The 57,671-nt window shown below is 46.0% G+C and carries 58 protein-coding genes (2 of these 58 only partly in view); 54 read left to right on the top strand and 4 right to left on the bottom strand.

Annotated features, from left to right (window positions below):
• On the bottom strand, nucleotides 1-49 hold the 5' portion of the coding sequence (locus CS562_RS02440; protein WP_099853354.1) for a nucleoside recognition domain-containing protein. 1,208 nt of this gene lie to the left of the window's left edge; only the first 49 of its 1,257 coding nucleotides appear in the window; its start codon is at nucleotides 47-49; its stop codon lies beyond the left edge, outside the window.
• A 203-nt stretch (nucleotides 50-252) separates the two neighbouring features.
• On the opposite strand from CS562_RS02440, the gene CS562_RS02435 reads away from it, so the two are divergent.
• Nucleotides 253-1,293: a SepM family pheromone-processing serine protease gene (locus tag CS562_RS02435; RefSeq protein ID WP_076289476.1), complete on the top strand. Its 1,041-nt coding sequence runs from the start codon at nucleotides 253-255 to the stop codon at nucleotides 1,291-1,293.
• A gap of 288 nt (nucleotides 1,294-1,581) precedes the next feature.
• Here CS562_RS02435 and CS562_RS02430 read toward each other — a convergent pair whose 3' ends face one another.
• On the bottom strand, nucleotides 1,582-2,814 hold the full coding sequence (locus CS562_RS02430; RefSeq protein ID WP_099853351.1) for a nucleotidyltransferase: 1,233 nt from the start codon (nucleotides 2,812-2,814) through the stop codon (nucleotides 1,582-1,584).
• Between the two features lie 483 nt (nucleotides 2,815-3,297).
• Here CS562_RS02430 and CS562_RS02425 point away from each other — a divergent pair, with 483 nt between their 5' ends.
• From CS562_RS02425 to CS562_RS02330, 20 genes are all read left to right on the top strand, one after another.
• The gene (locus tag CS562_RS02425) at nucleotides 3,298-3,804 is read left to right on the top strand and encodes a YceD family protein (protein WP_076289478.1); all 507 of its coding nucleotides are present in this window, start codon (nucleotides 3,298-3,300) and stop codon (nucleotides 3,802-3,804) included.
• A gap of 68 nt (nucleotides 3,805-3,872) precedes the next feature.
• Nucleotides 3,873-4,046, top strand: coding sequence for a 50S ribosomal protein L32 (gene rpmF, locus CS562_RS02420; RefSeq protein WP_017689233.1), 174 nt, complete (start codon nucleotides 3,873-3,875; stop codon nucleotides 4,044-4,046).
• A gap of 451 nt (nucleotides 4,047-4,497) precedes the next feature.
• Nucleotides 4,498-5,046 (top strand): transcription factor FapR, encoded by a 549-nt coding sequence (fapR, locus tag CS562_RS02415; RefSeq protein ID WP_205525006.1) that lies wholly within the window; start codon nucleotides 4,498-4,500, stop codon nucleotides 5,044-5,046.
• Nucleotides 5,043-6,038, top strand: a complete 996-nt coding sequence (gene plsX, locus CS562_RS02410) for a phosphate acyltransferase PlsX (RefSeq protein ID WP_064639094.1) — start codon at nucleotides 5,043-5,045, stop codon at nucleotides 6,036-6,038. Before fapR ends, plsX begins: the two co-directional genes overlap by 4 nt.
• Before the next feature lie 8 nt (nucleotides 6,039-6,046).
• On the top strand, nucleotides 6,047-7,036 hold the full coding sequence (locus CS562_RS02405) for a beta-ketoacyl-ACP synthase III (RefSeq protein ID WP_063564927.1): 990 nt from the start codon (nucleotides 6,047-6,049) through the stop codon (nucleotides 7,034-7,036).
• A 27-nt stretch (nucleotides 7,037-7,063) separates the two neighbouring features.
• Entirely contained in the window at nucleotides 7,064-7,996 is a 933-nt protein-coding gene (fabD, locus tag CS562_RS02400) for an ACP S-malonyltransferase (protein WP_099853348.1), read from the top strand.
• Between the two features lie 37 nt (nucleotides 7,997-8,033).
• Entirely contained in the window at nucleotides 8,034-8,783 is a 750-nt protein-coding gene (gene fabG / locus CS562_RS02395; protein ID WP_063564667.1) for a 3-oxoacyl-[acyl-carrier-protein] reductase, read from the top strand.
• A 151-nt stretch (nucleotides 8,784-8,934) separates the two neighbouring features.
• Nucleotides 8,935-9,168 carry an acyl carrier protein gene (gene acpP, locus CS562_RS02390; protein ID WP_024630176.1) on the top strand — a complete coding sequence of 78 codons (234 nt, stop codon included), beginning with the start codon at nucleotides 8,935-8,937 and terminating at the stop codon, nucleotides 9,166-9,168.
• A 180-nt stretch (nucleotides 9,169-9,348) separates the two neighbouring features.
• On the top strand, nucleotides 9,349-10,587 hold the full coding sequence (fabF, locus tag CS562_RS02385; protein WP_099853345.1) for a beta-ketoacyl-ACP synthase II: 1,239 nt from the start codon (nucleotides 9,349-9,351) through the stop codon (nucleotides 10,585-10,587).
• Nucleotides 10,588-10,600: 13 nt separating this feature from the next.
• Nucleotides 10,601-11,299, top strand: a complete 699-nt coding sequence (rnc, locus tag CS562_RS02380; protein ID WP_024630178.1) for a ribonuclease III — start codon at nucleotides 10,601-10,603, stop codon at nucleotides 11,297-11,299.
• Nucleotides 11,300-11,675: 376 nt separating this feature from the next.
• Nucleotides 11,676-15,245 (top strand): chromosome segregation protein SMC, encoded by a 3,570-nt coding sequence (smc, locus tag CS562_RS02375; RefSeq protein WP_099853342.1) that lies wholly within the window; start codon nucleotides 11,676-11,678, stop codon nucleotides 15,243-15,245.
• A 75-nt stretch (nucleotides 15,246-15,320) separates the two neighbouring features.
• The gene (ftsY, locus tag CS562_RS02370; RefSeq protein WP_076289481.1) at nucleotides 15,321-16,334 is read left to right on the top strand and encodes a signal recognition particle-docking protein FtsY; all 1,014 of its coding nucleotides are present in this window, start codon (nucleotides 15,321-15,323) and stop codon (nucleotides 16,332-16,334) included.
• 144 nt (nucleotides 16,335-16,478) lie between these two features.
• Entirely contained in the window at nucleotides 16,479-17,126 is a 648-nt protein-coding gene (gene trhA / locus CS562_RS02365; protein WP_076289482.1) for a PAQR family membrane homeostasis protein TrhA, read from the top strand.
• A gap of 259 nt (nucleotides 17,127-17,385) precedes the next feature.
• Nucleotides 17,386-17,736, top strand: coding sequence for a putative DNA-binding protein (locus CS562_RS02360; protein WP_076289483.1), 351 nt, complete (start codon nucleotides 17,386-17,388; stop codon nucleotides 17,734-17,736).
• A gap of 65 nt (nucleotides 17,737-17,801) precedes the next feature.
• Entirely contained in the window at nucleotides 17,802-19,178 is a 1,377-nt protein-coding gene (gene ffh / locus CS562_RS02355; RefSeq protein WP_024630183.1) for a signal recognition particle protein, read from the top strand.
• 54 nt (nucleotides 19,179-19,232) lie between these two features.
• The gene (gene rpsP, locus CS562_RS02350; protein ID WP_024630184.1) at nucleotides 19,233-19,505 is read left to right on the top strand and encodes a 30S ribosomal protein S16; all 273 of its coding nucleotides are present in this window, start codon (nucleotides 19,233-19,235) and stop codon (nucleotides 19,503-19,505) included.
• Nucleotides 19,506-19,528: 23 nt separating this feature from the next.
• Nucleotides 19,529-19,759, top strand: coding sequence for a KH domain-containing protein (locus CS562_RS02345; protein ID WP_024630185.1), 231 nt, complete (start codon nucleotides 19,529-19,531; stop codon nucleotides 19,757-19,759).
• Nucleotides 19,760-19,999: 240 nt separating this feature from the next.
• Nucleotides 20,000-20,512 (top strand): ribosome maturation factor RimM, encoded by a 513-nt coding sequence (gene rimM / locus CS562_RS02340; protein WP_076289484.1) that lies wholly within the window; start codon nucleotides 20,000-20,002, stop codon nucleotides 20,510-20,512.
• Between the two features lies 1 nt (nucleotide 20,513).
• Nucleotides 20,514-21,281 (top strand): tRNA (guanosine(37)-N1)-methyltransferase TrmD, encoded by a 768-nt coding sequence (gene trmD / locus CS562_RS02335; RefSeq protein ID WP_076289485.1) that lies wholly within the window; start codon nucleotides 20,514-20,516, stop codon nucleotides 21,279-21,281.
• Nucleotides 21,282-21,496: 215 nt separating this feature from the next.
• Nucleotides 21,497-22,753, top strand: a complete 1,257-nt coding sequence (locus CS562_RS02330) for a hypothetical protein (RefSeq protein WP_099853340.1) — start codon at nucleotides 21,497-21,499, stop codon at nucleotides 22,751-22,753.
• Nucleotide 22,754: 1 nt separating this feature from the next.
• Here CS562_RS02330 and CS562_RS02325 read toward each other — a convergent pair whose 3' ends face one another.
• Complete coding sequence (locus CS562_RS02325) at nucleotides 22,755-23,723, bottom strand: polysaccharide deacetylase family protein (RefSeq protein WP_099853338.1); 969 nt, start codon at nucleotides 23,721-23,723, stop codon at nucleotides 22,755-22,757.
• A 518-nt stretch (nucleotides 23,724-24,241) separates the two neighbouring features.
• Between CS562_RS02325 and rplS the strand changes: the two genes are divergently transcribed.
• The 10 genes from rplS (at nucleotide 24,242) to CS562_RS02280 (ending at nucleotide 33,114) form a co-directional block, all read left to right on the top strand.
• The gene (gene rplS / locus CS562_RS02320) at nucleotides 24,242-24,583 is read left to right on the top strand and encodes a 50S ribosomal protein L19 (RefSeq protein WP_024630190.1); all 342 of its coding nucleotides are present in this window, start codon (nucleotides 24,242-24,244) and stop codon (nucleotides 24,581-24,583) included.
• A gap of 256 nt (nucleotides 24,584-24,839) precedes the next feature.
• Entirely contained in the window at nucleotides 24,840-25,460 is a 621-nt protein-coding gene (lepB, locus tag CS562_RS02315) for a signal peptidase I (RefSeq protein ID WP_076289488.1), read from the top strand.
• A 166-nt stretch (nucleotides 25,461-25,626) separates the two neighbouring features.
• Nucleotides 25,627-26,490 (top strand): ribosome biogenesis GTPase YlqF, encoded by an 864-nt coding sequence (ylqF, locus tag CS562_RS02310; RefSeq protein ID WP_076289489.1) that lies wholly within the window; start codon nucleotides 25,627-25,629, stop codon nucleotides 26,488-26,490.
• Between the two features lie 400 nt (nucleotides 26,491-26,890).
• Nucleotides 26,891-27,595, top strand: coding sequence for a ribonuclease HII (locus tag CS562_RS02305; protein WP_180287003.1), 705 nt, complete (start codon nucleotides 26,891-26,893; stop codon nucleotides 27,593-27,595).
• A 30-nt stretch (nucleotides 27,596-27,625) separates the two neighbouring features.
• Nucleotides 27,626-29,671, top strand: coding sequence for a DNA ligase (locus tag CS562_RS02300; RefSeq protein WP_099853334.1), 2,046 nt, complete (start codon nucleotides 27,626-27,628; stop codon nucleotides 29,669-29,671).
• On the top strand, nucleotides 29,668-29,976 hold the full coding sequence (locus CS562_RS02295) for an EscU/YscU/HrcU family type III secretion system export apparatus switch protein (protein WP_063566425.1): 309 nt from the start codon (nucleotides 29,668-29,670) through the stop codon (nucleotides 29,974-29,976). The genes CS562_RS02300 and CS562_RS02295 overlap by 4 nt, the downstream gene beginning before the upstream one ends.
• A complete protein-coding gene (locus tag CS562_RS02290; RefSeq protein ID WP_099853331.1) occupies nucleotides 29,970-30,368 on the top strand; it encodes a YraN family protein in 399 nt (132 codons plus the stop codon). Before CS562_RS02295 ends, CS562_RS02290 begins: the two co-directional genes overlap by 7 nt.
• 477 nt (nucleotides 30,369-30,845) lie before the next feature.
• Entirely contained in the window at nucleotides 30,846-31,007 is a 162-nt protein-coding gene (locus CS562_RS32515; protein WP_125477225.1) for a paeninodin family lasso peptide, read from the top strand.
• Between the two features lie 66 nt (nucleotides 31,008-31,073).
• The gene (locus CS562_RS02285; protein WP_099853328.1) at nucleotides 31,074-32,294 is read left to right on the top strand and encodes a carboxypeptidase-like regulatory domain-containing protein; all 1,221 of its coding nucleotides are present in this window, start codon (nucleotides 31,074-31,076) and stop codon (nucleotides 32,292-32,294) included.
• 268 nt (nucleotides 32,295-32,562) lie between these two features.
• Nucleotides 32,563-33,114 carry a nitroreductase family protein gene (locus tag CS562_RS02280; protein WP_099853325.1) on the top strand — a complete coding sequence of 184 codons (552 nt, stop codon included), beginning with the start codon at nucleotides 32,563-32,565 and terminating at the stop codon, nucleotides 33,112-33,114.
• A 233-nt stretch (nucleotides 33,115-33,347) separates the two neighbouring features.
• Here the strand turns inward: CS562_RS02280 and CS562_RS02275 are convergent, their stop codons facing one another.
• Complete coding sequence (locus CS562_RS02275; protein WP_099853322.1) at nucleotides 33,348-34,952, bottom strand: YifB family Mg chelatase-like AAA ATPase; 1,605 nt, start codon at nucleotides 34,950-34,952, stop codon at nucleotides 33,348-33,350.
• Nucleotides 34,953-35,477: 525 nt separating this feature from the next.
• Between CS562_RS02275 and CS562_RS02270 the strand changes: the two genes are divergently transcribed.
• From CS562_RS02270 to CS562_RS02160, 23 genes are all read left to right on the top strand, one after another.
• Nucleotides 35,478-35,933 carry a MarR family winged helix-turn-helix transcriptional regulator gene (locus CS562_RS02270; protein WP_076289496.1) on the top strand — a complete coding sequence of 152 codons (456 nt, stop codon included), beginning with the start codon at nucleotides 35,478-35,480 and terminating at the stop codon, nucleotides 35,931-35,933.
• Between the two features lie 250 nt (nucleotides 35,934-36,183).
• The gene (gene sucC, locus CS562_RS02265) at nucleotides 36,184-37,344 is read left to right on the top strand and encodes an ADP-forming succinate--CoA ligase subunit beta (protein WP_053783785.1); all 1,161 of its coding nucleotides are present in this window, start codon (nucleotides 36,184-36,186) and stop codon (nucleotides 37,342-37,344) included.
• 79 nt (nucleotides 37,345-37,423) lie between these two features.
• Nucleotides 37,424-38,353: a succinate--CoA ligase subunit alpha gene (gene sucD / locus CS562_RS02260; protein ID WP_076289497.1), complete on the top strand. Its 930-nt coding sequence runs from the start codon at nucleotides 37,424-37,426 to the stop codon at nucleotides 38,351-38,353.
• A gap of 246 nt (nucleotides 38,354-38,599) precedes the next feature.
• Nucleotides 38,600-39,730, top strand: coding sequence for a DNA-processing protein DprA (gene dprA / locus CS562_RS02255; RefSeq protein WP_099853320.1), 1,131 nt, complete (start codon nucleotides 38,600-38,602; stop codon nucleotides 39,728-39,730).
• Nucleotides 39,731-39,850: 120 nt separating this feature from the next.
• Nucleotides 39,851-41,941: a type I DNA topoisomerase gene (gene topA, locus CS562_RS02250; protein ID WP_076289499.1), complete on the top strand. Its 2,091-nt coding sequence runs from the start codon at nucleotides 39,851-39,853 to the stop codon at nucleotides 41,939-41,941.
• Between the two features lie 23 nt (nucleotides 41,942-41,964).
• Nucleotides 41,965-43,308: an FADH(2)-oxidizing methylenetetrahydrofolate--tRNA-(uracil(54)-C(5))-methyltransferase TrmFO gene (trmFO, locus tag CS562_RS02245; RefSeq protein WP_373561667.1), complete on the top strand. Its 1,344-nt coding sequence runs from the start codon at nucleotides 41,965-41,967 to the stop codon at nucleotides 43,306-43,308.
• A gap of 26 nt (nucleotides 43,309-43,334) precedes the next feature.
• Nucleotides 43,335-43,877 (top strand): ATP-dependent protease subunit HslV, encoded by a 543-nt coding sequence (gene hslV / locus CS562_RS02240; protein ID WP_024630205.1) that lies wholly within the window; start codon nucleotides 43,335-43,337, stop codon nucleotides 43,875-43,877.
• A gap of 136 nt (nucleotides 43,878-44,013) precedes the next feature.
• A complete protein-coding gene (hslU, locus tag CS562_RS02235) occupies nucleotides 44,014-45,414 on the top strand; it encodes an ATP-dependent protease ATPase subunit HslU (protein ID WP_099853318.1) in 1,401 nt (466 codons plus the stop codon).
• A gap of 987 nt (nucleotides 45,415-46,401) precedes the next feature.
• Nucleotides 46,402-46,809 carry a flagellar basal body rod protein FlgB gene (gene flgB / locus CS562_RS02230; RefSeq protein WP_053783790.1) on the top strand — a complete coding sequence of 136 codons (408 nt, stop codon included), beginning with the start codon at nucleotides 46,402-46,404 and terminating at the stop codon, nucleotides 46,807-46,809.
• A gap of 5 nt (nucleotides 46,810-46,814) precedes the next feature.
• Nucleotides 46,815-47,267 carry a flagellar basal body rod protein FlgC gene (gene flgC, locus CS562_RS02225; protein WP_063566414.1) on the top strand — a complete coding sequence of 151 codons (453 nt, stop codon included), beginning with the start codon at nucleotides 46,815-46,817 and terminating at the stop codon, nucleotides 47,265-47,267.
• Between the two features lie 64 nt (nucleotides 47,268-47,331).
• A complete protein-coding gene (gene fliE, locus CS562_RS02220) occupies nucleotides 47,332-47,643 on the top strand; it encodes a flagellar hook-basal body complex protein FliE (protein WP_024630209.1) in 312 nt (103 codons plus the stop codon).
• 137 nt (nucleotides 47,644-47,780) lie between these two features.
• Entirely contained in the window at nucleotides 47,781-49,364 is a 1,584-nt protein-coding gene (gene fliF, locus CS562_RS02215) for a flagellar basal-body MS-ring/collar protein FliF (protein ID WP_099853315.1), read from the top strand.
• 11 nt (nucleotides 49,365-49,375) lie between these two features.
• A complete protein-coding gene (gene fliG / locus CS562_RS02210; RefSeq protein WP_063566412.1) occupies nucleotides 49,376-50,392 on the top strand; it encodes a flagellar motor switch protein FliG in 1,017 nt (338 codons plus the stop codon).
• Complete coding sequence (locus CS562_RS02205; protein ID WP_099853312.1) at nucleotides 50,385-51,245, top strand: FliH/SctL family protein; 861 nt, start codon at nucleotides 50,385-50,387, stop codon at nucleotides 51,243-51,245. Before fliG ends, CS562_RS02205 begins: the two co-directional genes overlap by 8 nt.
• Nucleotides 51,232-52,551: a flagellar protein export ATPase FliI gene (gene fliI, locus CS562_RS02200; RefSeq protein ID WP_076289505.1), complete on the top strand. Its 1,320-nt coding sequence runs from the start codon at nucleotides 51,232-51,234 to the stop codon at nucleotides 52,549-52,551. The genes CS562_RS02205 and fliI overlap by 14 nt, the downstream gene beginning before the upstream one ends.
• A gap of 11 nt (nucleotides 52,552-52,562) precedes the next feature.
• Nucleotides 52,563-53,015: a flagellar export protein FliJ gene (fliJ, locus tag CS562_RS02195; protein WP_072732398.1), complete on the top strand. Its 453-nt coding sequence runs from the start codon at nucleotides 52,563-52,565 to the stop codon at nucleotides 53,013-53,015.
• Between the two features lie 42 nt (nucleotides 53,016-53,057).
• Nucleotides 53,058-53,993 (top strand): MotE family protein, encoded by a 936-nt coding sequence (locus CS562_RS02190; protein ID WP_099853310.1) that lies wholly within the window; start codon nucleotides 53,058-53,060, stop codon nucleotides 53,991-53,993.
• A gap of 41 nt (nucleotides 53,994-54,034) precedes the next feature.
• A complete protein-coding gene (locus tag CS562_RS02185) occupies nucleotides 54,035-55,411 on the top strand; it encodes a flagellar hook-length control protein FliK (RefSeq protein ID WP_099853308.1) in 1,377 nt (458 codons plus the stop codon).
• Between the two features lie 19 nt (nucleotides 55,412-55,430).
• Nucleotides 55,431-55,976 carry a flagellar hook capping FlgD N-terminal domain-containing protein gene (locus CS562_RS02180; protein ID WP_099853305.1) on the top strand — a complete coding sequence of 182 codons (546 nt, stop codon included), beginning with the start codon at nucleotides 55,431-55,433 and terminating at the stop codon, nucleotides 55,974-55,976.
• Entirely contained in the window at nucleotides 55,973-56,356 is a 384-nt protein-coding gene (locus tag CS562_RS02175; protein WP_099853303.1) for a TIGR02530 family flagellar biosynthesis protein, read from the top strand. The genes CS562_RS02180 and CS562_RS02175 overlap by 4 nt, the downstream gene beginning before the upstream one ends.
• 82 nt (nucleotides 56,357-56,438) lie before the next feature.
• On the top strand, nucleotides 56,439-57,254 hold the full coding sequence (gene flgG / locus CS562_RS02170; protein WP_072732401.1) for a flagellar basal body rod protein FlgG: 816 nt from the start codon (nucleotides 56,439-56,441) through the stop codon (nucleotides 57,252-57,254).
• Nucleotides 57,255-57,319: 65 nt separating this feature from the next.
• Nucleotides 57,320-57,541 (top strand): flagellar FlbD family protein, encoded by a 222-nt coding sequence (locus CS562_RS02165; RefSeq protein WP_024630220.1) that lies wholly within the window; start codon nucleotides 57,320-57,322, stop codon nucleotides 57,539-57,541.
• Nucleotides 57,541-57,671, top strand: the beginning of a protein-coding gene (locus CS562_RS02160; RefSeq protein WP_099853299.1) for a flagellar basal body-associated FliL family protein. 328 nt of this gene lie beyond the right edge of the window; 131 of the gene's 459 nt are visible here — the first part of the coding sequence; the start codon lies at nucleotides 57,541-57,543; its stop codon lies off the right edge, out of view. The genes CS562_RS02165 and CS562_RS02160 overlap by 1 nt, the downstream gene beginning before the upstream one ends.

Here is a 57,671-nt window from a genome sequence, read left to right as displayed (position 1 = left end):
GTACCGTTCGTAACGGTCCAGAGCCCGTAACTTCGCTCTGCATTGTCATTGTTTCACCTCATATGGATCGTGCCGCATACACTCGGCCAGGATTAGTTGTGGACGGCCGAATGACGTCCGTGGACGCTTCGGCCTTGACCGGATAAGCGACTGTAAACAGCGGCCTATCCGGCCTGTACCATTGTATGCAAAAGCATGAGAGTGTTAGACTTATAATTATTGAAAGATACGCAAAGAACGGGGGCTCATGCAATGAATCAGATTCGGAAATCTGGCGGATTCAGAGCTTCGATCTTTGTGATCGTGGTGGCTCTGGTCGTCTATGTTGCGGTGTATATGCCAACGCCATATATCATTTATATGCCTGGTAGTGCCGACGAAGTAAAACCCATGGTTACCGTGAAAGAGGGGGATAAGGAAGAACGCGGAGTTTTTATGATGACGACAGTGTCGGCAACATACGCCAATGTGTTTTTGCTAGGAACCTCCTTGTTTAATCGAAATGCTCAAGTGGATAAAAAAGAAGATCGGCTGCGCGGCAAAAGCGAAGCGGAATATTCTGCCGAACAGGTCTGGTTCATGAGTGATTCACAATCCTCGGCCATGGAGGCAGCTTATGAGCAGGCGGGAGTGAAATACTCCATTGTTCCTGAGCATATTTTTGTATTTGGGTTGTCTGAGGATCCCAAGCCTAAAGGAGATATTGAGCCCGGAGATATTATTTTGGGTGTAAACGGAACGGCAACTCCGGACAATACGGTGCTGTCTGAGCAGTTAAAGAACAAAAAGGTCGGAGATACGGTTGAGATGCAATTGGAGCGAGGCGGAGAAACGATCAGCCGCGACGTTCAACTGATTGAAGTGAAAGATAGCAAAACGGGTGAAGTTCGCCCGGCACTGGGTGTCATGATCGGAGCGGTTCAGAAAGTGAAAGCAGAAGATCCGGATAAACAGATATCCTTTACGGATACTCAGGTAGGTGGTCCATCTGCCGGACTGATGTTCACCCTGGAAATTTACAATCAGTTGACCCCAGGAGATTTGACGAAAGGTCACCGGATTGCTGGCACAGGCACCATTAACAAAGAAGGTGTGGTTGGCGCTATTGGTGGAGTTGTGCACAAAATTGTTGCGGCAGATCGGAAAGAAGCAGAGTTTTTCTTTGTGCCGAAGGATAATTATAAAGAAGCTGAAGCCAAGGCTGAACAGATTGGTACCAAAATGAAACTTATTCCTGTCAGCACGGTGGATGATGCGCTGGCTTATCTGAAAACCTTGTCTGTAAAATCCTAAAACGATCCTTATTAGTGATTAGCATGACTAAAAGAATACCAGGATGATGTAAAATCCCCCTATTGCAACGATGCCGAATCGGTGTGCAATAGGGGGATTTTGTGTGAATGATCGATATAAAATAACGCATGATCAACGAGAGTCCGATCGATTTTATAATAATAGATCAGGATTGCATCAATCGATGGTTAAGCGTTGGCTCCAGCAAAAGCTTGTGAGTCGATATATTGAACTTGTGTTTCGAAATCGTTTATGTTGAACCAGCTTTGGATAGGACTGAACGTAGAGTTAGAGCCTCACAGGCGGGTCATAGTAGTCGCTGTACATCATACGTGTATCGGTGTGTTCGCAGGCGAGTGCATATGCTGCTTGAGCCTGTACATCCAGCTCCAACTGATTATGGACAAAGGTTGATGGTTTCAGCAGAACGGGCAAAGAAGCCGTCTTTTTCATCTGTTTCAACAGGCCCTGTCCTTGTGCATTAAACCCAAGCACTCGAAGATATGCGGGCCCTTCAGCCAGCTTCTCGGACGAACATTCGGCCTTGGTATGATTCAGCAGGATATGGGTCAGCATGCGCTGTAGTTTTGTGCGTGTGTACCGTTTCGTTTTGAGTGCGTTCAGCAATGCATCGACTGAAGGCTCCGGGAGCTGAGCAAGAGTGCGGCTCAGCCTGTGTTCGAGTCCTTCCGTGACCTCGGCGATCTGCTCCAGTTCGGAGGCACGGCGTGTGGCCGCGATGTGCAGCAGCGGCTGTGCAAAGCGCTCCCAGTGCACGGGAGCGCGCCCTTCCTGCCATTCGCGCTGCAGAATGGCAAGGGTTGCCGCCGGCACGTATGGCGCGGCGGCTTCGGGCCCGTCCGTCATCAGCAGGCGGCGGACGGCAGTTGCACTGGCGATCGCCCCCGGTCCGGGCGTCGCCTCATGATACGCGGCACCGGTACGCGCCGCTGTAAAGGGCCTGATCGCGCTGCCCAGCCGTTGCAGCGCGATCAGGTAATGCAGCCCAAGCGAATTGTTGGGCTGCCCCAGCAGTGCAGCGGCGTCGTTCGCATCGACGCCGCCAGGCGCCAGCGCTGCCGCCGCACCTGCGTATGCGGTGGGGTAGCTGGCGCCTTCCCGCAGGCGGCGCGCGATATCTTCGCGCAGCCCTGCGGGCTCCACAGCCAGCACGCGCGCAATGCGCTGCAGGCTGTCCAGGTCGCCGGACTCGCTGCCAAAGCAGAGCGAGTCCACAACGCCTGTGCGGTGCAGCAGAGACACCGCACCATAGGCGAACCACTCGGCCGGTTGTACAGCATAAGCAACCGGCAGTTCAATTACAAGATCGGCGCCAGCATGCAGCGCCATCTCAGTCCGTGCCCTTTTGCCCACGATGGCGGGTTCGCCGCGCTGGAGGAAAGGGCCGCTCATCACAGCTACAACAACGTCTGCTCCACTGAGCCGTCTGGCTTCGCTTAGATGATAGACATGTCCGTTATGTAAAGGGTTATATTCAACAATGACGCCAACGGCTTTCATATGAGAACGCGCTCCTTTCGTTAAATATTCAATTGCGGTTGAATCCTTTACTCCTAGCCCGATTATATCCGAGCTCATCTTGTTCCATAATAGGACATGGGTATACCTTTGTTCAAATCACATCGCAGTGTACACCCGAAAAAGAAAAGAATCCTTTTCGTCGATATAGCCCGAACCTACCTTCAAAATGCATGACTTGTAGTTTAACTTATAGTAAGCCTATAATGTATCAGAGATCGAAAGCGGATTAGGATCGTCATTTTTAAAAAAGGGTGTAAAGTTAAAAGTGTTGACAAACGTCTTGAAAAATCGGTATAATGATTTTTGTTTGTTAAGTCAATTTCATAATACTTTTAACGAGGAATCGTCAGAATACATACAGTCAGGAATATGATGTGTTGCAAGAGTCAGGCTTGACCTGTATAACTGTCGTAAGGCGTTTAACTTTAATTATGAGATTGGTTTCGTTTGGAGTGATGGGAAATGTTAATGCCATTTCGCAAAGTGGCTACCAGTGACCGACCCCTGCAGTTTAATGAACAGTGGGATATCAAGGAACTGGTTTCTAACCGACAGGATATCACAGCCGTTACCCCGCTGACTGCGGATTTATCTGCAGAATACAGAGAGGGCGACGTTGTGGATGTTCATGGCAAACTGACAGTAGGAGTGGACATGTTATGCTCCCGATGTCTTAAGCCGATTAATGAACATTTTCATATTGATTTTCATGAGCAATTCAAGCAGGGGAAACAGCCAGAGGAATTGCCTGAAGACGACGATACTTTCTACGTGGATGGAGAGAGCGTTGATCTGAAAGGTTATGCCGAGGAAGCTTTTCTGCTGGATCTTCCGTTTATACCGCTATGCAGCGATACATGCAAAGGGTTATGCCCCAAGTGTGGCCATGAGCTGAACGAAGGTGACTGCGGTTGTGATAACCAAGTTATCGATCCGCGGCTTGCAGGGCTCAAGGATTTTTTTAAATGAGCATGAGTGAAAATCGAACATTGTAACAACTACCTGCAAAGGTTGATTTTGATAAGGAGGTGGGAATAATGGCAGTACCTCAACGGAGAACGTCCAAGACGCGTCGCGACAAACGTCGCACTCACTTTAAATTGGCTGTACCGGGCATGGTGAAATGTGAACAATGTGGCGAACTTAAACTTAGTCACCACGTGTGCAAAGTGTGCGGAACGTACAAAGCAAGAGAGATCATCTCTCAATAATAGCTAGACATCAAGTAGCACTTCATTTCGATGAGGTGCTACTTTTTTTAGACTATAGCATCGCAAAAAAGACCCTTTCTACCTGTACTCTATCTTCTTGAATAAAGTTCAATATACGTATTTGATATTTTAGTAAGGCTCATTACGGGTTGTATTCAGGACTGTGAAGCCAGGCTCCGCAAGGCAGGATTGTTTTTGTTCAGCCAGCCTTTCTTTTTGACACGGGATGAGATATACTATAGTTTAGTACCAGGTTCTAAGATTTGACGTTACATAAACATGAACCATAATATGTGTGAGAACGACCCTGCTGAACAGGGATGCAACTATAGAAGCAACGTGAAAGAATATATTGAACTGACCGGATTAGGCGGTTCCTTAAACGATACAGCGGGGGGTGTCAGGCATCGAACGTGTACCGAAGAGACAGAGGCAGCAGCAGTTAACCAAAATGATCGAAGACAACCCGTTTGTGACGGATCAGGAACTTACACGCCAATTGAAGGTGAGTATTCAGACGATTCGTCTTGACAGACTGGAGCTTGGGATTCCCGAGCTTCGGGAGCGGATGAAACTGATGGCGGAGCGTTCCTATGATCAGGTGCGCTCCTTGCCCCTGCATGAGATTATCGGTGATATTGTGGACTTGCAACTGGACAAGAGTGGGATCTCCTTGTTTGAGATTAAGGAAGAACACGTATTTTCGAGAACGGGCATTGCTCGTGGACACTATGTTTTTGCACAGGCCAACTCATTGGCTGTAGCCGTTATTAATGACGAGATTGCACTGACGGCTTCCGCAGACATTCGTTTTGTTCGTTCGGTCCATTTGTCTGAGAAATGTATTGCGAAGGCTTATGTGAGATCGATATCGGGTCAAAAGGGCAAAGCCAAAGTGGAAGTGTTCACTTATGTGGGTGAAGAAATGGTGTTTCAAGGCAACTTTGTAATCTACCGTTCAGGTGGAGAAGACAGCGTAGAAGGAGGTCATTTGGGATGAAAATCGTCATTGATGCCATGGGAGGCGATAACGCACCTGCGGCAACAGTAGAAGGTGCGATCGCCGCGGCAACGGAATGGGCGGATACACAGATCGTCCTGGTCGGCGATGAAGCCAAGCTGGAACCTCTTCTGAGTCAGTCAGGTGCCAAACCTGCTAATCTGACTATTCGGCATGCTTCCGAAGTGATCGGTTCGGATGACGAACCGGTGAAGGCAGTCCGTCGCAAGAAGGATGCCTCCATGGTGGTTGCAGGTCGTATGCTTAAGGAAGGCGAAGCAGACGCCATGATCTCAGCGGGCAATACCGGAGCGCTGATGACAGCCGGCTTGCTGGTGGTAGGCCGTATGGAAGGTATTGAGCGCCCGGCGCTTGCGCCCATGATTCCAACGATCGATGATGTGGGTGTACTTGCACTTGATCTCGGCGCGAATATGGATGCCAAACCGGAGCACCTCGCACAATATGGTCTGATGGGAAGCTTGTATCGGCAAAAAGTGCAGGGAATCGCGTCACCAAGAGTGGGTCTGCTCAATGTGGGAACGGAGCCTGGTAAGGGGAATGAGTTAACCAAACATGCTTATCCATTGCTCGAGCAACTTCCAATTCGTTTTGTTGGTAACGTAGAGGCCCGTGACGTGCTTACAGGCGCATGTGATGTGCTTGTATGTGATGGATTTGCCGGGAATATATTGCTCAAATCCCTCGAAGGCACAGCGGGTGCCATTTTCGCTCTGCTTAAGGAACAATTCTCATCGTCGCTCAAAAGCAAACTGGCTGCTGCTGTGCTCATGCCTGAGCTGCGCGGTTTGAAGCGGAAACTGGATTATACCGAGCATGGTGGTGCACCACTCCTCGGTTTGAGCAGACTTGTGGTGAAAAGTCATGGATCGGCTGATGGCAATGCCATCAAAAATGCTGTGCGCCAAGCACGGATTGCAGTACAGAACCAGCTGGTGGAGAGCATATCTAAGGAAATTAGCGGGAAGTGAGTGACGACATGAATAATTTGCGCCCGGTAGGGGTTATCGGTACAGGTAAATATGTACCTGAGAAAATTTTGACAAACAGCGATTTGGAGAAAATGGTCGATACGAATGATGAGTGGATTGTCAGTCGTACAGGAATCAAGGAACGTCACATCGCTGCACCGGATCAGGCGACTTCGGACCTGGCATACGAGGCAGCTATTAAAGCACTTGAATCTGCTGGCATGACTGGCAGTGATCTTGATCTGATTATTGTGGCAACTATTACACCGGATTCTTCATTCCCTTCTACTGCTTGTATTTTGCAAGATAAACTTGGTGCCAAGGGCGCTGCGGCATTTGACTTGTCTGCTGCCTGCTCCGGATTTGTATACGGTCTGGCAACAGCAACGAGCTTTATCCAAAGCGGCATGTACAACAATGCACTTGTTATTGGTGCAGATTGTTTGTCTCGTATTACTGACTATACCGACCGTAATACCTGTGTGCTGTTTGGCGACGGAGCGGGCGCGGTTATCGTTGGTGAAGTGCCGGAAGGCCGTGGATTTAAATCATTCGATCTCGGAGCTGAAGGTGCGGGTGGAAGCCTGCTTCAAATGGAGGGCGGCGGTTCCCGTCTGCCTGCATCCGTAGAAACAGTTGAGAACAAAAAACATTACATTTACATGAATGGCCGTGAAGTGTTTAAATTTGCAGTACGGGTGATGGGTACAGCGACAATCGAAGTACTGCGCAAGGCTGGCCTGGAGCGTACGGACGTGGATCTGTTTGTTCCTCACCAAGCCAATATTCGGATTATCCAATCTGCAATGCAGCGACTTGAGCTTCCAGAAGAGAAAGTTGTAGTCAATGTGGATAAATACGCCAACACATCTGCAGCCTCCATTCCGCTTGCTTTGGTAGAAGCTGCTGAAGAAGGCCGCATGAAAGCTGGAGATACCGTGCTTATGGTTGGTTTTGGTGGCGGTTTGACGTGGGGCGCATCGGTACTCGTTTGGTAAATTAGACAGCTGGGAGAGATGAATTGGATGGGTAAAATAGCATTTGTATTTCCCGGACAGGGATCGCAGACTGTGGGCATGGCCAAGGACGCATATGAGTCTGTGCCTGCGGCAACAGAAATTTTCCGTACAGCCGATGAGACGCTGGGTTTCTCGCTGAGCAATCTTGTTTTTGAGGGACCAGAAACCGAGTTGAAACAGACATCAAATACGCAACCGGCTCTGCTGACAGCAAGTATTGCATTGTTTGAGGCTTTTAAAGAAAAAGGAATTCAGCCTGATTATATGGCTGGACACAGTTTGGGTGAATACAGTGCACTGGTCGCAGCGGGCGTTCTTTCGTTCGCGGACGCGGTAAGCATTGTGCGGGCACGTGGTCAATATATGGAACAGGCTGTTCCTGGTGGACAGGGTGCGATGGCTGCGGTATTGGGTGCGGATCGGGAAGCGCTGGGGGTGCTTTGCCGGGACGTATCCGAAAGTGGTGATGCAGTTGAACTTGCTAATATTAACTGTCCGGGACAAATTGTGATTTCCGGTGTGAAGGAAGGGGTAGCTGCTGTCGCTGAACGGGTTAAGGAAGCAGGCGGCAAACGTGCCATCACACTTGAAGTAAGTGGCCCGTTCCATTCTTCCTTAATGAAGGGTGCAGCAGAGAAGCTGGCTGAGAAACTGAAAACTGTTTCGTTCTCACCCGGAGCGGTCCCTGTAGTCGCGAATGTGACTGCAAGACCTGTGGAGGACGGTAAGGTTCAGGATTTATTGACAGATCAGGTCTATTCTCCGGTTTTATGGGAAGACAGTGTGACATGGCTTATTGAGCAAGGTGTAGATACTTTTATCGAGATTGGCTCTGGCAGTGTGTTAACAGGTTTGATTAAAAAAACAGATAAAACCGTTAAACTGTACAATGTAAACAGTCTTGAGACGCTCGAAGCAACGGCTGCTGCACTAATTTGATTAACAATGATTGGATTTGGGGAAAGGAGGAATGATTATGTCTAAACCATTACAAGGCAAAAATGCGCTCGTTACTGGTGCGTCCCGTGGTATCGGGCGTAGTATTGCACTCGCTTTGGCCGAGGCAGGTGCCAACGTGGCCGTGAATTATGCGGGCAGTCAAGCGGCAGCTGAGGAAGTAGCGGAAGCGATTCGCGCCAAAGGTGTCCAGGCAATTACGATTCAAGCGAATGTGGGCCAGATGGATGAAGCCGAACAAATGGTCAAAGCAACGATTGAAGCGTGGGGCAATGTTGATATTCTTGTCAACAATGCTGGAATTACCCGTGATAATCTGATCATGCGTATGAAAGAAGAGGAATTTGATCAGGTAATCGAAACCAATCTCAAAGGGGTGTTTAACTGTCTTAAGGCGGTTACGCGTCCAATGATGAAGCAACGGTCTGGTAGAATTATCAATATCTCCTCTGTTGTGGGTGTGCTCGGAAATGCTGGACAAGCAAACTATGTTGCTGCCAAGGCAGGGGTCATCGGTTTGACGAAGGCATCTGCACGTGAGCTTGCCTCCCGCGGCATCACAGTTAACTGCGTTGCACCAGGATTTATTGAGACCGATATGACGAAGGAATTGTCCCAGGAGATCGTGGACAACATGTTGAACGGTATTCCGTTGTCTCGTCTGGGCCAGCCGGATGAAATCGCCGGTGTTGTCACGTTCCTGGCTTCAGAAGCTTCATCTTATATGACAGGGCAGACACTGCATGTTGATGGTGGCATGTACATGTAATTCTTCCCGGACTTGAACAATAGTCGGGGAACAGGCGCTGGACGATCCGAAATGCCGGAAAAAGGCCGGGTTCCCCGGCCGGGAGCCGCATATGTCTTCTATGGCATTTTGCCTGCGATTCTCGTATAATACCAAGGAGGAGGTGAACCGGATGTCCGATGTATTGGAGCGTGTAAAACGCATCGTCGTCGACCGCTTGGGCGCAGACGAAGCTGAAGTTACACTTGAAGCATCTTTCAAAGAAGATTTGGGTGCTGATTCTTTGGATGTAGTGGAATTGGTCATGGAATTGGAAGATGAATTCGATTTGGAAATCTCTGATGAAGATGCAGAAAAAATCACGACCGTAGGTGAAGTTGTAAACTACATACAATCTCATACCTAAAGTCAATTCAGTCCCGCACCTGTTTTCGAACAGGCGGGACTTCTCATCATTCATTGGTTTTTCTCATTCCGCAAGCGGCGCAGGTCAAACGGATCTTCGGGTCCTGCCTGGCTAGACGTCTGCTTGCGGATATTCCCACAAAATACTTGCGTAATGCAGTCGATATAGAGGTGAGTCGGTTTGAAACAAAGAGTTGTAATTACCGGAATGGGCGTAATGACATCGCTCGGAAAAGATTTAGAAACGTTCTGGGGCAGTTTAATGGCAGGCAAGTCCGGAATTTCTCAGATTGAGGCGTTTGATGTAAGTGAATACACCACTCAAATTGCAGCCGAGATCCAGGATTTCAACCCGGAAGAGTACATGGATCGCAAAGATGCACGTAAAATGGACCGTTTTGTTCAGTTCGCTGTAGCAGCTGGCTTCAAGGCCGTTGAAGACAGTGGTCTGAAAATTGACGAGAACATTGATGCAGAGCGTTTCGGTGTGTCGATCGGATCGGGTATCGGTGGATTGGGTACTTGGGAGGACCAACATAATGCATTGCTGCAAAAAGGTCCTAAACGCGTAAGCCCATTTTTCATTCCGATGATGATATCCAACATGGCTTCTGGCCAGATGTCGATTTCTCTCGGGGCGAAAGGTCCTAACATCAACGTGGTAACGGCATGTGCTACAGGAACACACTCCATTGGAGATTCCTTCAAGCTGATTGCAAACGGTGATGCGGATGCGATGATTTGTGGCGGTGCGGAAGCTACCATTAGACCAACTGGTCTGGCTGGGTTCTGCGCAATGCGTGCCATGTCTACACGTAACGATGATCCGGCGAAGTCGAGCCGTCCTTTTGATACAGAACGTGACGGGTTTGTTATGGGCGAGGGCGCAGGTGTTCTAATTCTTGAATCCCTAGAACATGCTCAAAAACGTGGTGCTCGTATTTATGGCGAAGTGATTGGTTACGGTCTCACTGGCGATGCACATCACATGACGGAGCCTGATCCGGATGGAGCAGCTCGTTGCATGAAGATGGCTCTTCGTAATGCGGGTATCGAACCAGAAGAAGTGGACTATATCAATGCACATGGTACATCAACACCTGTAGGTGACAGATCCGAAACGCTTGCGATCAAAAAAGCGTTTGGTGATCATGCGTACAAGCTTGCGGTGAGTTCAACCAAATCGATGACAGGTCATATGCTTGGTGCTGCTGGTGGCGTGGAAGCCGTAATCTGCGGATTGTCGCTGACACATCAGACACTTGCTCCAACGATCAACCTGGAAAATCAGGACCCGGAATGTGATTTGGATTATGTTCCAAACGTTCCACGTCAAACTAAAGTCAATATTGCCATGTCCAATTCATTTGGGTTCGGCGGTCACAATGCCACCATTATTCTCAAAAAATTTGAAGCATAAGGGGCTAGTTCGTTTGAGTGAAGATCTGAAGCAGTTACAACACAAACTTCAAATCAAATTTGACAACAGGCAGCTTTTAAAACAAGCGTTTACCCATGCTTCTTATGTAAACGAACACCGGTTCAGTCAGCATCAGGATAACGAGCGTCTGGAGTTTCTGGGCGATGCCGTACTGGAACTGACTGTGTCGGAATACTTGTATCATTTGTTTCCTAACCGGCCGGAAGGTGAATTAACTAAGCTGCGGGCATCCATTGTCTGCGAGCCTTCCCTCGTCAAATTTGCTGAAGCGTTGGGTTTTGGGCAGTATGTACTTCTTGGTAAAGGTGAGGAACTGACGGGAGGACGAACTAGACCGGCTTTGCTAGCGGATGTGTTTGAATCTTTCATCGGTGCATTATATCTGGATCAGGGATTGGCGCCTGTCCGGACATTTCTGGATCAGCATGTATTTCCGTTGATCGTTCTGGGCAGCAAGTTGCAGATGAGCGATTACAAAACGGAATTGCAGGAACTCACTCAGCATCACAATATGGGAGCTCTGGAATACCGTATTGTTGAGGAACGGGGCCCTGCCCATGAACGGGAGTTTGTCTCCGAGGTCCATATGGGTCAAGAACGGCTTGGCAGAGGTACAGGACGTTCCAAAAAGGAAGCCGAACAACAGGCTGCATCCGCAGCGCTGGATCGACTGAAGCTTCCGGAAGCCTGAGCTTTACCGTAAGCGCATAGACAAACGAAGAGCAAAGAGCAGCCCGCGGGTCCGCCTGGCGGAATTTATCGGCCGGACTGCTTTTTGCTCTTTTTTTTGTAAAGAAGACCAGGGGAGGTTGCCTGATCTTAACTAAATAAGTTGGACCTTATTTTTACACAAAACGAAGAGTGCAGAACCAATCTGAAGAAGCGAAGCGTGCGCCTTTATCACCGGATTTTTCCCTCGGACCAATGGAATAAAGAAAATCTGGGGATAAGAGCGATCAAAAGATGGTACTGCAATTGAAGTGACAAGGTGTAACATTTCTAGCCCAACTTATATAGGCGCTGAATGCAACATTTGAAATTTGCAAGAGGAGGTGACGGGAAACCCTATGTTTTTGAAACGGATTGAACTGGGTGGATTCAAGTCATTCGCCGACAAAACGGAAATGGAGTTCGTTCGTGGTATAACCGCGGTTGTGGGCCCGAACGGAAGTGGCAAAAGTAACATTTCAGACGGCATACGCTGGGTTCTTGGGGAACAAAGCGCCAAATCACTGCGTGGTGGCAAGATGGAAGATATCATTTTTGCCGGCAGTGATGCACGGAAGGCTGTTAATTATGGTGAAGTTTCGTTGACGCTGGATAACGAAGATCATGCGCTTGCTTTGGATTTTGGCGAAGTAACGGTAACGCGTCGCGTACATCGCAGCGGAGACAGTGAATATTTTATTAACAAGCAGTCGTGTCGGTTGAAGGATATTACCGAATTGTTTATGGATACCGGAATCGGCAAGGAAGCTTACTCGATTATTGGACAGGGACGAATCGAAGAGATTCTGAGTACCCGTTCAGAGGATCGCAGGGGGATCTTTGAAGAGGCATCAGGTATTGTTAAATATAAATCTCGCAAACGGGATGCTACTCGCAAACTGGATGAGACGGAACAGAATTTATTGCGTATTCATGACCTGGTCACCGAATTGGAAGACCAGATTGGTCCGTTAAAGGAACAATCGGAGAAAGCAATCCACTACAAGGAGTTGCGTGGACAGCTGAAGTCACAGGAAATCTCCATGTATGTGTATCAGATTGAACAAATTCATGCTTCCTGGAGCAAGGCGAACCAACGACTTGAATCATTGAAAGAGGAAGAAGTCGGATTGGCGGCAATCGTCTCCACTCATGATGCCAAGCTGGAAAGTGACCGCAATGCACTACGTACGCTGGAAACGGAGACGGAACAGCTGCAATCGGCCTTATTGCAATTCAGTGAAGCAACAGAGAAAAGCGAAGGACTTGGGGAACTGCTCAAGGAGCGTTCGCGTCATCTGCAGACAAATCAGGAACAGCTCAAAGTGACCCTTGCAGCGAGTGAAGAGAGACATCGGGAGCGTGAAGCCGAGTTACTTGCATTACGCGAAAAGTTTGCCAAGCTTGAACTGGAATTGAGTGACGTAAGAAATCGTCTGTCCGAAGAAGAAGCCAAACTTATCGGTGTCACTGGTGGTATTAGCCAACAGCAGGAGGAAAGCCTTAAGGGCAACTTGCTGGAACTGATGAATCAGATGGCTCAGACACGAAATGAAATTCGTTACGCAGACCAACAGAAAGAAACGCTGGAACGGCGAATGAACCGAGCGACTGAGGAATCCGGCAAGTGGGAAGGCCAGAAGGAAACGCTGGAAGCCCGCAAAACGGAGATTGAGAAAAAAGTTGTTCGTTTAGGCAAGGAAATTAGTGATCTGCGCGGTGGTTATATTACGGAAAGTGAACGTCTCCAATCGCTGCAGAAGCTGCTCGAAGAAAGCCGGGGCACTGTCCGTAAATGGGAACAGAAGCGTGAAGCCCAGGTCTCCCGTCGCGATACAATGAAAGAAATGCAGGATGATTTTGACGGTTTCATGTTGGGTGTCAAAGAAGTTCTTAAGGCATCACGCAAAGGTACACTGAACGGGGTTCATGGAGCTGTTGCAGAGCTCGTTAAAGTGCCTGAGAAGATTGAACTTGCGGTAGAGACGGCGATGGGCGCTTCCCTGCAGCATGTCGTCATGGAGAATGAATCGGTTTCCAGACAGGCGATCGCTTTTCTGAAACAACGTCAATTGGGCAGAGCTACGTTCCTCCCGCTGGATGTTATTCGTGCACGTACCATTGGTGCAGGGGAACGTTCGATGATCGAAGGCATGGATGGTTTTGTGGGAATTGGTGCGGATCTTGTACAATACGAATCCCGTTATGCTGCGATCATTGGAAGTCTGCTCGGAAATGTCATTATTGCAGAGAAGCTGGAGGATGCCAATAAGATCGCAGCTCGCTGCCAATATCGTTTCAGGGTCGTAACCCTGGAAGGCGATGTGGTTAATGCGGGTGGTTCGATGACCGGTGGTAGCCAGCATAAGAAAAATGGTAGTCTGCTCAGCCGCAAACGGCAGCTGGATCAGCTGGATCAAGATATTTTGGATACCGAAAATCAGATCGTAAAATTGCATCGCAGTGTGGAGGATGTAAAGACTCAGCTGGAGCAGTGCCAAGATAAGCTGGACGAGCTGCGTCAGTCTGGAGACGACACCCGGAATGCAGAACAGCAGGCTTCAATGGAAATGAAGCAGGTTGAGCATGAACTGCGTCACGTACTGGAACAGGTTGCCGTAGCCGGGCAGGAAAAGAGCGGGTTTACTGAAGAAATCAAAGAAATGGATACAGCCCGCGATGTTGCTGTGAAGAAGCTGGAGCAACTTGAGGAAGAAGAGAAGGCGACTCATCGTGCCATTCATGCCGCAGAATTTGCGCGTAAAGCGAATGAATCCGCGAAGGAGGAATTGCAGACCCAACTCACCGATCTGAAAGTCCGAGAGGGGAAACTGGATCAGGAGCGATTCTCCAACGAGGAGCAGTTACGGCGTCTGGAGCGCGAAGTGGATTCACTGGTGAAGGATCTTCGTCAAAATCGCACGTTGCTGGCCTCCATGGAAGCAGATCTGAAGAAAACAGAGACTGAGAGTGTTAAACAGATTGAAGATCTTAACCAATATAAGCTGAAAAAAGCGGAATCTGCACAGGAGCTGGACTTCAAACGTGCTGCCCGAAGCGAGCTGTCGAAGAAGCTTGAGCTTGCCGAGAGTGAAACGAAGGAACAGCGCACACAGCTGAAAGCTGTGGAGGAACAGATGCGACAAACGGAAATTTCCGTGAACAGACTTGATGTTGAGTTGGAAAACATTCTGCGCAAACTGATGGATGAGTATGAGCTCGGCTATGAACTTGCCAAGGAGCGTTATCCAGTACCGAAAGATGTGGAGAGCACACAAGCTGAGGTTCAGAAACTGAAGCGCAGCATTGCGGCTCTCGGTGACGTCAATCTGGGAGCCATCGAGGAATTCCAGCGGGTTAACGAGCGGTATGAGTTCCTCAGCACGCAGAAGAATGACCTGGTCGAAGCCAAAACAACGTTGTATCAGGTTATTCGAGAAATGGAAGATGAGATGGCCAAACGATTCAAGGCTACATTTGATGCGATTCGCCGGGAGTTCGGCACGGTCTTCACCAAGCTGTTTGGCGGAGGGCGCGCGGATCTTGTATTGATGGACCCTGAGCGTTTGCTCGATACGGGCATAGATATCGTCGCCCAGCCACCAGGCAAAAAGCTGCAAAACCTGCAGCTATTATCCGGCGGGGAACGAGCGTTGACCGCAATGGCCCTCTTATTCGCTATACTGCATGTTAAGCCTGTACCGTTCTGCGTACTGGATGAAGTGGAAGCGGCACTGGATGAAGCCAACGTGGTGCGTTTTGCCCAGTATTTACGTGAGTTCTCGGAACAAACACAATTCATCGTTGTTACACATCGTAAAGGCACAATGGAAGAAGCGGATGTGCTGTATGGCGTCACGATGGAAGAGGGCGGAGTATCCAAGCTCGTTTCGGTTAAACTGGAAGATGAGGAAGCTGTCATTGCCTAATCTTTGAGTTGGTTGTCACGCATGAACTCATCTAATATCATTTAAACTAAGAAATGTACACGATGGAGGGGCTTTATGAGTTTTTTTAAAAAGCTGAGAGACAGCATTGCAAGCAAAACGGAGTCGGTTACCAAACAGTTCAAGGACGGGTTGGAAAAGACACGTAAAGGCCTTGTAGAGAAAGTGTCGGATCTCGTTATCCGCCGCAAAAAAATCGACGAGGAATTCTATGAAGAATTGGAAGAGATTCTGATTGGAGCCGACGTAGGTGTCAATACAGTCATGAAACTGATTGAAGATCTGCGTGAAGAAGTCAAAAAACGCAAAATTGAGGATGCGGCTGAACTTCAGCCTGTATTGTCCGAAAAACTGACGGATTTGCTTCGTGGCGAGCAGAATAATGAACTGAAAATGAATCCGGATGGCATCACGGTCATTTTGTTTGTTGGTGTTAATGGTGTTGGTAAAACAACAACGATTGGCAAGCTGGCCCATCGCTTCAAACAGCAGGGTAAAAAGGTCATCATGGCAGCAGGAGATACGTTCCGTGCCGGAGCGATTGAACAACTCGAAGTATGGGGACAACGTGCCGGTGTGGAAGTCATCAAGCAACAATCAGGTTCTGACCCTGCCGCTGTAATGTATGATGCTGTACAGGCTGCGAAGCAACGGGGTGCTGATGTATTGCTCTGTGATACTGCGGGCCGTCTGCAAAATAAATCCAATCTGATGGACGAACTCAACAAAATCTATCGTGTCATTCAACGCGAAATTCCGGAAGCACCTCATGAAGTATTAATGGTGCTGGATGCAACTACAGGTCAGAATGCACTGAATCAGGCCAAACTCTTCGGAGAGAAGAGCGGGGTAACTGGACTTGTACTGACGAAACTGGATGGTACCGCCAAAGGTGGTATTGTTGTTGCGATTCGTCAGGAGTTGGATCTGCCTGTGAAGCTGGTCGGACTTGGTGAGAAAATTGATGATCTGCAGCCATTCGACTCGGAGCAATTCGTGCATGCGTTGTTTGCGGGACTGATTCAGGAACAGCCAGCTGAAAGTGCTGAAGAAGAGGAAGCTAATTCCTAGAACCATTAATAAATAGCATGAATGAATAGCGTTAACCGTATTGCCAGTGATATACGTGATAAGTGTCACGTGTAATGTCACTGGCAATACGTGTATAATGGGAATAAAGAAGGCAAGGCTAAAGGGCTAGAAAGGACGGTTGATATGGCCAATACCTATACCTATTCCCGTCGTGAGGAAGTCGCCAATGCGGTAACTCATGGAATCGGCGCTGCACTCAGTGTAGCTGCACTGGTGCTATTGATTGTATTTTCGAGTATGAAAGGCACGGCTTGGCATGTGGTCAGTTTCACGATCTACGGGATCACCATGCTGCTGCTCTATACGAGCTCCACACTCGTGCATGCATGGAAAGATGGGAAAGTGAAAGATTTATTTGAGATTTTTGACCATTCATCCATTTATTTGTTTATTGCCGGATCGTACACTCCGCTTTTGTTTATTGCTGTTCGTGGCACACTTGGTTGGACCCTGTTCGGTGTGATCTGGGGAATCGCATTATTCGGCGTGATCTTTAAGGCATTTTTCACGAAAAAGTTTCTATTCATGTCCACGATTTTCTATATTGCAATGGGCTGGCTCATCGTTATTGCCTGGCAACCGCTTATGGCTGCCATTCCTACAGGCGGAATCGTGTTGCTGGTTGCTGGAGGTCTGATGTATACACTGGGGACGCTTTTTTATGTGTGGCGTGGATTTCCATACCACCATGCGATTTGGCATCTCTTTGTGCTAGCAGGCAGTATTCTTCATTTCTTCATGGTACTGTTGTACCTGACACCACTTCGCTAGAACGGTAGATAGCGTTAAACGAATCGGCTCCATCTGTGGAGACCCATTCGTTTTTTTGTTTTATATAATGGTTGCAGCAGGTCGTATTCAACTGTAGAGGAACGGCTAAGAGTAACCATGTAGGCAGGAAAAATGAGTGTAAAATGAACGTTTTTATTGTGACAAGTATTTTTGCTTGACAACCTGATTTGTTTTAGGTATTATTAGGAACGTTGCAAGAGTGTAAAGTGTTTTTCCTTGACGAAGGGAGTGCCCCGTTATGAGTCAAGAAAACCGGCTTGAGAAGACAAACCGGATTAACTTGCTGTTTGCTTTCTATGAACGGTTGCTTACCGAGAAACAGCAGACGTTTCTAAAGTATTACTTTCATGATGATTTCTCGCTGGGCGAGATTGCAGCCGAGTTCGAGATCAGCCGCCAGGCGGTATACGAGCATATCAAACGTGCCGAACAAGTGTTGGAAAATTACGAAAGCAAGCTTGGCTTGCTGGAGAAGCACGAACGGCGCAACCGTAATCTTGAAGATTTGCAAAATGCATTGGAGCGCGCAGGCGTTTCCATTGATAACAACCAACAAATAAACGATATTATTCAACAGCTCAGAGAGTAGTTTATAAGAGTTGAACGAAACGTATCGGTCCTGAAAACAGTATTACAGCTTAAGGAGGTGGGATCATGGCATTTGAAGGATTAACGACCCGATTGCAGAATGTGTTCAGCAAGCTGCGCGGCAAAGGCAAGGTGTCTGATGAAGATGTTGCTGAAGCTATGCGCGAGGTACGTCTGGCATTGCTCGAAGCGGATGTAAACTTCAAAGTGGTCAAGGAATTCATCGCCAAGGTGAAAGAGAAGGCTGTCGGCAAAGAAGTGATGGAGAGCTTCACGCCCGGAATGGTCATTATCGACATCGTAAACAAGGAACTGACGGATTTAATGGGTGGAAGCCAGTCGAAACTGGCCAAAGCCAACAAACCGCCTACGGTACTGATGATGGTTGGTTTGCAGGGTGCAGGTAAAACGACTACATCCGGTAAACTGGCTAAGATGCTGCAAAAGCAAAATAGCAGACCGTTACTTGTTGCAGGAGATATTTATCGTCCAGCAGCGATCAAACAGTTGCAAGTTCTCGGCGAGCAGATCAAAGCGCCAGTATTTACACTGGGAGATCAGACAAGCCCTGTAGAGATCGCACGTCAGGGTCTGCAGCACGCCAAGGATAACGGTAATGACTACGTCATTATCGATACAGCTGGACGTCTGCATGTCGATGAAGAACTGATGGAAGAACTTCGTCAGATTCACAGCGTAGTGAACCCGGATGAAGTACTGCTTGTCGTAGACAGCATGACTGGTCAGGATGCAGTTAATGTGGCAGAACACTTTAACCAGCAACTTGATCTGACAGGGGTGGTTCTGACTAAGCTTGATGGAGATACTCGTGGTGGTGCTGCACTGTCTGTTAAAGCAGTCACTGGTTGTCCAATCAAATTTGCTTCCCTTGGAGAGAAACTGGACGCACTTGAGCCTTTCCATCCAGAACGTATGGCTTCACGTATTCTTGGTATGGGTGACATGCTTTCTCTGATTGAGAAGGCGCAGTCCAACATTGATACCGAAAAAGCTAAGGAAATGGAACGGAAGATGCGTAATGCAGAATTCACGTTCGAAGATTTCCTTGAGCAAATGGATCAAGTGAAAAAGCTGGGGCCAATCGATCAGATCATGGATATGATTCCTGGTATGGGCAAGATGAAACAAGCCAAGGACCTGAAAGTTGATGATAAACAGATGGGCCGGATCGAAGCGATCGTGTACTCCATGACGACCGAAGAGAAACGCAACCCGGATATGATCAACCATAGCCGCCGGAAGCGGATTGCTACAGGTAGTGGAACATCCTTGGCCGAAGTAAACCGTCTGATCAAGCAGTTTGATGAGATGCGCCGCATGATGAAACAGTTCTCAGATATGATGGGACCTAAAGGCGGCAAAAATAAAGCGATGAAGCAGCTTAAGGGTCTGGGTAAAGGAATGAAGTTTCCTTTCCGTTGATTCCAATGGCAGCTGAACGATATACAGATTTCATTGAAGGAGGTGAATTTTCAAATGGCAGTTCGTATTCGTCTGAAACGTATGGGTGCTCACAAAGCTCCTTTCTACCGCGTAGTGGTATCGGATTCCCGTTCCCCACGTGACGGTCGTTTTATCGAGGAGATCGGTTACTACAACCCGGTTGAACAACCGGCTGTTGTTAAGATCGATGAAGATAAAGCATTGCAATGGCTTCAAAACGGTGCACAAGCATCCGACACTGTCCGCAACTTGCTGAGCAAAGCGGGCGTGATGAAGAAGTTCCACGAGTCTAAATTGACTAAATAAGGTGCTGATTCGGAGGGTCATCTATGGAAGAATTAGTAAGCATAATTGCTAAGGCTTTGGTCGATCATCCGGAAGATGTGGCGGTTCGGACGGTTGAGAAAGACCGGCTTGTCGTTTATGAGTTAACCGTTCATCCTGACGATGTTGGGAAAGTGATTGGTAAACAGGGACGAATCGCAAAGTCTCTTCGTACGGTCGTCACATCAGCAGCAGTTAAGATGGATAAACGGGTAACCGTTGATATCATATCTTAAAGATATACGAAAGGGGGTTAGGATGCATGTCCTAGCCCCTTTTCGTGCATGCTGAAACTTAAATCATAGGATTGAAATAGCTCGTCAAGTATGATTATCTGCGGAAGAATTGAAGGGTAACGGAATCGATTCTGAAGAAGCGTTAAGATAACAGCGATCCGAAGAACGATCCGTAACCGGAGGGGCGCAGGAAGATCATCACATATGAGTACCAATATGAATGGAGTGTAGGAGGAAAGTATGGCAGAGTTTATGAATGTAGGTAAAATTGTCAATACCCATGGAATTCGCGGCGAGGTGAGAATCATGCCTCTAACTGATTTCCCGGAAGTGCGTTTTGCGAAAAATGCAGAGTTGTTTTTCTTTACACCAGATAATCATCCAGTCATGGTTAACGTGGAATCTGCACGTTTGCATAAGAATATGTATATTCTTCGTCTGAAAGAGTATGGCAACATTAATGAAGTAGAGAAGTTTAAGGGCGGCATGGCCAAAGTGTTAAAAGAGAATCTGGCAGAGCTGGAGGAAGGTGAGTACTACTTCCATCAAATCGTTGGGTGTTCTGTCATCACCGAAGAGGGTGATACACTTGGAACCATCTCTGAGATTTTGACTCCTGGAGCGAATGATGTATGGGTTGTCAAAACGCCTGCAGGCAAAGAAATTCTGCTTCCGGTTATTGATGATGTTGTTCTTGACGTGGACGTTGCAGAGAAGCAAGTCAAGGTTCACCTGATGGAAGGGCTGCTGTAACATGAAAGTGGATGTATTAACCCTATTCCCGGAAATGTTTGACGGTGTGTTCGGAACCAGCATTCTGGGCAAAGCCCAAACCAAAGGACTTGTATCTTTGGGAGCAACAAACTTTCGAAATTTTGCGACCAACAAACATAATACAGTTGACGATGCACCTTACGGCGGAGGTGGGGGGATGGTATTGAAGCCAGATCCCATCTTTGCTGCTGTCGAGGATGTATTAGAACAACGGGGCGAAGCTGCGGCAACGATGAAACCCCCACGTATCATTCTAATGTGCCCGCAAGGTGAGACGTTCACACAGAAAAAAGCAGAGGAACTTGTACAAGAAGATCATCTGATTTTTATTTGCGGACATTATGAAGGCTACGATGAGCGTATCCGAGAGTTTCTCGTAACGGACGAATTGTCAATTGGTGATTACGTGCTGACGGGTGGCGAACTGCCTGCGATGGTGGCGATTGACAGTATTGTACGCCTTATTCCGGGTGTACTGGGTAATGAGACAAGTGCTGTAACGGATTCATTCAGTACCGGATTGCTTGAATACCCGCACTACACACGTCCTCCGGAATTCAGAGGTATGAAGGTTCCAGATATGCTGTTATCTGGACATCATCTGAATATTGAGGCATGGCGCAGGGAGCAATCCTTGCTTCGTACGCTGGAACGTAGACCGGATATGTTGGAGACTGCGGACTTGACGGACAAAGAACGGATTTGGCTAAATAAACTTCGTTCCGAACGTGAAAAGAATGTAGAGTAATTTGATGATATTTCGTTTGAGCACGTAAAATAATCTCATTCGAAAGCTTGAAAGACCAGCCTTGTATTATATAGGTTGGTCTTTTTCTATATTGAACATTTTTGCCGCTTTGAACATTTTTGCATGTTCCGAAATAGGGTTGTTTAAACTGAAAAATTTCTTTATGGTGATCTCAGCTAGAAGCGTATGAAGACGACATGCTGAGGAGGAAGAATATGAATCATCAGCCTTATGAAGTTGGCAGAGTGAATATTAGCGAAGCTGGAGAGCGCTGCAAGATGCTTCTGGGAGATCTGAATGGAGATGGCAGGCTTGAGATGCTGTTGGTGCAGGCAGATGGTGGCATAGATGACCGTTACGTCCCGCATCAGGTATGCTGCTTGTCGGCATATGATCTGGATGGAGCTTTAATATGGCAGGTCGGGACACCGGACCCGAATGCTGGCGGTCCAGGATCAGACTATCCCGCTCAGATTGCAGATTGGGATGGGGACGGAAATAATGAAGTGCTGTGTGTAATGAACAAACAATTGCTTATCCTGGACGGAAGAACCGGAGAGATAAAGAAGCGTCATGAGTTGCCTGGAGAGCAAGCGCATGACTGTATTATTCTTGCAAACCTGACTGGTGACCAACACACAATGGATATCCTGCTGAAGGATCGGTATAAGACATTATGGGCATTAGATCATGATTTTAATTTGCTGTGGAAGCATAAAGGCAATATAGGTCATTTTCCGTGGGTCTACGATATCGATGGGGATGGTAAAGATGAAGTGATGGCCGGGTATGACATGCTGGATCATGATGGAGCATTATTATGGTCCTGTCAGAATCTTGATGATCACGCAGACTGTATATGGTTTGGCGATGTGGACGAGGACGGGGAGGTTGAAATTGTTATCGGTGGCAGTGTCACGGTGATGATGGATCGGCACGGTAATGAAAAATGGCGTTATGAGGATTCGATTGAATCACAGCATATTGCATTGGGGAAATTTTATGGAGAAAGACAAGGATTACAGATTGCTGGCCTGGATCGGATTATTCGTGGAGATGAGAATGGTAAGGATGGAATGTTTATGCTGGATAGCGACGGAAAGGAACTTTGGAAAGAAGATCGTAAAACTCGTGGGTGGTTAACCATTATTGAGCCTGTACGCAACTGGGATGACAGCGGGCTTGACTATATCCTGGCTTATCGTCGAGGTGGAGGTGTCCTACCATCTTTGATTAATGGTAATATGCAAACGGTTGCAGCGTTTGGAAAAGAGGGTTACGCCGTACATGCAGACTTGTGTCAGAGCGGAAGGGAACAGGTCATCATCTATGATGCACATGAGGCGGTGATCTATTCCAACTCAGTGATGGAGGTAACCACTCCAACCTCTTTGGGCATAAAAAGAGCCCAGCTTCAGCCAAAAAGGCTGTATAGCTCGACTCTTTATCCAGGCGGGGAAGTTTCAATCTAGCTTAATGACTGATCTCTACGACAGGAAGGATTTCCTGTTGTTGGTCTGATTCAGGATGGAGCAATGCAGCCAAATCGGTTCCTGTCGTAACCGTTAATCGAGGGAGCTTCATAGGATTATCCCCAGGTCGAACAAATCCTGAACGTACGGAAAAGGCCATGCGATACCCATTTTGCTGCAGCTGATAGATCATCTGCGTGCTGGTATAACCGAAAGGGTAGGCAAGATACGGCGTATCAATACCAGTTTCTTTCATCAGCTTGACGTCATCATTGAGCAAGCTTGTATCGAGTCCGACGGGCACGTTGTCGCCGCAACGCATATATCCCTTGTGATGCAGATTATAGGTATGGCTGTTAAACTCAAAGACGTCTTTAGCGGCCTGCATCTCCTGTTTGGAGATAAACGTATTTTTGGCAGGATCAAAAGGTGAAGGCTGATCCTGAATTTTGCTGCCGATTACAAACAGGGAAGCATGGAAATTATATTTTTTGAGCACAGGGTAGGCTAAAGTATAATTGTTCTGATACCCATCATCAAAGGTGATGACAATCGATTTTTTGGGTAGAGAGATCTGTCCATTCACATATTGTTCAAGTTGCTCCAGTGTAATTGTGTTGTAGCCTTCTTCATGCAAATATTTCATATTTTCTTCGAAGTCTTCCAGATTAATGATCGATTTGTTGTTTGTTTCATGATTATTAATTTTGGGCTGTATGTAATGATACATCAGTACAGGTACTTCAGTAGCCGAATCTTGTGCGATGTGAAAGGTAGCCAGATCAAGTGCAGGTTTGCTGGAATAATCGGAGTGAGACATTAGAAATGCCTTACGTTTGACCATATCCCAGGAGGTGCATGCTTTGTGAGACATTGCATTGGTAGGATGAGTTACCGCATACGCATACATTGTAATGGTACAAGTGAGTAATGCGAGTGCAGCAAGAGCAATTTTTTTGAAGTATTTCATAATTCGTTTGGTTCTCCTTTTGCCATTTCATTTCTTCGTGGAATTACATTTTTAGATGCATCACCATGTAATCCAACAAGCTATATCATAGACGATCTTTCTTGACAGAAAGTTACAGTATTTTTTCCGTCTAATACTTGACTTATTTAAGAATACTAATTATGACAATCCATAGGGCGAAGCTTTGATGTCCATAAAGGAATTGTGTAGAAAAGCGCATGGACAGGTGTATTTTAATGGAATTGTAATGTGACTATAATAAAATTCAGGACGTATTTAAAATGAACGTTATAGCGGATAACGTCTATATTGGAGTAAAGGAAATTAATGAGAATTAAAGGGCATTGAAGAACCAAAGAGTTCTGTCAGCAATTTGTTTATTTTTCCTTGTGTTTTGTTATGGTGCGTGATACAATAAGTCTGTTATGTGGAATACGGCGGTCCTCTATGGATAATGAAGGAGACAAGGTGTTCTCTGGAAGAAGTATGAACGCCTGTACGGAAGGAGGGAGTCATAGATGAATATCGTTCAAGCGATTACACAAGAACAACTTCGTAAAGATATTCCGAGTTTTCGTCCTGGTGACACTTTGAAAGTGCACGTTAAGGTAATCGAGGGAACTCGTGAGCGTATCCAATTGTTCGAAGGTGTTGTGATTAAACGCCGTGGTGGTGGAATCAGTGAGACTTTTACAGTTCGTAAAATTTCTTACGGTGTAGGTGTGGAAAGAGCTTTCCCGCTTCATTCCCCTAAAATCGATAGAATCGAAGTGGCTCGCCGTGGTAAAGTGCGTCGTGCGAAGCTTTATTATCTTCGTGAACTACGCGGTAAAGCAGCGAGAATTAAAGAAATTCGTTAATATAACGGATACCGGGGAGGGCTTGGAGACAAGCCCTTTTCGTTTTTGTCCGGGAAAAGTTGAACCGGAGGTGCACTTCCGAGTAAAATGGTATGGCGGCACACGCGCGAATAGTCCGGGAGGCTTGTGAAATCAGTTATTGAAGGACATTTGAATTGTGGATTAAATGTACTGGTAATGCTTGCGTGTAAGATTACATAACTGATGATGTGTAAAAACTGCTATAACATGTACTGTGAAGAGAGGAAGATCATTAATGGAACAGGAAGTTCAACAGGACCAGGGCAATACTGCCGAAGAGAAAGGCAGTCGATCCAAAAAAGCCAAAAATGAAATTTTCGAATGGCTTAAAGCCATCGTGATCGCACTAGTACTTGTCATTTTAATTCGGTGGTTACTGTTCAAACCGTTTGTTGTGGACGGGCCTTCCATGCAGCCGAATTTTCATACAGGTGAACGTGTGATCGTCAATGAAATTTTATATGATATTAGGGAACCACAGCGCGGAGAAGTAATTGTATTCCACGTTCCAACCGAAGGCCGTGATTTTATTAAACGTGTCATTGCTGTCGCTGGTGATACCGTTGAGGTTCAAGACGATACGGTTCTCGTCAATGGTAAAAAAGTCGATGAGACTTACATTCAAGGAGCAATTGATGCTGCTGAAGCGAATGGTGGAACCTATAACGTGAAGGACTTCCCTAATGAACAATTCCCGGATGGGAAAGTACCTGAAGGTCATGTTTTTGTAATGGGGGATAACCGTCCGAACAGTACGGATAGCCGAATGATCGGTTATGTATCACTGAAGGATATTGTAGGTCGTGCAGATGTGATTTTCTGGCCGATCGGCGATATCAAGTGGATTAACCATTAATATGAATGCAGGATATATAAGCAAAATATAAAATGTACACCAAAACGTAGAGGGTTGAACTAATCTGGGGATAATAGAGATCTAAGATGGTTTTACCAGCGAAATGTTTCGGTGTGCATGTTATAGAAAAAATTTATATATCAACAAATAATGAGGTGAAGACAAGGTGACGATTCAATGGTTTCCAGGTCATATGACCCGAGCCAGACGCCAGATTCAGGATAAGTTAAAGCTGATTGACGTGGTCATCGAACTGCTGGATGCCCGTCTGCCTGTCTCCAGCCGCAACCCGATGATTGACGAGATTTTACAGGGCAAACCCCGAATGATTTTGTTGAATAAGTCCGACTTGGCGGATGCGAAAGTAACGCAAGAATGGATTGAATATTTCAAAAAAGAGGGAATCACTGCTTTCCCTGTAGATGCTTCAACAGGTACCAACGTGAAAGACATTCCAACACAAGCGAAGCTTCTCCTAAAAGAAAAAATTGACCGTCAAATAGCTAAAGGGATTAATCCTAGAGCGGTTCGTGGACTGATTGTTGGTATTCCAAACGTGGGTAAATCCACGCTGATTAACCGACTGGCTGGACGGAACATTGCGGCAACGGGAGATCGTCCTGGTGTGACAAAGGGACAACAGTGGATCAAAGTTGGTAAAGAGATGGAACTTCTGGATACCCCTGGTATTCTGTGGCCGAAATTTGAAGATCAAAACGTGGGTTATCGTCTTGCGGTAACAGGTGCAATTAAGGAAGAGATTCTGAATGCAGAAGACATCGCCTTTTTTGGCATCAGTTATCTAATGCGTTATTACTGGGAATCTCTTGAAGAACGATACGGACTTCAGGAGTTCTCCAAGGATGCGGATGATTCTGACAGCGTTGTTGCGATCATGGAACAGGTTGGTCGTATACGTGGTTGTGTGGTGAGTGGTGGGCGTATCGATTTGGAAAAGGCATCGCGAGCTTTTCTGCGTGAACTGCGTGCGGGCAAAATGGGACGTTTCTCTATGGAAGCTCCTTATTAAATAAGAGACAACTGCCGAAAGAAGCGGCCGTTACCGGATTACCGGGAGCGGTCGCTTTTTGTTATATTGGAATTTAGATTAGAGGAACTTTGTTTGATCTGGAAGGTGATTCTAGAAAATTGCACTTAATGGGATTGTATTGTACGTATATCTGGGTCTCTTAAATCATGCTATGATGAATGATGAAGATTTAGCCTGCTCAGTGCTGAATATCTTCAATTTAAGCCAACAGATACCGATAAAATAATAACTCATCATCGTATTATCATATATGCTTTACAGAAGTTTATTTCTTATTTAATAGGATCTGATAGAACAAAAATCGGGAATCTACGTCTATATAATAAAATGATATAAAGTGATGCGTTAAGCAAGAGTGGGCAGAGGAGATGACACCGTAATGAATGAAATGAATGAGTTAACTGAATTGACGCAACTGGATGCCCTGGTTGAACCGAAAAAGAAGAAAAAAGAATTGGTGGAGCCCAAAGATCTGCTGATCTATGAGCGTGAATATTGGGAAAGCGGATTTGAACATATTGCCGGAATTGATGAAGTGGGACGTGGTTGTTTATTTGGAGATGTAGTAGCGGCAGCCGTTATTTTACCTCGTGAGCTGATTCTGGAAGGCGTTAATGATTCCAAGAAATTAACGGAGAAAAAGCGCGACGCATTATATGACATCATAATGGAAAAGGCGTTGGCAGTGGGAATTGGTTATGCGGATGCGGAAACGATTGATCAACTGAATATTAAACAGGCTGCAAGGCTTGCCATGAAACGTGCGGTAGAGGCCCTTGAGGGCGTGCCGGACTACTTGTTGGTGGATGCCGAAAAGGTAGATGTGAATATACCACAGTTGTCCATTATTAAAGGTGATGCAAACAGTCAATCCATTGCGGCAGCTTCCATTATTGCGAAGGTTACCCGGGATAGGCTTTGCAAGGAAGATTGGCATACGTTATATCCGGAATATGGGTTATCGATACATAAGGGATATGCAACGAAATTTCACCGTGAACAAATTATGGCTCTTGGTGCTACACCCATGCATCGTCGCAGTTTTCTCGGCAATCTGCTCGGAGAACAGCACACTTTATTTTAATTAGACCATACGCGGAGGGAGGGGAAGGGTATGAATATAAGTTCCGTGATTCGTGGGTTACTGGGGGATAGTAAACCGGGAAATGCCAAGCCATTGGAGTTAAAGGAAGGCCAGGTTGTACGTGGTTCTGTGGTTAGTGTATCCGATGATGGAGCAGATGCGGTTCTTCAGATTCAGGGTGTGCAGGTGCGTGCAAAACTAGAAACCCCGCTTCGCCCAGGTGAAACAACTCTGCTTCAGGTTCAGCCTCCAGGTGAAAATGGCGTAACGGTAATGAAACCACTGACGGGTACATTGGCAGAGCTGCCACAGGCATCTCTGAACAATTTGCTTCAGGAGGTAGGTTTGCCGGATACCAAGGGGAATCGGGAACTGTTGTTAGCTATGCAGCGAAGTGGATTACCTTTAACCAAGGATAATGTAGCCATGGTTCAAAATATGATAACAGCAAAACCTGCACAAGTGCCTGTCGAAGAATGGGTTCAGGCGACAGGTATTGCTTTTCAGCGTGGTCTTCCGGTTACAGCGGAAACGGTAAAGGGCTTGCATCAAGCTGTATTTGGCCCGCCACTACATCAGTTGTTGAAGGGTTTGGCTGAACAGCTGGAGTCCATGCTGACCCAAACCGCAGGTAAACCGCTGCCGACTGCTGAACAGGCAGCTACAGTGAAGAATAACATTACGGCTGGAGTGCCTATACCTTCAAACGGAGAGCAGACGGGAGGAAACTTAGCTGCGTCAGGCGGTAACCGTCAGGTAGGAGGAACAACCGGATTGTCCGGGCAACCCGTGCCTGGAGCGACTGCTGGTGGTACTCCGATGGCTGATGGATCTGTGGAAACAGCTGGTGGTGCGGTTAAAGGCAATGGGCAGACTGGAGCAGGGACTGCCGAGAGTGCTGGGATAAAAGCAGGGACTAGCCATGTTGAAACTGCTGGCAAGGTGGGTACAGGTATTCCGGCAGGAACCGGAATACCTGGTGAGAGCCCGCGTGCAGTTGACGCGGGTGTTGCTGGGAGCCGCCCAGGTACGCCGGGTGCGGCTGTGGATGTTACGGCTGGCCGAGTGATAGCGGGTCAGCCTGAGGGGGGCGCGGCCGGGCGAACTGACGGCCACGTTGAAACGCCTGCTGCTGCGGGGTCTACCGCTTCCGCAGCAGGGCAGGCGGCGCCAGCAGCTCCATCGGCAGCGCAGCTGGCACCCAAGCTGCTGGCGCTTCTGGACGCGCTGCGCAGCGCGTCCACAGCCGCACCGGCACAGCCAGGTGCGGCGACACAGGCCGCCCCTGCATCGCAGGGCGGCTCGGTGGCTGCGGCTGCCGGAGGCGTGCCGCAGCCTTTGCCAGCCGGCGCAGACGCGCTGCCGGCTGGCGGTAGTGCCGCAGCGCCTGCGGGAGCTGCATCGGCGCCCGTCACCCACGAGGGGGACCCGTGGGTGGGGCGTGTGTTGAAGCTGCTCGGTGCGGAGCACGAGCAGCAGGCAGTTCACGGCGCGGCTGCGCAGGCGCGCGTGGGGGATGTGGCGAGTCCGGGAACCGCGGACTCGCTTAAGGGCTTGCTGCTGCAGCTTGCCAGCAGCGATGGTGCACCGGCGGCACTCAAGGATGTCGCCGGACAGGCTGTGCAATTTCTGACAGGTCAGCAGTTATTGCTAACAACAGATCGCAGTGCTACCTTTGCCCAGATGCACTGGTTTATCCCCATTACCGGACCTGACGGAGAAGAGACGGCTTCCGTTCAGATTCAATCACGCCGTGGGCAACGCGGTGAATTGGATGCATCCAACTGCCGCCTTTGGTTTGATCTGGACATGAAAAGTCTTGGTCCGACATTGGTGGATGTGCATGTTGTTAATAATATCGTCAGTCTGCGTGTACTGAATGACGGCGAAGGAATGGGACCACTCCTGGAAAGTGGGCGCGAAGAGATCCATAAGGCGCTGGACAAGCTGGGTTATCAGTTGCTGACTTTCAAGGCGGAACCCTGGCCTATTGGCCAGGAACCGGGTGCCGAACGGAAAATGACTGCCTCGGATTACAGTCCTGAACGATACAAAGGGGTGGACATGCGGGTATGAAAGAGGATTCGCAGCCGGATCTGATGTCCAAAAAGGCCGTTGCTTTAAAATATGTACCGGGTGAGAGCGAAGCACCAGTAGTCGTAGCCAAAGGCCGTGGCAAAGTGGCGGAAGCCATTCTGGATAAAGCCAAGGAAAATGGTGTGCCTGTTCAGGAGGATGCCGCACTTGTCGAAGTGCTTTCTAAACTGGATTTGGACGAACAAATCCCGTCGGAACTGTATCAGCTGGTGGCGGAAGTGTTGACCTACATTTATCGTGCTGACCGTCTAGCTTCTGGACGAGAGGAAGAGGAATCATGGTAGAGCACAGATCAGAACAGGGTCCAGCTTCAAAACTGACACGTCAGCAAAAAGGACGATTGGGTGAAGAAGCTGCTTGCGACTGGCTTTGGGAGCATGATTATCGCATTTTGAAGCGCAATTGGCGCTGCCGACGTGGAGAGATTGATATCGTTGCTTCTCGTGAAGACATGATCATTTTTATTGAAGTCCGCAGCAGAAGCGGAACTGCACAGTATGGTACACCCCAGGAGTCAGTAGATATTCGTAAAATGCAGCAGGTGCGTGCAACAGCATCTGTATATTTGCAAATGACTGGAGAAACGAATCATCAAATCCGTTTTGATGTGATCGCAGTCATGCTGGATAAAGCAGGCGAAACTGTTTCAATTGATCATATTATGAATGCATTCTGAGTTTCTGCTACATAAACGATTCTTCTAAATGTGTTAACCCACAAGAAAGACACTTTAAATAGTGACTCTCTTGTGGGTTATTTTTTTGGACAAGTTATTGGTAAGAAAGAAATTAAGAAAACATAACTAATATACATGCGACAAACAACAATACATATTGTATCGTATTATGGATTATTTACTTTCTCGATTGTTAATGGACTACATTCTAATTATTAATTCTCTAATAGAAGCTCAAACGATGTGTGTAAATCCAGTCTAAATTATAGAGTTACCTGTGATAAAAGTCCTTTTTCTCCTTATCATGCATATGTCCTTACTCAAATTCGTTGTAATTCCATAAACAATGAAGCCTCGCTGTATCTTCTAACTTGTTGCTAGACGGCGAAAGAGAATGGAGCGCTTAAAATAAATAGATACAAATTGTATCATTTATAATAAAATGAGAAAAGAAAATATGAAAAAGAGGTGTGAACTATGAAAGAAATTCAATCTATTGCGGCAAACAAAATCAAACAGGAGTGGGTGACACCACAATTGGAAGTGTTGGATATTAGCAAAACCATGAACGGTGGTGAAGGGATTTGGCAATATGTTTGGGGCGGGGAATTTTGGAGGCTCGAAATGTTGGTTAGTTAGATAGATAAAACGAGTTCATATGGTCACCGGACTTACTACTATATTTGGATGAGGTGAACGATTGTCATGAGTATTCAATGGAAATGGATGATTCGTTTAAGTGTGTTTTTATTATTTTTTGGGGTGTGTGGTCTGCTGCATTCTGGAACGACATATGCTGCATCCAAAAATGCTTCTGCGGAGGGGCAAGTTAATCAACTTGCTCAAATTTCAAGAGTTTTTGGGAAAATTACTGATATGGATGGTTTTCCTGTGAAAGATGCAAATGTAAATATCAAGATGTACACCTTCGAAAACAGCGAAATAGCAACCAAAACAATTAAAACCAATTCCAAGGGAGAGTACAATTTTGAAACAACGTTAAGTGAAGGCATACGCATCAATATTAGTACGGTTGCCAAGGGGTACTTGGATACCAACAAGAATTATATTAGCTATTATTTGATTCCGGGAGAAACAAGGGAATTTAATTTTTCCCTCTATGAACCAGCAACAGTTGTAGGCAAAGTTACTGATCAATCAGGAAAACCAGTTGTGGGTGCTGTAATTAAAGTAACAACTGTCAGCCAATCTGTAAAGACGGACAAGGATGGCAATTACGCAATTACAGGTATTAATCCTTATTCCGCCCCTGATATTGTGGTTTCGGTTGATGCAGATGGATATGTTCCTTACACAAAATATCTTTTTCTATACACCGGTGTTACAGAGAAGTTGAACATAACACTTCAAGAGGCCGCCAAGGTGAGTGGCTTGGTGCAAGATGAACAGGGGAGGCCATTGGCTGGGGCCACGGTATCTATTAATAATCTTAAGATGATAACAGATAAACAAGGCAAGTATTCCATGGATCGACTGTCTCCGGGAATAAGCATAATCTCTGTCGAAGCGGATGGTTATATCAACCAAACGATTAGGGTAACTTTGGTCAAAGGACCTAACAATACTTTTGATTTTATTCTCAAGAGTAATGCAGACAAAACCCCGCCTGTAACCAAATATGCTTTAGTTCCATTGACAGAAATATCCATCGGAAAACAATATATTAATGGATTTAATTTTAAGTTAAAGGCAACGGACGAAGTTAAGGGATCAGGTTTGAAAATGACCCAGTACAGAATCAATGGGGGGGAATGGATCACGTTTACCGGACCAATAAAAATCTATGCTCCTGATGTCAAAACAGTGGAGTATTTCAGCACGGATATCGCCGGCAACCAAGAAAAAATAAACAAAATGGATTTTGTGAATGGGAAATATGAAGGAGCAGGATCATACCCTTATTGATTAAATAGCTATTTATAATGAAGAAAGGCGACGTTGACTCTAAGAATCCCTCCGCGGGGGAAGAGTCGAAGTCGCCTTTTTGCATCCGAAATAATCAGAACGAAATAATGTTAATCGCATTCCTTTGAATCCAATGAACAGATCAGTGTATAATCAAGAGGGTAATCCAGTTTTGCTGCACCGTTTGATTTTTCATAAATGAGTCGATTCACATCGCAGGCTCGAACTGCGGTCACGGATAATTTTTTATAATCTGGGAGGCATGGTCATGAGTAAATCTACCCAAACGGGTAACGCCGTAAGAGAAGCCATTCAAAATCGTCGTACAGTCAAAAAGTTTAAAAAAGAAGCTGTTCCCACACAGCAGATTATTGATTTGTTGGACACAGCCGTATGGGCACCCAATCATAAATTGCGTGAGCCGTGGCGGTTTTTATTGTTTAGCGGAAATGGACTGAACAAGCTGGCAGACGCTATTGATGCAGAGATGGGAGAGGATAACAAGTTCTCTGCCAATATCAAGCAGATCCCTGCCGTCATGCTTGTCGTTATGGAAGAAGATCCACGCCAGAATATCTGGGATGAAGATTTTGCAGCAGTAAGTGCATTGGTGCAAAACTTCCTACTCGCGGCATGGAGTGAAGACATTGGAACGTTCTGGGTAACCAAGCCTTTCCTCTATGGACCAAAATTCCGTAAGACACTTGGGATTCAGGCTGGGGAAAAAATTATAGGCATGGTTTACATGGGATATCCAGAGGTTATTCCTTCTGCCAAAGAACGTACACCAGCCAAAGACAAGCTGACTATATTTGAATAATTGATATCTTGTTCGCTATTCATTCGAACGTAATGCTCTATGCAGAGCCCCTGCACGTATGTCTCTTCTCTTATAAAGAGGATATATATGCAGGGGTGTTTGATTTGTAAAACTATTTAGCCATAAATTTGAAATCTATAAATATCTCGATTGAACCTTTCATGAAGGTAAATGGCGAAGGCACGTATTTCACCTTATAGCCCTTATAGCCTTATTTCCTTGATGACCCTCGCTCAAAATAAATTCAAATCCAACTGCCGATACTGTATCGCTTCAGCCACATGAGCTGTCAAAATGACGCCTTCATGATCCAAGTCTGCGATCGTCTGGGCCATCTTAATAATTCGATCATGTGCACGCATGCTCAGGTTCAGTGCTTGCAGTGTCTGCTGGAGCAGTTGGTCTGCTTCTTCAGGCAGGCGGATTGTTCGACGCAGAAGGGTTCCTGAGAGCTGGCTATTCCAGCGAACTGAACTATTAGCATATCGTGCGGCCTGAATATGATGAGCATGAATGACTTTGGCCTGCATTTCCGCAGATGAAGGAGAAGCGCCAGCCTTGCGCCACTCGCTCGGGGGAGGAACTTCGACCTGAAGGTCGATGCGATCTAGCAGCGGACCCGAGATTTTGGCACGGTAGGCGGCAACACGGGCAGGACTGCATATACAGCGTTGATCCTCCGATTGAGCAGAGAGATATCCGCAAGGACAGGGATTCATAGAACAGGCGAGCATAAATTGTGCTGGAAATGTGAACGCGGCTCTCGCACGGCTAATGGTGACTTTGCGATCCTCCAATGGTTGTCTCAACACTTCTAGGACTTGCCGCTGAAACTCTGGTAGCTCATCCAGAAACAATATCCCACGGTGAGCAAGACTTACTTCGCCAGGTTTGGGGATGCCACCGCCTCCAATGAGACCTGATGTGGAGATCGTATGGTGTGGAGAGCGAAAGGGTCTGTCTGCGATGAGACCATTTGAAGTATCTTTAAGCTTGCCTGCGGCACTTAGCACTTTGGTTACTTCCAGCGCTTCGTCTTCGGACAATGGTGGGAGAATCGTAGGTAGCCGTTTAATTAACATGGTTTTCCCTGTGCCCGGAGGTCCGACCAGCAAAATATTGTGCATACCAGCTGCGGCAATCATGAGTGCACGCTTTACGTGATGCTGTCCCAGAACATCACTATAATCATCGTCCAACGAAGGAGATCGCATTGGGCCCTCATGGCGCTCCATATCACCGACATTGGGATTCAGAGCAGAGAGATGGGCGTAATCTTTTAAAACAACAGGCCCCGTATTCTGCATCATTCCTTCCCTGAGCTTTGAATTCGTTTCCTGTTCAGGAACGATATCTTGCAAATGACGAATACCATATACCTGAATACCCCGAATCAACGAAGCCTCTTCCAGATTGTCGGCGGGCAGAAGAATGGAGGTAAAGCCTTGCCGCTTTGCCAAATCTACCATAGACAAGATACCAGGCACAGATCTCACTGAACCGTCCAATGCCAGCTCACCTACCACCAATGTCCGTTCATCTACTGGAAGAATCAGCTGACCACTTGTTGTAAGTAAACCAATAGCGATGGCGAGATCGAAAGAAGATCCTTCCTTGCGCAGATCAGCAGGGGCCAGATTTATCGTAATCCGTTGCAACGGATACTGATAGCCACAGTTTTTTATAGCGGCACGGACGCGTTCAACCGCTTCACGAATAGCTGAATCCGGTAATCCAATAATTGAAGTCTGGGGTAAACCATTCGATAGATCTGTTTCCACTTCAATTAAAACGCCGTCAATTCCATATAAACAAGCACTATGCAGTTTTCCGTACATAATAAAAGAAACACCTCACTTGGTCCTTGGCGTGCATAATACAGGCCAGTCTACGAATTAAGGTGCTTCCTCAGCTTCTAACAAGCATTTTATATAAAAGAAATCAGGGCGTCAACCCGTCATCGTCATAGCTGCTGTATATGTATCCCTGACTCCTGAATTGTTTACAGTTTCCGCATGTAGTTTCTCGCAGAAGTATAGAATGTTCAGTTGTGAATCAATGTCGCGCTGTTGTGAAAAAGGATGTAAATGCTGGTTGCTGTTTTAACATATAAAGAGTTCTTTTTATTACGTTGTCATATGATATAGATCGTATATGCTCCAAATTATGTTTTATACAATTAAATTTATCACTATTAAATAGAAAAGTAAAATCATTTGTGCTCAATTATTCTGTTTTTTTTATAATTTATGATAAGATAGATGAGGGGCTCCTAATAATTCGCAAATTCTAGCGATTATAACAGTTGTAAGCCTCTATTATTAAGGAATATAGAATGCACAATAGGTAGGTGGGACAGATCTATGCAGAATGAAAGTTTGAAGCTGGATAACCAATTATGCTTTGCCATATACGCTTGTTCACGTGAAATTACGAAGATGTACCAACCCTATCTTGAGGTGCTTGGGGTAACCTACTCTCAATATCTGGTCTTGATGGTATTGTGGGAACGTGAAGAATGTACGGTTAAGGAAATCGGAGAGGCACTTTACCTCGATTCAGGCACTTTGACACCTCTTCTGAAACGTTTGCAGTCAGCAGGACTTATTCATCGCGAACGTTCAGCTCAGGACGAACGGAAAGTATTGATTACACTTACAGACGCTGGGCGGGAACTTCGCCATAAAGCCTTGTCTATACCTGAAGCGATCCAGGAAGATGCATGTCTGAACAGTACTGAGTTCGAATCTTTACTGGGACAGTTCAAGGGACTGCTGGAGAAAGTACATCAAACCAACACCAAAGAAGCCAAAAAATAAAATGTAACATCGTATTACTATTAAGAAACCTTGGCTTATTAGCTGAGGTTTTTTTCCATTAATATCCAAGCATTCACAATATGGGATCATACCCATATCAAAATACTGTCTATTAACCATTACTTTTTTAAGGAAAGCGTTTTAAAAACATGTTACAATGAATTGGGTTTAAGTGAAAATAGTCAACATTTGTCTTTTGTTAGTCTACCAACCCGCCTTGTTGCAGTCATGTTGATAGGAGGATTCGAGAATGAATATCCATGAATATCAAGGAAAAGAAGTACTGAAACAGTATGGAGTCACCGTTCCAAACGGAAAGGTTGCTTATACAGTCGATGAAGCGGTTGCGGCCGCAGAGGCACTGGGCAGTCCGGTGACTGTAGTCAAAGCGCAAATTCATGCAGGTGGCCGGGGGAAAGCCGGCGGCGTGAAAGTAGCGAAAAGTATCGACGAAGTTCGTGCTTACGCATCCGAAATTTTGGGAAAAGTATTGGTAACACACCAGACTGGACCTGAAGGTAAAGAAGTGAAGCGTCTTCTGATTGAAGAGGGATGCGATATCCGCAAAGAGTATTATGTGGGTGTTGTTGTGGACCGTGCCACAGGCCGCGTCGTAATGATGGCTTCCGAAGAAGGCGGTACAGAGATCGAAGAAGTAGCTGAAGCTACACCTGAGAAAATTTTCAAAGAAATTATTGACCCTGCAATTGGATTGCAAGTGTTCCAGGCGCGTAAACTGGCGTACAGCATTCGTATTCCGAATGAGTTGGTGAACAAAGCGGTTAAGTTTATGCTTGCGTTGTACAAAGCATTTGTCGAAAAAGATTGCTCCATTGCTGAGATCAATCCACTCGTTGTTACCGGAGATGGAAACGTTATCGCGCTGGATGCAAAATTGAATTTTGATTCCAACGCCTTGTTCCGTCACAAAGACATTTTGGAACTTCGTGATCTGGATGAAGAAGACGAAAAAGAAATCGAAGCTTCCAAATACGACCTGAGCTACATAGCACTTGATGGCAACATCGGCTGTATGGTCAATGGCGCTGGACTTGCGATGGCGACGATGGATATCATCAAATACTATGGCGGCGACCCGGCCAACTTCCTCGATGTTGGGGGCGGTGCGACAACAGAGAAAGTGACCGAAGCTTTCAAAATCATTTTGTCTGACGCCAAAGTGGCGGGTATCTTCGTTAACATTTTTGGCGGCATTATGCGTTGTGATGTCATTGCCAATGGTGTTGTTGAAGCCGCGAAGCAGCTTGGCCTGACTAAACCGCTGGTTGTTCGTCTTGAAGGAACTAACGTGGAGCTTGGTAAACGTATTTTGGGTGAATCCGGCCTGAATATCGTTCCTGCTGATTCCATGGCCGATGGTGCACAGAAAATTGTTGCCCTCGTAAAATAAGTTCATTCCTGGGCAAATTGCTGCCTTAGTTCCGGAGCTGTCCGGCACTTGAAAAATAACCGTAAGGATGTGAAGCAACGTGAGTATTTTGATTGATAAAAATACAAAAGTCATTACGCAAGGCATTACGGGTTCAACGGGAATGTTCCACACGAAGGGCGCATTGGACTACGGAACCCAGATGGTAGGCGGCGTTACACCGGGTAAAGGCGGAACCAATGTTGATATTACGCTGGAAGATGGCAAAGTAGTTAGTCTGCCGGTGTTTAATACAGTACAGGAAGCGAAGGAAGCTACTGGCGCAACAGCGAGCGTCATCTACGTTCCTCCGGCATTTGCAGCGGATTCCATCATGGAAGCCGTTGACGCAGAGCTGGATCTCGTGATCTGTATTACAGAAGGTATCCCGGTACTTGATATGGTCAAGGTTGACCGTTTCATGGAAGGCAAAGATACCGTTTTGATCGGACCAAACTGTCCGGGCGTTATTACACCAGGTGAATGCAAAATTGGCATCATGCCGGGTTATATTCATATGCCTGGCCACGTTGGCGTGGTCTCCCGTAGTGGAACACTCACGTATGAAGCTGTTCATCAATTGTCTGCGCGTGGAATTGGACAATCTTCTGCTGTGGGAATCGGGGGCGACCCGGTTAAAGGTTCTGAGTTCATTGATATCCTGAAACGGTTCAATGAAGACCCACAGACACATGCTGTAATCATGATTGGTGAAATCGGTGGTACGGCTGAAGAAGATGCTGCAGAGTGGGTACGCGAAAACATGACCAAACCGGTGGTTGGATTTATCGGTGGTGTTACGGCGCCTCCAGGCAAACGCATGGGTCATGCCGGTGCTATTATCTCTGGTGGTAAAGGTACAGCCAAAGAAAAAATTGCGAAACTGGAATCTTGCGGAATCAAAGTTGCTCCGACGCCAGCTGAAATGGGCTCGACTCTTGTGAGCGTACTTGAAGAACGTGGAATTCTGAATTTGTGCACGACACATTAATTCTTTTCCGTTATAATAGAAGAAACGGTGCAGGAAATTTATTTTTCTGGTGAGCCGACTATTGAAATGCGGAAAAGGTAAGCAACCTTTTGTCCTGAACAGGGCGAAGGGTTGCTTTTTTGCGTTTTTTTACAGGATGTAAAAGGGAGCTGTTGTCTGCCTGTATTGGTAAACGCTTGCAATCCGTTGTCACTTATCACACAATATGAGGGAAGATTTTCTTCCCGTTATGGGAGGTTTCTAATTATGGAAGAGAGATGGATTTTGATTGGACTGCATGAAACGGATGGTATTGGTAAGAAAACGATCTCCAAACTGCTATCAGGACAACATCAACTGACGGATTTTCTGGATTATAAAGAAGGGGATTGGACTGCCGCGGGTTTACGCAAGGATCAGGCTGTGCGTCTAACCAAGCAATTCAATATCGACTGGATTGAGCAGAGACAAGAGAGTGTTTATAAACTGGGCATTGAAGTCGTTACCTATTTGGATCATAATTACCCCGTATTAATGAAGGAAACCGTTCAGCCACCCTGGGTGATGTATGGTCGCGGAGATCTGAATCTGTTGCACGCTCAATCCATTGCGATGGTAGGAACACGTATGCCTACGGTATATGGACGTAAAATTGGTGAGAAGCTGGCAGAACAACTATGCAAGGCAGGGCTGACCATTGTAAGCGGGCTTGCCAGAGGAATAGATAGTGTGTGCCACGATGCGACTCTTCGTGCAAACGGCAAAACTATTGCGGTATTTGGGACAGGAATTGATAACATCTATCCGCCGGAAAATACAAGTCTTGCCGAACGAATTGCCGAAACAGGGCTGCTTTTGTCAGAATATCCTCCGGGTACACGTGCACGTCAGGGATTATTCCCGGAACGTAATCGGATCATTGCAGGGTTAACCCTCGGTACGCTAATTGTAGAGGCTGATATCCGAAGCGGATCACTCATTACAGCAGATGCTGCACTCGAAGCGGGAAGAGACGTGTTTGCAGTCCCAGGTCCCATTACTTCTCCCAAAAGCCGAGGCTCGCACAATCTAATTCGTCAGGGGGCAAAATTGGTGACCTGCGCCACAGATTTATTGGAAGAGTTTCGATTGGACTTGCCAAATGCCGAACAACTTCCTTACAATAGAGGACGTTCGGCTGAAAGCAGTGAAACTTCTAATGAAGGAATTTTCCCAGTTGTAAAACTATCTTCAGATGAACAACGTGTTATTTATCTGCTAGAGCAGGAAGAGCAATCACTGGATCAACTTGTGGAACAGCTCAACTGGGATTTTGGACATTTGCATTCAGTTCTGTTATCTTTAATCATAAAAAAGCAGATTAGCCAATTACCTGGAACCAAATACGCAAGGGTATGACGATGCTGCGATCAAGGCAGCATGTGAAAATAGATTATTAGCGGAAGTTAGTCCTGCTGCTAATGAAGTATGAATTATAAAAACAAGCAGCAGTTTCATGACTGAGAGGAGGATGAACCTATGGCGGATGCACTCGTAATCGTGGAGTCGCCCTCAAAGGCGAAGACGATCGGCAAATATTTAGGCAGCAAGTTCATCGTAAAAGCTTCGATGGGACATGTACGCGATTTGCCAAAGAGTCAGATCGGCGTTGAGGTGGAGAATGATTTTAATCCGAAATATATTACGATCCGCGGCAAAGGTTCAATTTTGAAAGAACTGAAGGATGCACGAAAGAAAGTGAAAAAAGTGTATCTCGCAGCTGACCCGGATCGCGAAGGTGAGGCTATTGCTTGGCATTTGGCCCATGCACTTGAACTGGATGAAACTGCGGATTGCCGAGTGGTATTTAATGAAATTACGAAACAGGCTGTCAAAGATGCGTTCAAAACGCCGCGTAAGATCAATATGGATCTGGTTAACGCGCAGCAGGCCAGACGTATTCTGGATAGGCTTGTAGGATATAAAATTAGTCCGTTATTATGGAAGAAAGTCAAAAAAGGATTGTCCGCTGGCCGCGTTCAGTCCGTGGCCGTCAAAATCATTTTAGATCGTGAAAATGAAATTAATGATTTTGAACCGGAAGAGTACTGGAGCATTACTGCCAAACTGACAGCGGACGGAAATCCGTTTGAAGCCAAGTTCCATCAGTTGAACGGTACCAAAACCGAACTTGGCAGTGAGGCAGAAGTACAGGCCATTTTAAAACAGATCGAAGGCGCTTCTTTTACAGTCAAAGAAGTTAAAGAGAAGGAACGTAGCCGTAACCCTTCTGCTCCTTTTACAACAAGTTCCTTGCAGCAGGAAGCCGCTCGTAAATTGAATTTCAGAGCTTCCAAGACGATGTCTGTCGCACAACAGCTGTATGAAGGTGTAGACCTCGGAAAAGAAGGCACAGTCGGTCTCATTACGTATATGCGTACAGACTCTACTCGAATTGCAGCATCGGCTCAGGAAGAAGCCAAGGAATATATTATTGGCAAGTACGGTGAGCCATTTGCACCGGAGACGCCTAGAAACTATTCCAAAAAAGCAGCCAATGCTCAAGACGCGCATGAAGCGATCCGTCCAACGTCAATTTTGCGTGATCCGGATTCCATTAAATCGTTTATGAGTCGTGATCAATTCCGGTTGTACAAACTGGTTTGGGAACGTTTTATAGCGAGCCAGATGTCATCTGCCGTTCTGGATACACTCTCCGTTGACATTGCTGCAGGAGATACAATTTTCCGTGCAGCGGGTTCAAAGGTTCGTTTCCAGGGATTCATGAAGGTATATGTAGAAGGTAATGATGACGGTACAACGGAAGAAGATCGTCTTCTGCCTCCGCTGAAAAATGGAGATGTGCTTGAGAATCGGGAGATCGAGCCGAAACAGCACTTTACACAGCCGCCACCACGTTATACGGAAGCAAGGTTAGTTAAAACGCTTGAGGAACTGGGCATAGGGCGTCCGAGTACATATGCGCCAACGCTGGAGACCATTCAGAAGCGCGGATATGTTGCCATTGAAGAGAAGAAATTCATGCCTACAGAACTGGGCGAACTGGTCATCGAACAGATGGAGGAGTTTTTCCCGGAGATCCTGAATGTGGAGTTCACCGCGAACATGGAAGGTGATCTTGACCATGTGGAGGAAGGGTCGGAGGATTGGGTCAAAGTACTCGCAGAATTCTACGAATCTTTTGAGAAGCGGCTTGAGTTTGCAGAAGAGGAAATGAAAGAAATCGAGATTGAAGATGAAGTATCGGATGAAATATGTGAGAAGTGCGGCAAACCGCTCGTTTATAAGCTAGGCCGTTTCGGCAAGTTTCTCGCATGTTCCGGGTTTCCGGATTGCCGGAATACCAAACCGATCATCAAGGATATAGGTGTGACTTGTCCGAAATGTAAAGAAGGGCATGTTGTTGAGCGCCGCAGTAAAAAGGGACGTATTTTCTATGGTTGCGACAAGTATCCTGAATGTGATTTTGTATCATGGGATAGACCGTCAGCGAAACCATGTCCAAGTTGCGGATCACTAATGATTGAGAAACGGAACAAACAGGGAACACGATTACAGTGTACTTCGTGTGATCATCAAGAACCGGTAGAGGAACCGGAAGAAGAATGAGCGGATTAGCTTAATGGGGGTAAATGATTTTGACGAATGAACAACAAGTAACCGTTATTGGCGCCGGGCTCGCAGGAACAGAAGCAGCTTGGCAGATCGCAAGTCGCGGTGTGCGCGTAAAACTATACGAGATGAGACCGGTTGTGAAAACGCCGGCTCACCATACAGATAAATTTGCAGAACTGGTGTGCAGCAACTCGCTTCGTGCCAATGGGTTGACTAACGCAGTTGGTGTTTTGAAGGAAGAAATGAGAATGCTTAATTCTCTGGTCTTGGGTGCAGCGGACCGACATGCCGTTCCAGCGGGTGGAGCACTTGCAGTGGACCGGGACGGATTCTCAGGCGAGATCACATCTACGCTTCATCAGCATCCACTCATTGAAGTTGTTAATGAAGAGCTGACTTCTTTGCCGGAAGATGGAATCGTTGTAGTTGCAACGGGGCCTTTGACTTCACCAGCATTGTCCGAGCAAATCAAAGCCCTCATGGGTGAAGAATACTTCTACTTCTATGATGCGGCTGCGCCAATTATCGAAAAAGATTCTATTGATATGAATAAAGTCTATCTGGCTTCACGTTATGATAAAGGCGAAGCGGCGTACTTGAACTGTCCTATGACAGAAGAGGAATTTGACGTGTTCTATGAAGCGTTGATCACAGCGGAAGTTGCTCAACTGAAAGAGTTTGAGAAAGAAATTTACTTCGAAGGCTGTATGCCGATTGAAGTCATGATGAAACGTGGCAAACAAACGGCTTTGTTTGGTCCGATGAAACCTGTAGGACTCGTCAATCCGCATACTGGAGAACTGCCGCATGCTGTTGTTCAGCTTAGACAGGACAATGCAGCAGGAACGCTGTACAATCTGGTCGGATTCCAGACGCATCTGAAATGGGGAGAACAAAAGCGGGTCTTTTCTTTGATCCCAGGACTTGAAAATGCGGAATTCGTTCGTTATGGCGTAATGCACCGTAACACATTTATCAATTCTCCCAAACTGCTTCGTCCAACGTATCAGTTCAAAGACCGTCCAAACCTGTTCTTTGCAGGTCAAATGACGGGAGTAGAAGGCTATGTAGAATCTGCGGCATCCGGTCTAATCGCGGGTATGAATGCGGCCAAAGCAGCGCTTGGACAGGAACTGGTGGTATTACCGGTGGAGACCACGCTGGGCAGTATGGCACAGTATATTACAACAGCTGATTTCAAACATTTCCAGCCAATGAATGCAAACTTTGGATTGCTGCCGAAGCTGGAAACTAAAATACGCAATAAAAAGGAAAAGAATGAAGCACTTGCGCAACGTGCACTGGATGGCATTGCCCGTTTTGCAGCAACAGAAGGTCTAACCGTTCCAGAACGCGTGTAAATTAATCGTGGGAGGAGGCTGATATCTTGGATATGTCATTTCATGCTACAACGATCTGTGCAGTTCGTCATAATGGCAAAGCAGCCATTGCCGGTGATGGTCAGGTGACCATGGGGCAAAGTGTTGTGATGAAAAATACAGCCAAAAAGGTAAGACGTCTATACCGTGGGCAGGTTGTGGCCGGTTTTGCCGGTTCCGTTGCGGATGCCATTACCTTATTTGAGAAATTCGAAGGTAAGCTGGAGGAGCACCATGGTAATCTGCAGCGGGCAGCGGTAGAACTTGCCAAGGATTGGCGTCAGGATCGGATTTTGCGCAAACTCGAAGCACTCCTTATTGTTATGGATAAAACGGGTATGCTGCTGATTTCTGGTGGGGGAGAAATTATCGAGCCGGATGATGATGTTATCGCTATTGGCTCGGGAGGAAACTTCGCGTTGTCTGCTGCACGTGCGTTAAAACGTCATGCGGTGGATCTGGAAGCAAAAGACATTGCTCGTGAATCACTCCAGATTGCTTCAGAGTTATGTGTATATACCAACAATAATATTATTGTTGAAGAGTTGTAAGGAAAGCAATCTCCCGTGATGGGGCATGATGATTAAATCGGCTCCAGTTACTTCGTGGAGATTCTTTGTCCTTGTAGCTAATCTATAATGTTCTATCTCATAAACAAGGTTTGCATACTGTTAGGAGGGAAGCTATATGGATACTCAAGCGTTAACGCCAAGACAAATCGTTGCAGAGCTTGATAAGTACATTGTAGGTCAAAAACAGGCTAAAAAATCGGTAGCGGTCGCCCTTCGCAATCGTTATCGCCGTAGCCTTTTGCCCGAACATACCCAAGATGATATTGTACCAAAAAATATTCTGATGATTGGACCTACTGGTGTTGGTAAAACTGAGATTGCACGCCGACTGGCTAAGTTGGTAGGAGCCCCATTCGTAAAGGTGGAGGCTACGAAGTTCACGGAAGTGGGTTATGTTGGCCGTGACGTGGAATCTATGATTCGTGATTTGATTGAAACATCACTGCGGATGGTCAAGCTGGAACGTACAGAAAAGGTCAAAGACAAAGCGGAAGAGGCTGCCAATGAGCGGATCGTACATATTTTGGCCCCTTCACAATCCAAATCCAAAAATCAGCGGAATCCGTTCGAAATGATTTTTGGTAATAATGGCAACAACACGCCAGAAACCGATGAGCAAGAACCGGATACCGGAGTAGCCGAGCGGCGACGTAAAATCAAATTTGATTTGTTATCTGGCAAGCTGGAAGATGACGTTATCGAAATTGATGTGGAAGATACCACGCCTAACATGATGGACATGTTCGCTGGTCAAGGAAATGATCAGATGGGGATGAACATGCAGGAGATGTTTGGCAGTTTATTACCTCGTCGTACCAAAAAACGTAAACTGGCGATTAAGGAAGCTCGCAAAGTATTAATTCAGGAAGAAGCGGGCAAGTTGATCGATATGGATGATGTTACTCAGGAGTCCATTCGCCGGGCGGAACAAACAGGTATCATATTCATTGACGAAATTGATAAAGTGGCCAGTCAAGGACGAGGTAGCGGCCCAGACGTATCCCGTGAAGGGGTACAGCGTGATATTCTGCCAATCGTGGAAGGATCTACGGTAATGACCAAGTATGGCCCTGTCAAAACGGATTACATCCTGTTTATGGCAGCTGGCGCATTTCACGTAGCAAAGCCCTCAGATCTCATTCCAGAGCTCCAGGGGCGTTTCCCAATCCGTGTAGAACTGAACAGCCTGACGCTTGATGAATTTGTATCGATTCTCACTGAACCTAAAAATGCGTTAACCAAGCAGTATGTGGATTTGCTGCGTACGGAGAATATTGAGATTGAGTTCTCGGATGATGCCATTCGTGAGATTGCAAAGCTGGCTGAGTCCGTGAATCAGAATACCGAAAATATCGGAGCACGGCGCCTGCATACTATTCTGGAGAAACTACTTGAGGATCTGTCTTTTGAAGCACCAGAACTTACGCTGGAGCGTATGGTAATCACTCCGGAATATGTACGTGAGAAATTGAATGACATTGCACTTGATCGTGATTTAAGTCAATATATCCTGTAACATAGGTGTAATGCGCTGTTAGAGCGATTGAAGTATAAATGACGGTATACAATGGATGAATAAAGATCAGACGACTACACGGAAATGGGATATTCGATCCTGGTTCGGACTGTAGTAGACTTTATTCAATCCATCTGTATGCCGTTTATTTTTTGTTTTAGTCTAATATAATGCTGTTTTGTAACCGATAAAAGAGATGGAGTTGTATAAGAGGAAAGTTAATCTAGGACTTGTGCCGCAGGAATAATGTATTTAAGCCCTAAAGTTATGTTTACAACTCATATTTGATACTTCTATAAATTCCAGTAATAGGATTTTATTTTTCCAAGTCTGGTTATCGGTTTAATCAAAAGCTTGAGAATGATTTGCATAAATGCGCAAAAAGCGAATGAGATGGTATTGCGGAAGTGACAAAATATTCTTGCGGAATATAACTGAGCTTGCTCTGTTTAAATGTTAAAAAAGTATTTTAAATATCAAGCTGAAACAAGTAATCCGTAATGGATATTTTGTCAATTAACAATTTCATGGAATAGAGAAGATTTTATAATAAATTATAAGAAAGCTTATTATATCGGTAAATATTTCTAACAGGGAATCGTTTGAAGCTTTTCGATGGGATCCTTGTTTGTATTATTATGATGTACTGAAACGTATAGAAGCATAGTATAAATTTTAAGAATGTTTAAGAGCTCAATTCGAGCACTTAAGCTTATTTTTGTTTTGGGCCCCAACATTTACGAAAAAATTCATAATTTGCAGAAAATACACAAAAAGCTCTGTCTTTCAGAAAAGATAGGGCTTTTTTCTTATTGTAATATATCCCAATCTCGAAGAAACTTATGTTATACGACAACATCAGAGTTAATTCTACTTAAGTCCTAGAAAACCGTGTAAAAGTGAATGTTTTTTGTCGAAAAAACATAAGCATCCTGACGGAAAAAGATTGAATCAATTTCCATAATTTCTAAAGAGAGGAGGGCGATTATGAATCTTTTGAATGATATTAGTTTTCAAAGGTTACAAGGTGCACTCGATGCCTCCAACATTAGACAACGAACAATCGCTGACAACATTGCGAATGCGGACACCCCGTATTTCAAGCGTTCGGACGTTGCTTTTGAAGAAATGCTGCAGGAACAAATGAATGGAGATATGCCTGTTCTTAAAGGGAAAGTAACGGATTCAAGGCATTTTGTCATAGGTCCTTCCTCTTCCATACCTACACCAGTAGTTAATATGGACCAGTCAACTTCCATGAATAACAACCAGAACAACGTCGATGTAGACAAAGAAATGAGTCTTCTGGCGGAGAACCAGCTACGTTACAACGCTTATATTCAGCAAGTGAATGAACAAATCAAAATGATGCGTGTTGGAGTCGAAGGGAGATAACTTAGGTGAACATTAGTAACAGTTTCAGTATCAGTGCATCGGCTCTAACAGCTCAGCGTTTGCGGATGGACGTTATATCTTCCAACATTGCAAACGCGGAGACGACGCGCGCGAGTGTGACCAACGGCGAGGCGGTTCCTTACAAGCGCAAAATGGTTGTACTTGAACCCAACAAAACTTCATTTAATAGCTTGCTTCAAAATCAGATGAAAAGCAGTGGGTCTGGAGAGGGAGTTAGAGTATCGGAGATTCGTGAAGATCAGTCCCCTCTGAAGCCAGTCTACGACCCTACACATCCGGATGCCAACGCTGAGGGGTATGTGTATATGCCTAATGTGGATATCGCGAAAGAAATGGTGGACATGATTTCGGCTTCACGCTCATATGAAGCAAACGTCACAGCTTTGAACTCAACCAAAGCAATGATATCCAAGGCATTGGAGATTGGAAGAGCCTAGTTAACGGCTTAAAGGTGGAAATATCCATAAAACCAAAGAACAGAAATGAAAGGGAGGGACATTAATGATTCAGAACAACATGTTTAGCACACAGGGGATTCAACCGCTTCAGATGCAAAGTACGGCACAAAGTAAACCATCTACACCAGCCGAAACCATCCAGAGCTTCGGTACATACCTACAGGATGCGCTAGGGTCTGTAGCTGCACAGGAGACCCAGGCACATGAAATGTCAAACCAATTCCTGGTTGGAAAAGTGAACGTTGATCAGGTGATGATCGCTTCTGAACAGGCCCTGTTGAGTCTGCAACTTACGACTCAAGTCCGAAACAAAGTAGTCGAAGCATATCAGGAGATTATGCGTACGCAATTATAAAATGTCTTAAATGCGCTTCGACAACAGCGCTGATTATTACAACAAGCAGCTGCGATGCTGCTCCTGACCGTTAAACTTTAGAACCTATAAAGATTGCGGAAGGACAGACCAAGCAAAGTTTCGGATGGGGTGACAGAGTGAATGAGAGAATTGCCCAATACAGGGATAAGGCATCCCAGTATTGGAATAGTTTTAGCAAAAAGCAAAAAGTATTATTTATTTCCACCTTCCTGTTTTTAATTTTGGCTGCAGTTGTACTAACCATGCAATTGTCAAAGACGGAATATGAAGTTGCTTTCACGGATTTGAATGCAAGTGACTCTGCAGGCGTCATTAATTATCTGGATTCATCAAGTATTCCATACAAATTAAGTGCAGACGGTAAGACCATATCTGTACCGAGCACGGATGTAGCTATTGCAAAAGTAAATATCGGATCACAAGGAATTATTCAAAATGGTTCATTAGGGTATAAGTCATTTGAGGAGTCATCATCTCCGATCGGGATGACGGATAAAGAGTTCGATGTGAAGTATAACAACGCATTGAACGGAGAAGTGGAGCAGTTGCTTCAACGAATGCAAGGCATACAGGATGCTAAAGTGTTGGTCAATATGCCAAAAGATAATATCTTTGCTGGCCTAGAAGAGCAGGATAAAGCATCAGCATCAGTGGCCCTGCAGTTTAAACCGGGTTATCACCCCAATCAGGCTGCGGTAGATGGATATTTTAATTTGGTCAAGACAGCCATTCCCAATCTACCTATTGAAAATATAACGATTACGAACACGGATGAAGCGGAACTGATTCCGACCGCCAGAGGTGGTAGTGGGGGATTATCTTCTGAAGTCCAAGAAAACATGGCGTTACAGAAGAAATTCGAAAATGATGTTCGCAATAATGTGAAGCAATTTCTTTCCCAGATTGTGGGTGACGAGAACGTCAATGTACTGGTTGCTTCCAAGCTTAATTTTGACAAGGAAACTCGGAAAGAAAACCTAGTCACACCGGTCGATGTAGATAATATGAAAGGCATCGAGATCAGTGTGCAAGAGATTCAAAAGAGTTACACTGGGGCAAGCAATCCGACAGGTGGTGTTGCTGGCACAGGTCAAGAGGAAGTTCCCGGTTATCCATCATCGGATGCATCAGGCAACTCAACCTCGGAGGAAACATCCAGCACCAAAAACTACGATGTCAACCGAATTGTTAAAGATATCGTTTCCAGTCCATATACTGTAAAAGATTTAACCATTAACGTTGCGGTTGAACCACCGGCAGGACAAACAGAATTACAAGCACCGGTTCAGGATGCAATTGAAAATATCTTGGTTAACATTGTTCGTGCATCATTGGCGGACTCAGGCACTGTAATAAGTGACGCAGACTTGGCCAAAAAAGTTTCGGTAATGTCTCAAGGTTTCCAGACTGCTGCAGCAGCAAATACAGGCTTCCAGCTTTCTACCGGAATGATGTGGGGCATAGGAGCACTGGTGGCAGCATTAATTGCAACGGTTGTTATTTTGTTAGTGCGCCGTCGTCGCAAACAAAACGAAATAGAAGAAGAGGACATTCCTCTTCCAGTAGCAACAGAGTTTCCGTCCATTACGTTGGACAGTGTAACGAACGAAAGTCAAGTGCGCAAACAATTGGAGAGTTTGGCCAAGAAAAAGCCAGACGAATTCGTCAATCTGCTGCGTACGTGGCTGGCTGACGAATAGAGGTGAACGCATTGGCGAAGGCAAGCAGTCAAGGTCTGACTGGAAGACAAAAAGCAGCAATTTTGTTGATTACATTAGGTCCGGAAGTATCCGCGCAAATCTTCAAACATTTGCGGGACGAGGAGATTGAACAACTAACGTTGGAAATTGCCAATGTTCGTAAAGTGGATGCTTCCGAAAAAGATATGATTATGTCTGAGTTTCACCAGATCTGTTTGGCACAGGAATATATCTCACAGGGCGGTATTACGTATGCGAGAGAAATTCTGGAGAAAGCACTTGGGTCGCAAAAAGCACTTGAAGTTATTAACCGTTTGACGGCTACGCTGCAAGTTAGACCCTTTGACTTTGCGCGTAAGGCGGATCCGAATCAAATATTGAACTTCATTCAGAACGAAAGCCCGCAAACAATTGCTCTGGTATTATCGTATCTGCAATTTGAGCAGGCAGCAGCAATTTTGTCCTCGTTACCACAAGAGAAGCAAGCCGATGTAGCACGCAGAGTTGCTGTTATGGACAGTACGTCTCCAGAAGTCATTTCTCAAGTGGAACGAGTGCTCGAGCAAAAATTATCTTCTACTGTTACGCAGGATTATACAAATGCGGGTGGTATCGAATCCATCGTTCAGATCTTGAACGGCGTCGACCGTGGTACGGAACGTACTATTCTCGACTCGTTGGAAATTCAAGATCCGGAACTTGCAGAAGAAATCAAAAAACGCATGTTTGTATTCGAAGATATCGTCAATGTCGACGATCGTTCGATTCAGCGTATTATCCGGGATATCGACAACGCAGATTTGCAGTTGGCACTTAAAGTGGCAAGCGAAGAAGTACGGGATGCAATATTCCGAAATATGTCGAAACGGATGTCCGAGACATTCAAGGAAGAAATGGAATTCATGGGACCTGTTCGGTTGCGTGATGTTGAGGAAGCTCAGACCCGTATCGTAGGAACGATCCGTAGATTGGAAGAAGCTGGTGAGATCATTATCGCTCGCGGTGGAGGAGATGATATCATTGTCTAATTTGATTAAATCTTTCCAGTATGTACCGGTCGATGACCACAAACGACTCGAAAATCATCATCATTATGGTGGATCGGAGTCTGATGCGGAGTTAGATGGTGAACGTGCTGAAGGTTCTGAAGCTGAGATGCTTCAGGCACGCGTGGACGAAGAAACACAACGTCTTACCGCGGAGATGCTGGAGGATGCCAAGGAGTTTGCAGAAAAGCAGGTACGTGATGCTTCGGAGGAAGCGGAACGATTGCTTCAAGAAGCCCGTGAACAGATAGATAGCTGGTGGCAGGAGCAGCGTCAGAAGGATGAACATCTGACTGAAGCGCTTCGTTCACAAGGTTTCCAGCAGGGTTTTGAAGAAGGCAAAGTACAGGCTGAACTGGATCTCCAGGTGAAGATCGAAGAGATGATGAAGGAAGCACGCGGGGTGCTTGAAGAAGCTTACATTGCCAAAGGTCAGATTATACAGGAAGCGGAGCCTTTCCTTGTGGATCTCGCCTGTGGTATCGCTGAGAAGGTGATTGACAAACAACTCTCGGTTGAACCAGAACACACACTTGAACTGATTCGTCAGAGTTTGTCTCGCAAACGTGAACAGGGGATGATCACCTTATGTGTGGCACCTGATCAATTTGCTTTTGTGCAGGCCGCACGGGAAGAGTTGGCTATGGCAATTGACTCTCAGGCAGAATTGCAGATTTTGCCTGATGCTACGGTAAAAGACAAGGGATGTGTTATACGGTCGTCGTTTGGAAGCGTAGATGCCAGAATCGATACCCAGCTCGCTGAAATTAAAAAAGAACTGATCCGCATAGCACTTGAGGATGAGGGGCGAAAAAATCAACATGAAGATTCTTAGCTCACAGCGATACATGGAACATCTTAAGCAATTTGATCCCGTTCGTATTAACGGTAAGGTCACTCAGGTCATTGGTCTTATGGTTGAGTCGGAAGGTCCGGATGCAAGTATTGGTGATGTATGTTACATCTACCCTGGAAAATCTGCCAAGCCACTCCAGGCAGAGGTTGTTGGGTTCCGGGATAACAAAGTATTGCTCATGCCACTCGGTGAACTTCAATCTATTGGTCCTGGATGTGATGTGGTCGGAACGGGTAAACCACTTGGCGTTCAGGTTGGATCAGAATTGCTTGGTAAGGTGTTAGATGGATTGGGACAACCTTTGGACGGTTCCTTGTTACCCTCCAGAATGCCGATGTACTCCACATCCAATACGCCAGTGAATCCGATGGACCGACCACGTGTACTCGAAACGATGAGCGTAGGTGTGAGAGCCATTGACGGTCTGTTGACGGTAGGCAAAGGACAGAGGGTCGGCATATTTGCCGGATCGGGTGTTGGTAAAAGTACGCTGATGGGCATGATCGCCCGCAATACAGCAGCAGACGTCAATGTAATTGCTTTGGTAGGCGAGCGGGGCCGCGAGGTTCGTGACTTTATTGAACGGGATCTGGGTCCGGAAGGACTGGAACGATCTGTCGTTATTGTCGCTACCTCTGATCAACCTGCTCTGATTCGAATCAAGGGCGCGGTCATCGCAACTACGATTGCGGAGTATTTCAGAGACAGAGGCATGAATGTCATGTTGATGATGGACTCCGTTACACGTTATGCCATGGCACAGAGGGAAGTAGGACTTGCCGTGGGGGAACCTCCTGCAATGAGAGGATACACTCCTTCTGTTTTTGCGAGTTTGCCCAAGCTGCTTGAGCGAGCGGGGACTGGACCCACAGGCTCGATTACTGCTTTTTACACCGTCCTTGTCGACGGGGATGATATGAACGAACCGATTGCAGATGCGGTGAGAGGTATATTGGATGGTCATATTGTATTAAATCGGTCCATCGCAAATAAAGGTCATTTCCCTGCCATTGATGTGCTTGCGAGCATTAGTCGGGTTATGAAGGATATTGCTCCTGAAGAGCAGCTGGAAGCCGTTAATAATATGAAGAGACTGATGGCTGTGTACAAGGAATCAGAGGATTTAATCAACATTGGGGCTTATCAAAGAGGTTCAAATGCTGCCATTGATGAATCTATTGACCAGATTGATAGCATCTGGGACTTTACCAGACAGAAAGTCGATGAAAAAGTAACGTTGAGTGAAGTGCAGGAACGTTTGATTCTTGAATTTGCAAGGAGATGAATGGGTAAACGATGAAATTTCGATATCATTTCCAGAAGGTTGTCGACCTGAAAAGCAATGAAAAAACGCAAGCGGAGTGGATGTTATCCACAGCCATCGGGAAACTTCAGACTGAGGAAGAGCATCTTTTACAACTATTGAATGATAAAAAGGAACTGATAGATGTCATTCAATCCGCTACGGAAAGTACGGCTTCCGTATCCAGCTTGCAAGAGATGCAGCGGTATGTCCATCACCTTGACGAGTGCATTTCACGCAAAAGTAGTGATGTCAGACATGCTGAGGTCAATGTGCAACGGAATCAGACGTTTCTGAACGGCAAAATGATGGACGAAAAAGTATGGCTTGGGGCGAGAGACAAGGCCAAAATCAAATTTCAGCAGGAGATGCTCCTCCGGGAACAGAACGATCTGGACGAGATGGCTACTGTACGCTTCGCTGCCAAAGCCGGACGCGCGAATTGATGTGGCCGGACGCGAAGTTGTCTCGTGAAGGAGGAAAGAACAATGGCTGTTAAAGACACAGATATGGAAAAAGAGTCGAGTGGCGGTTGGGAAAAGTTCTTGATGATTTCAATCCCAATTGTGTTCACTGTGGTTTTGTTAGGTGTATTGCTTACTCTATTTAATGTAGATATTCGCAACAACCTGCTTGATGTAGCTAACAAAATACCTGTCGTGAAGAACTGGGTACCTGATCCTGTGCTAGATCCAGAGAAAAAGAAACTGGAGAAGAGTGAGCAGCAGGTCGAGAGTGCAGAAGCGACAATAGATAAGCTGAAGGCACAAGTAAGCGAAAAGGAAGCAGAACTCAAAGCAGCGAAAGATGCCACGACCACAGAGGCGAAGAAAGCAAGCGATTTAAAAAAGAAATTAGATGATGCGGAAAAAGCGGCTGAAACCGCTGCGCAGAATCCAGAGACCGAGTCTGATTATCAAAAACAAATTAAAGATTTGGCGAAGATGTATGCGGACATGAGTCCCAGTAAGGCCGCACCGATTTTGCAAAATATGACGAATGAAGAGATGGTACTGCTTCTGAGTGCGATGCAATCGGCTGCACGAACCAAGGTGCTGGAAAAGATGGACCCAAAAACAGCGGCTGATGTCACGATGATGATGAAGGATGCAAAACCATCCGGTGATTTGGCCCTGGATGCACTGCAATCCCGCTTAAAGAAAGAAACTGCATCGACATCCACGGCGACTACAACTAACTCCAAAAACTTGGATAAAAATCAGCTTAGTCAAACGTTTGCTTCCATGTCGGCCTCTAGTGGAGCTAAACTATTGCTCGAAACATACAAGCTGAGTCCGGATAAAACCTTGACCATTTTAAATTCTGTCGACGATGCTACACGGTCTCAATTGCTTGAAAATATGTCGACTGAAAATTCAGTTGAAACTGCAAAAATATTAAATAAACTAATGGGTAACAAGTAGAATAGTAGCGTCTGTTTACTACGGAGAGGAGGTGAAAATAAATGTCGATTGTATATCAAATGACAACCACATCATCCGCTAAGACAACAGCAGCGCAGACAACTGGAATAGGATCCAAAGGTGCAACTGCTGGAAGCGGTGATTTTCTGCAAACTCTTGCCCAATCATTGAATGGTGGTGCAACGGCGGAGAATGACTCGGCTACAGCTACGAGCTTAACAGCGAATCCGCTGATGTTTACCTTTGCAGCTAGTGAAGATGGGGAACAAACATCGATCACCGATGTCTTAAGTTCCTTATTCGAAGATTTGGATTCGCTAGATGAAGCTTTGGAAAATGATCCGTCACTACTTGCTGATTTACAAACTCTGATTCAGCAGATGTACGCTCAATTAGATGCTAATCCTGGTATTCAAGCCGAAGGTTCTGATGAGCCTACAAGTGAAGCGGGAAATGCAGCATCAGCAATTGATCTGGCGGAACATCCAGCAGCAGTACGCTTTGTATTACAGGATGTGCTTACACAGTTAATTGCGGGTATGAATGAGCCTGATAGTAGTGTTGTAAAGAACGCTCCAGAATTCAAGCACCTGCTTCAGTCTCTTCAAAGTCAGTTGCAAGATGCTGGCGTTGATACCAGTCTTAACAAAGGGTGGCCTGAACTTAAATCCATTCTGGATACATTAGCGATGGCTAAGGATCAGGCTGTGCAAGTAGCTCCAACAAATCCCGTTCAAACGTCCAAGCAAGACTCAGTGACATCACAAGTTTTTGTTGCGGTTGCTTCAAATAATGGACCTAAAGTTTCAGTTGAAACGGATTCATCACCTACAGCAAATGAAGTAGGAGAAGTGGACCATTCAAGTATTATTACGGCAGGGGAGTTGTCCTTACGTTCATCAGGTACATCAGCAGGTAAACCGGCTGAACCTGTCTTGCAAGCCTCCCAGTTTGCAAAAGAGATGACACAATTTGTTGTGAACAAGCTGGATATCGTGCAGCAAAAGGGATTTTCGGAGGCAACTATCTCACTACGTCCGGAGCATCTAGGTAAGCTGGATGTACAAATTACTTTGCAAAACGGACAATTGGTTGCACGGTTTATGACTGAGCATACGATGGCGAAAGACATGTTGGAACAGCAAATGATACAACTGCGTAGCTCGCTTCAAGCTCAAGGCATTCAAGTGGAACGACTTGAAGTTACTCAGAACAGCTCACTTGGTTCACAAATGTACCAGGATGGAGGACGCCAGCCGGGAAGCAATTCTCAGCAGCAACGTCGCTCACGTGAACGTGAAGAACAATCGGATGATGCTGTAACTACAGCAACTCTCCAGGAAGAATTGCGCAACTGGCGCAGTGAGCATGAGGAAGGCAACGACCTGCGGAGAGACACGTTTACAGCAGAAGCTTAAACAGAAATGAGGTGAAAATATGGCTAATGAAGCGATCTCTACCAATAATACCTGGCCAAACTATTCAGCAGCGAATAAAGCTACAACAAGCGCTGCAACAAAAGAGCTGGGCAAGGATCAGTTTCTTAAAATATTGATTACTCAGCTACAAAATCAGGATCCAATGCAGCCAATGGAAGATAAGGAATTTATCGCTCAGATGGCTCAGTTCAGTTCGGTAGAACAACTGGTGAATATCTCTTCTCAGCTCAAGACTTTGAATCAGTCTCTTGGGACAGTGTCTGGCATGATTGGCCGCGAGATCAGTTGGCTTTCTTCTAATAAAGAGGATAACGGAACCCTCCGTAAAGGAATTGTGGACTCCATCATCGTACGAGATGGTGTTCAATACGCAAAAGTGGGCAATGACGAAATCAAGCTGGATGAAATTATTCAAGTAACTAATCCAACACAGGCTGAGGAAAATGAAACTCCAGTTCAGAACGCTGCAGATTCAGCTGTAACGAATGAAAGCCAGCAACCAGAAGCATCAGCGCAGCCTGAAGAGAATGGAAGCACGTTATGAGTGACCGCATAACAGTAGGCCAACTGTACTCAGGTCCAATTACACCTAATTTACTTAACCGCTCCAAAGCGGGAGAAGCATCCAATGTACCTGAACGCCCTTTTGCAAAGGTATTGGAAGACAACCTCCTGAAATTGAGTAATCATGCTGCCAAAAGGTTGGAACAGCGCGGTATTGAACTCAAGACTGAGCAGATGCAGCAGATTGGAACTGCACTGGATAAGGCAGCTGCCAAAGGAGCCAAGGAATCCTTGATTTTGATGAAAGATATGGCTTTTATCGTTAATGTCAAAAATCGTACTGTTGTTACAGCCATGGATAGTGAAAGCATGAAGGATAATGTATTCACTCAGATTGATAGTGCTGTAATCATTTCTTGACCGGCTGGCCCTTCTCGGGAGCCGGAATGCCGCTGACCGACTGACGCGGTAACCAAATTAAGGCTGGGAGGATTTTTAAAAAATGTTGAAATCAATGTACTCAGGCGTTTCCGGGATGCGGGGTTTTCAAACGAAACTTGATGTTATCGGTAATAATATTGCGAACGTGAACACGGTTGGTTTTAAAGGTAGCCGTGTTATGTTCAAAGATATTATGAGCCAAACAACGGCGGGGGTAACAGCCCCTGGAGATGATAACGGTGGTGTAAATGCAAAGCAGATTGGTTTGGGTGTATCGGTAGGATCGATTGATACGCTGCATCTTGCGGGCAGCCCAATGACAACTAATAATCCAACCGACCTGCGTCTCAATGGTGATGGTTTCTTCCTGGTGACCCTAGGCGGAGAACAAGAAGTTCCTTTTTTGACCCGTGCAGGAGATTTCCATGTGGATGCTAACCGTAACCTCGTGACATCCGATGGTCTGTTCGTTGTTGATAGTGGTGGAGAACCTATCACATTGGACGAAGCAGTCGTTTCTTTCACGATTGGTCAAGATGGAATTATCAACCAGACGATGGATGATGGAACAACTGAAGCTGGAGCACAACTCGGCATAGGGAAAGTAACAAATCCGGAAGGTCTGGAAAAAATCGGTGGCAACTTGTATCGCATTACTGCAAATGCCAATGCTGATGGGGAATTTGAAATTGTTACTGCCAATAGTACTGAATTTGGTACAGGATCCGTTATTGCAGGACAACTTGAAATGTCCAACGTGGATCTGACTGGAGAATTCACAGAGATGATTGTGGCTCAGCGTGGATTCCAAGCAAACTCACGAATTATCACAACGTCCGATGAAGTGCTTCAGGAAGTTGTTAACCTGAAACGTTAATAACTAATTAGTAATTTTTAATGCGTGGGGAGCTTGCTCCTCCACTCTGATCGAGGGGGCTTAGCATGATTTCGGTTACGCGGTTAAATGGTTCTCCCATGTGGTTAAATGCGCTGATGGTTGAAATTGTGGAAGAGACACCAGACACGTATATTACTCTGGTAACCGGAAAGAGACTTATTGTGCTTGAGAAAGCCGATGAGGTTATTTCCAAAATTAAAGATTACAACCGTGAAATCGGGGTTCAGGCAGCCACTATTAAAGTGCAGCAAACGGAGGAGTCCTGATGAAAAAGATGTTGCCTTGGCTTGCAACAAGCTTGCTAGCTATAACACTTATTGTGGTGGTTGTGTTTGTATTTATGCAAGGACAGAACGGGAATAAGATTGATACACATACGGCAGCCGCGGCAGAGAA

The sequence above is a fragment of the Paenibacillus sp. LK1 genome, from assembly GCF_002750415.1.
GTDB classification, from domain to species: domain Bacteria; phylum Bacillota; class Bacilli; order Paenibacillales; family Paenibacillaceae; genus Paenibacillus; species Paenibacillus taichungensis.
The sequence above is the reverse complement of the archived record's forward strand: the minus strand, read 5'-3'. Positions and strand labels throughout refer to the sequence as shown.

Coding starts and splice junctions, on each gene's coding strand:
- CS562_RS02435 (WP_076289476.1), top strand. CDS start 253: ATGAATCAGATTCGGAAATCTGGCGGATTCAGAGCTTCGATCTTTGTG.
- CS562_RS02430 (WP_099853351.1), bottom strand. CDS start 2,814: ATGAAAGCCGTTGGCGTCATTGTTGAATATAACCCTTTACATAACGGA.
- CS562_RS02425 (WP_076289478.1), top strand. CDS start 3,298: ATGTTAATGCCATTTCGCAAAGTGGCTACCAGTGACCGACCCCTGCAG.
- rpmF (WP_017689233.1), top strand. CDS start 3,873: ATGGCAGTACCTCAACGGAGAACGTCCAAGACGCGTCGCGACAAACGT.
- fapR (WP_205525006.1), top strand. CDS start 4,498: ATGATCGAAGACAACCCGTTTGTGACGGATCAGGAACTTACACGCCAA.
- plsX (WP_064639094.1), top strand. CDS start 5,043: ATGAAAATCGTCATTGATGCCATGGGAGGCGATAACGCACCTGCGGCA.
- CS562_RS02405 (WP_063564927.1), top strand. CDS start 6,047: ATGAATAATTTGCGCCCGGTAGGGGTTATCGGTACAGGTAAATATGTA.
- fabD (WP_099853348.1), top strand. CDS start 7,064: ATGGGTAAAATAGCATTTGTATTTCCCGGACAGGGATCGCAGACTGTG.
- fabG (WP_063564667.1), top strand. CDS start 8,034: ATGTCTAAACCATTACAAGGCAAAAATGCGCTCGTTACTGGTGCGTCC.
- acpP (WP_024630176.1), top strand. CDS start 8,935: ATGTCCGATGTATTGGAGCGTGTAAAACGCATCGTCGTCGACCGCTTG.
- smc (WP_099853342.1), top strand. CDS start 11,676: ATGTTTTTGAAACGGATTGAACTGGGTGGATTCAAGTCATTCGCCGAC.
- ftsY (WP_076289481.1), top strand. CDS start 15,321: ATGAGTTTTTTTAAAAAGCTGAGAGACAGCATTGCAAGCAAAACGGAG.
- trhA (WP_076289482.1), top strand. CDS start 16,479: ATGGCCAATACCTATACCTATTCCCGTCGTGAGGAAGTCGCCAATGCG.
- CS562_RS02360 (WP_076289483.1), top strand. CDS start 17,386: ATGAGTCAAGAAAACCGGCTTGAGAAGACAAACCGGATTAACTTGCTG.
- ffh (WP_024630183.1), top strand. CDS start 17,802: ATGGCATTTGAAGGATTAACGACCCGATTGCAGAATGTGTTCAGCAAG.
- rpsP (WP_024630184.1), top strand. CDS start 19,233: ATGGCAGTTCGTATTCGTCTGAAACGTATGGGTGCTCACAAAGCTCCT.
- CS562_RS02345 (WP_024630185.1), top strand. CDS start 19,529: ATGGAAGAATTAGTAAGCATAATTGCTAAGGCTTTGGTCGATCATCCG.
- rimM (WP_076289484.1), top strand. CDS start 20,000: ATGGCAGAGTTTATGAATGTAGGTAAAATTGTCAATACCCATGGAATT.
- trmD (WP_076289485.1), top strand. CDS start 20,514: ATGAAAGTGGATGTATTAACCCTATTCCCGGAAATGTTTGACGGTGTG.
- CS562_RS02330 (WP_099853340.1), top strand. CDS start 21,497: ATGAATCATCAGCCTTATGAAGTTGGCAGAGTGAATATTAGCGAAGCT.
- CS562_RS02325 (WP_099853338.1), bottom strand. CDS start 23,723: ATGAAATACTTCAAAAAAATTGCTCTTGCTGCACTCGCATTACTCACT.
- rplS (WP_024630190.1), top strand. CDS start 24,242: ATGAATATCGTTCAAGCGATTACACAAGAACAACTTCGTAAAGATATT.
- lepB (WP_076289488.1), top strand. CDS start 24,840: ATGGAACAGGAAGTTCAACAGGACCAGGGCAATACTGCCGAAGAGAAA.
- CS562_RS02305 (WP_180287003.1), top strand. CDS start 26,891: ATGAATGAAATGAATGAGTTAACTGAATTGACGCAACTGGATGCCCTG.
- CS562_RS02300 (WP_099853334.1), top strand. CDS start 27,626: ATGAATATAAGTTCCGTGATTCGTGGGTTACTGGGGGATAGTAAACCG.
- CS562_RS02295 (WP_063566425.1), top strand. CDS start 29,668: ATGAAAGAGGATTCGCAGCCGGATCTGATGTCCAAAAAGGCCGTTGCT.
- CS562_RS02290 (WP_099853331.1), top strand. CDS start 29,970: ATGGTAGAGCACAGATCAGAACAGGGTCCAGCTTCAAAACTGACACGT.
- CS562_RS32515 (WP_125477225.1), top strand. CDS start 30,846: ATGAAAGAAATTCAATCTATTGCGGCAAACAAAATCAAACAGGAGTGG.
- CS562_RS02285 (WP_099853328.1), top strand. CDS start 31,074: ATGAGTATTCAATGGAAATGGATGATTCGTTTAAGTGTGTTTTTATTA.
- CS562_RS02280 (WP_099853325.1), top strand. CDS start 32,563: ATGAGTAAATCTACCCAAACGGGTAACGCCGTAAGAGAAGCCATTCAA.
- CS562_RS02275 (WP_099853322.1), bottom strand. CDS start 34,952: ATGTACGGAAAACTGCATAGTGCTTGTTTATATGGAATTGACGGCGTT.
- CS562_RS02270 (WP_076289496.1), top strand. CDS start 35,478: ATGCAGAATGAAAGTTTGAAGCTGGATAACCAATTATGCTTTGCCATA.
- sucC (WP_053783785.1), top strand. CDS start 36,184: ATGAATATCCATGAATATCAAGGAAAAGAAGTACTGAAACAGTATGGA.
- dprA (WP_099853320.1), top strand. CDS start 38,600: ATGGAAGAGAGATGGATTTTGATTGGACTGCATGAAACGGATGGTATT.
- topA (WP_076289499.1), top strand. CDS start 39,851: ATGGCGGATGCACTCGTAATCGTGGAGTCGCCCTCAAAGGCGAAGACG.
- trmFO (WP_373561667.1), top strand. CDS start 41,965: ATGATTTTGACGAATGAACAACAAGTAACCGTTATTGGCGCCGGGCTC.
- hslU (WP_099853318.1), top strand. CDS start 44,014: ATGGATACTCAAGCGTTAACGCCAAGACAAATCGTTGCAGAGCTTGAT.
- flgB (WP_053783790.1), top strand. CDS start 46,402: ATGAATCTTTTGAATGATATTAGTTTTCAAAGGTTACAAGGTGCACTC.
- fliE (WP_024630209.1), top strand. CDS start 47,332: ATGATTCAGAACAACATGTTTAGCACACAGGGGATTCAACCGCTTCAG.
- fliI (WP_076289505.1), top strand. CDS start 51,232: ATGAAGATTCTTAGCTCACAGCGATACATGGAACATCTTAAGCAATTT.
- fliJ (WP_072732398.1), top strand. CDS start 52,563: ATGAAATTTCGATATCATTTCCAGAAGGTTGTCGACCTGAAAAGCAAT.
- CS562_RS02190 (WP_099853310.1), top strand. CDS start 53,058: ATGGCTGTTAAAGACACAGATATGGAAAAAGAGTCGAGTGGCGGTTGG.
- CS562_RS02185 (WP_099853308.1), top strand. CDS start 54,035: ATGTCGATTGTATATCAAATGACAACCACATCATCCGCTAAGACAACA.
- CS562_RS02180 (WP_099853305.1), top strand. CDS start 55,431: ATGGCTAATGAAGCGATCTCTACCAATAATACCTGGCCAAACTATTCA.
- CS562_RS02175 (WP_099853303.1), top strand. CDS start 55,973: ATGAGTGACCGCATAACAGTAGGCCAACTGTACTCAGGTCCAATTACA.
- flgG (WP_072732401.1), top strand. CDS start 56,439: ATGTTGAAATCAATGTACTCAGGCGTTTCCGGGATGCGGGGTTTTCAA.
- CS562_RS02165 (WP_024630220.1), top strand. CDS start 57,320: ATGATTTCGGTTACGCGGTTAAATGGTTCTCCCATGTGGTTAAATGCG.